Annotated in this window: 47 protein-coding genes, 7 tRNA genes, 3 rRNA genes, 1 other RNA gene, 2 pseudogenes and 1 other annotated feature (2 of these 61 running past the window's edge); of the genes and pseudogenes, 24 read left to right on the top strand and 36 right to left on the bottom strand. The window is 41.8% G+C overall.

What is annotated here, in order from left to right:
- From QFZ73_RS11465 to QFZ73_RS11370, 20 genes are all read right to left on the bottom strand, one after another.
- Nucleotides 1-548, bottom strand: the 5' portion of a protein-coding gene (locus QFZ73_RS11465) for a two-component system regulatory protein YycI (protein WP_307266041.1). The gene continues 247 nt to the left of window position 1, outside the view; only the first 548 of its 795 coding nucleotides appear in the window; its start codon is at nucleotides 546-548; its stop codon lies beyond the left edge, outside the window.
- Nucleotides 535-1,869, bottom strand: coding sequence for a YycH family regulatory protein (locus tag QFZ73_RS11460; RefSeq protein ID WP_307266039.1), 1,335 nt, complete (start codon nucleotides 1,867-1,869; stop codon nucleotides 535-537). Before QFZ73_RS11460 ends, QFZ73_RS11465 begins: the two co-directional genes overlap by 14 nt.
- A complete protein-coding gene (gene walK / locus QFZ73_RS11455) occupies nucleotides 1,866-3,671 on the bottom strand; it encodes a cell wall metabolism sensor histidine kinase WalK (protein WP_307272738.1) in 1,806 nt (601 codons plus the stop codon). The genes QFZ73_RS11460 and walK overlap by 4 nt, the downstream gene beginning before the upstream one ends.
- Before the next feature lie 33 nt (nucleotides 3,672-3,704).
- A complete protein-coding gene (gene yycF, locus QFZ73_RS11450) occupies nucleotides 3,705-4,412 on the bottom strand; it encodes a response regulator YycF (RefSeq protein ID WP_034316131.1) in 708 nt (235 codons plus the stop codon).
- A 279-nt stretch (nucleotides 4,413-4,691) separates the two neighbouring features.
- The gene (locus tag QFZ73_RS11445) at nucleotides 4,692-6,107 is read right to left on the bottom strand and encodes a peptidoglycan DD-metalloendopeptidase family protein (protein ID WP_307266035.1); all 1,416 of its coding nucleotides are present in this window, start codon (nucleotides 6,105-6,107) and stop codon (nucleotides 4,692-4,694) included.
- Between the two features lie 410 nt (nucleotides 6,108-6,517).
- A tRNA-Phe gene (locus tag QFZ73_RS11440) sits at nucleotides 6,518-6,590 on the bottom strand.
- A gap of 26 nt (nucleotides 6,591-6,616) precedes the next feature.
- Nucleotides 6,617-6,692 (bottom strand) — tRNA-Asp (locus tag QFZ73_RS11435).
- Nucleotides 6,693-6,715: 23 nt separating this feature from the next.
- A tRNA-Glu gene (locus QFZ73_RS11430) sits at nucleotides 6,716-6,787 on the bottom strand.
- A gap of 8 nt (nucleotides 6,788-6,795) precedes the next feature.
- A tRNA-Lys gene (locus tag QFZ73_RS11425) sits at nucleotides 6,796-6,871 on the bottom strand.
- A 277-nt stretch (nucleotides 6,872-7,148) separates the two neighbouring features.
- Nucleotides 7,149-8,441: an adenylosuccinate synthase gene (locus QFZ73_RS11420; protein ID WP_251427296.1), complete on the bottom strand. Its 1,293-nt coding sequence runs from the start codon at nucleotides 8,439-8,441 to the stop codon at nucleotides 7,149-7,151.
- Nucleotides 8,442-8,731: 290 nt separating this feature from the next.
- Nucleotides 8,732-10,096, bottom strand: a complete 1,365-nt coding sequence (dnaB, locus tag QFZ73_RS11415; RefSeq protein WP_251427299.1) for a replicative DNA helicase — start codon at nucleotides 10,094-10,096, stop codon at nucleotides 8,732-8,734.
- Between the two features lie 140 nt (nucleotides 10,097-10,236).
- Nucleotides 10,237-10,686, bottom strand: a complete 450-nt coding sequence (gene rplI, locus QFZ73_RS11410) for a 50S ribosomal protein L9 (protein ID WP_251427303.1) — start codon at nucleotides 10,684-10,686, stop codon at nucleotides 10,237-10,239.
- Nucleotides 10,683-12,653 (bottom strand): DHH family phosphoesterase, encoded by a 1,971-nt coding sequence (locus QFZ73_RS11405; protein WP_251427306.1) that lies wholly within the window; start codon nucleotides 12,651-12,653, stop codon nucleotides 10,683-10,685. The genes rplI and QFZ73_RS11405 overlap by 4 nt, the downstream gene beginning before the upstream one ends.
- Nucleotides 12,654-12,694: 41 nt before the next feature.
- A complete protein-coding gene (locus tag QFZ73_RS11400; RefSeq protein ID WP_307266031.1) occupies nucleotides 12,695-13,642 on the bottom strand; it encodes a YybS family protein in 948 nt (315 codons plus the stop codon).
- Between the two features lie 235 nt (nucleotides 13,643-13,877).
- Nucleotides 13,878-14,117 carry a 30S ribosomal protein S18 gene (gene rpsR / locus QFZ73_RS11395; RefSeq protein ID WP_034316147.1) on the bottom strand — a complete coding sequence of 80 codons (240 nt, stop codon included), beginning with the start codon at nucleotides 14,115-14,117 and terminating at the stop codon, nucleotides 13,878-13,880.
- Nucleotides 14,118-14,164: 47 nt separating this feature from the next.
- Complete coding sequence (gene ssb / locus QFZ73_RS11390; RefSeq protein ID WP_034316149.1) at nucleotides 14,165-14,692, bottom strand: single-stranded DNA-binding protein; 528 nt, start codon at nucleotides 14,690-14,692, stop codon at nucleotides 14,165-14,167.
- A 69-nt stretch (nucleotides 14,693-14,761) separates the two neighbouring features.
- On the bottom strand, nucleotides 14,762-15,046 hold the full coding sequence (rpsF, locus tag QFZ73_RS11385) for a 30S ribosomal protein S6 (protein ID WP_034316153.1): 285 nt from the start codon (nucleotides 15,044-15,046) through the stop codon (nucleotides 14,762-14,764).
- Between the two features lie 192 nt (nucleotides 15,047-15,238).
- On the bottom strand, nucleotides 15,239-16,339 hold the full coding sequence (ychF, locus tag QFZ73_RS11380) for a redox-regulated ATPase YchF (protein WP_251427312.1): 1,101 nt from the start codon (nucleotides 16,337-16,339) through the stop codon (nucleotides 15,239-15,241).
- Between the two features lie 165 nt (nucleotides 16,340-16,504).
- Nucleotides 16,505-16,702, bottom strand: coding sequence for a DUF951 domain-containing protein (locus QFZ73_RS11375; RefSeq protein WP_034316158.1), 198 nt, complete (start codon nucleotides 16,700-16,702; stop codon nucleotides 16,505-16,507).
- A 20-nt stretch (nucleotides 16,703-16,722) separates the two neighbouring features.
- Nucleotides 16,723-17,559 carry a mechanosensitive ion channel family protein gene (locus QFZ73_RS11370; RefSeq protein ID WP_251427318.1) on the bottom strand — a complete coding sequence of 279 codons (837 nt, stop codon included), beginning with the start codon at nucleotides 17,557-17,559 and terminating at the stop codon, nucleotides 16,723-16,725.
- Between the two features lie 393 nt (nucleotides 17,560-17,952).
- Between QFZ73_RS11370 and yyaC the strand changes: the two genes are divergently transcribed.
- Nucleotides 17,953-18,588, top strand: coding sequence for a spore protease YyaC (gene yyaC, locus QFZ73_RS11365; protein ID WP_251427321.1), 636 nt, complete (start codon nucleotides 17,953-17,955; stop codon nucleotides 18,586-18,588).
- A gap of 53 nt (nucleotides 18,589-18,641) precedes the next feature.
- Here yyaC and QFZ73_RS11360 read toward each other — a convergent pair whose 3' ends face one another.
- From QFZ73_RS11360 to rpmH, 11 genes and pseudogenes are all read right to left on the bottom strand, one after another.
- Nucleotides 18,642-19,343, bottom strand: a complete 702-nt coding sequence (locus tag QFZ73_RS11360; protein WP_251427323.1) for a DUF554 domain-containing protein — start codon at nucleotides 19,341-19,343, stop codon at nucleotides 18,642-18,644.
- A gap of 53 nt (nucleotides 19,344-19,396) precedes the next feature.
- Entirely contained in the window at nucleotides 19,397-20,257 is an 861-nt protein-coding gene (locus tag QFZ73_RS11355) for a ParB/RepB/Spo0J family partition protein (RefSeq protein ID WP_251427326.1), read from the bottom strand.
- Nucleotides 20,250-21,011, bottom strand: a complete 762-nt coding sequence (locus QFZ73_RS11350) for a ParA family protein (RefSeq protein ID WP_076368556.1) — start codon at nucleotides 21,009-21,011, stop codon at nucleotides 20,250-20,252. The genes QFZ73_RS11355 and QFZ73_RS11350 overlap by 8 nt, the downstream gene beginning before the upstream one ends.
- Before the next feature lie 258 nt (nucleotides 21,012-21,269).
- Complete coding sequence (noc, locus tag QFZ73_RS11345) at nucleotides 21,270-22,130, bottom strand: nucleoid occlusion protein (protein WP_034316169.1); 861 nt, start codon at nucleotides 22,128-22,130, stop codon at nucleotides 21,270-21,272.
- Between the two features lie 380 nt (nucleotides 22,131-22,510).
- Nucleotides 22,511-23,227: a 16S rRNA (guanine(527)-N(7))-methyltransferase RsmG gene (gene rsmG / locus QFZ73_RS11340; RefSeq protein WP_251427329.1), complete on the bottom strand. Its 717-nt coding sequence runs from the start codon at nucleotides 23,225-23,227 to the stop codon at nucleotides 22,511-22,513.
- Between the two features lie 30 nt (nucleotides 23,228-23,257).
- Nucleotides 23,258-25,144 carry a tRNA uridine-5-carboxymethylaminomethyl(34) synthesis enzyme MnmG gene (gene mnmG / locus QFZ73_RS11335; RefSeq protein WP_251427332.1) on the bottom strand — a complete coding sequence of 629 codons (1,887 nt, stop codon included), beginning with the start codon at nucleotides 25,142-25,144 and terminating at the stop codon, nucleotides 23,258-23,260.
- A gap of 21 nt (nucleotides 25,145-25,165) precedes the next feature.
- On the bottom strand, nucleotides 25,166-26,551 hold the full coding sequence (gene mnmE, locus QFZ73_RS11330; RefSeq protein WP_251427335.1) for a tRNA uridine-5-carboxymethylaminomethyl(34) synthesis GTPase MnmE: 1,386 nt from the start codon (nucleotides 26,549-26,551) through the stop codon (nucleotides 25,166-25,168).
- Nucleotides 26,552-26,898: 347 nt separating this feature from the next.
- Nucleotides 26,899-27,519 (bottom strand): RNA-binding cell elongation regulator Jag/EloR, encoded by a 621-nt coding sequence (gene jag / locus QFZ73_RS11325; protein ID WP_307266015.1) that lies wholly within the window; start codon nucleotides 27,517-27,519, stop codon nucleotides 26,899-26,901.
- Nucleotides 27,516-28,263: pseudogene (gene spoIIIJ, locus QFZ73_RS11320) on the bottom strand (YidC family membrane integrase SpoIIIJ). The gene jag and the pseudogene spoIIIJ overlap by 4 nt, the downstream one beginning before the upstream one ends.
- A 217-nt stretch (nucleotides 28,264-28,480) precedes the next feature.
- Nucleotides 28,481-28,837 carry a ribonuclease P protein component gene (gene rnpA / locus QFZ73_RS11315; RefSeq protein ID WP_307266014.1) on the bottom strand — a complete coding sequence of 119 codons (357 nt, stop codon included), beginning with the start codon at nucleotides 28,835-28,837 and terminating at the stop codon, nucleotides 28,481-28,483.
- A gap of 80 nt (nucleotides 28,838-28,917) precedes the next feature.
- Nucleotides 28,918-29,052, bottom strand: a complete 135-nt coding sequence (gene rpmH, locus QFZ73_RS11310) for a 50S ribosomal protein L34 (protein WP_034316183.1) — start codon at nucleotides 29,050-29,052, stop codon at nucleotides 28,918-28,920.
- 932 nt (nucleotides 29,053-29,984) lie between these two features.
- On the opposite strand from rpmH, the gene dnaA reads away from it, so the two are divergent.
- The 7 genes from dnaA (at nucleotide 29,985) to gyrA (ending at nucleotide 39,155) form a co-directional block, all read left to right on the top strand.
- Nucleotides 29,985-31,334, top strand: a complete 1,350-nt coding sequence (dnaA, locus tag QFZ73_RS11305; protein WP_057914144.1) for a chromosomal replication initiator protein DnaA — start codon at nucleotides 29,985-29,987, stop codon at nucleotides 31,332-31,334.
- A gap of 192 nt (nucleotides 31,335-31,526) precedes the next feature.
- Nucleotides 31,527-32,663 (top strand): DNA polymerase III subunit beta, encoded by a 1,137-nt coding sequence (gene dnaN / locus QFZ73_RS11300; protein WP_251427348.1) that lies wholly within the window; start codon nucleotides 31,527-31,529, stop codon nucleotides 32,661-32,663.
- A gap of 218 nt (nucleotides 32,664-32,881) precedes the next feature.
- Complete coding sequence (gene yaaA / locus QFZ73_RS11295; protein ID WP_063234316.1) at nucleotides 32,882-33,094, top strand: S4 domain-containing protein YaaA; 213 nt, start codon at nucleotides 32,882-32,884, stop codon at nucleotides 33,092-33,094.
- A 21-nt stretch (nucleotides 33,095-33,115) separates the two neighbouring features.
- The gene (gene recF / locus QFZ73_RS11290; RefSeq protein ID WP_048687943.1) at nucleotides 33,116-34,234 is read left to right on the top strand and encodes a DNA replication/repair protein RecF; all 1,119 of its coding nucleotides are present in this window, start codon (nucleotides 33,116-33,118) and stop codon (nucleotides 34,232-34,234) included.
- A gap of 12 nt (nucleotides 34,235-34,246) precedes the next feature.
- Nucleotides 34,247-34,510, top strand: coding sequence for an extracellular matrix regulator RemB (gene remB / locus QFZ73_RS11285; protein WP_034316197.1), 264 nt, complete (start codon nucleotides 34,247-34,249; stop codon nucleotides 34,508-34,510).
- A gap of 75 nt (nucleotides 34,511-34,585) precedes the next feature.
- A complete protein-coding gene (gene gyrB / locus QFZ73_RS11280) occupies nucleotides 34,586-36,511 on the top strand; it encodes a DNA topoisomerase (ATP-hydrolyzing) subunit B (protein ID WP_251427397.1) in 1,926 nt (641 codons plus the stop codon).
- A 97-nt stretch (nucleotides 36,512-36,608) separates the two neighbouring features.
- Nucleotides 36,609-39,155, top strand: a complete 2,547-nt coding sequence (gene gyrA, locus QFZ73_RS11275) for a DNA gyrase subunit A (RefSeq protein WP_251427352.1) — start codon at nucleotides 36,609-36,611, stop codon at nucleotides 39,153-39,155.
- A 151-nt stretch (nucleotides 39,156-39,306) separates the two neighbouring features.
- Here gyrA and QFZ73_RS11270 read toward each other — a convergent pair.
- A pseudogene (locus QFZ73_RS11270) lies at nucleotides 39,307-39,593 on the bottom strand (IS5/IS1182 family transposase); the annotation flags it as partial.
- Between the two features lie 593 nt (nucleotides 39,594-40,186).
- On the opposite strand from QFZ73_RS11270, the gene QFZ73_RS11265 reads away from it, so the two are divergent.
- The 5 genes from QFZ73_RS11265 to rrf all read left to right on the top strand — a co-directional run bounded on the left by QFZ73_RS11265 (nucleotide 40,187) and on the right by rrf (nucleotide 45,238).
- Nucleotides 40,187-41,737, top strand: a 16S ribosomal RNA gene (locus QFZ73_RS11265).
- A 116-nt stretch (nucleotides 41,738-41,853) separates the two neighbouring features.
- A tRNA-Ile gene (locus tag QFZ73_RS11260) sits at nucleotides 41,854-41,930 on the top strand.
- A gap of 16 nt (nucleotides 41,931-41,946) precedes the next feature.
- A tRNA-Ala gene (locus QFZ73_RS11255) sits at nucleotides 41,947-42,022 on the top strand.
- 103 nt (nucleotides 42,023-42,125) lie between these two features.
- Nucleotides 42,126-45,058: ribosomal RNA gene (locus QFZ73_RS11250) — 23S ribosomal RNA — on the top strand.
- 64 nt (nucleotides 45,059-45,122) lie between these two features.
- Nucleotides 45,123-45,238, top strand: a 5S ribosomal RNA gene (gene rrf, locus QFZ73_RS11245).
- Together the 16S, 23S and 5S rRNA genes with 2 tRNA genes alongside form the textbook arrangement of a ribosomal RNA operon.
- A gap of 80 nt (nucleotides 45,239-45,318) precedes the next feature.
- On the opposite strand, the gene QFZ73_RS11240 is transcribed toward rrf, so the two are convergent.
- Nucleotides 45,319-46,284: a YaaC family protein gene (locus tag QFZ73_RS11240; protein WP_251438166.1), complete on the bottom strand. Its 966-nt coding sequence runs from the start codon at nucleotides 46,282-46,284 to the stop codon at nucleotides 45,319-45,321.
- 111 nt (nucleotides 46,285-46,395) lie between these two features.
- On the opposite strand from QFZ73_RS11240, the gene guaB reads away from it, so the two are divergent.
- From guaB to QFZ73_RS11220, 4 genes are all read left to right on the top strand, one after another.
- Complete coding sequence (gene guaB / locus QFZ73_RS11235; protein ID WP_063236531.1) at nucleotides 46,396-47,859, top strand: IMP dehydrogenase; 1,464 nt, start codon at nucleotides 46,396-46,398, stop codon at nucleotides 47,857-47,859.
- A gap of 173 nt (nucleotides 47,860-48,032) precedes the next feature.
- Entirely contained in the window at nucleotides 48,033-49,352 is a 1,320-nt protein-coding gene (locus tag QFZ73_RS11230) for a D-alanyl-D-alanine carboxypeptidase family protein (RefSeq protein WP_251438165.1), read from the top strand.
- Between the two features lie 69 nt (nucleotides 49,353-49,421).
- Nucleotides 49,422-49,646, top strand: a binding site (T-box leader).
- 60 nt (nucleotides 49,647-49,706) lie between these two features.
- On the top strand, nucleotides 49,707-50,984 hold the full coding sequence (gene serS, locus QFZ73_RS11225) for a serine--tRNA ligase (RefSeq protein WP_251438164.1): 1,278 nt from the start codon (nucleotides 49,707-49,709) through the stop codon (nucleotides 50,982-50,984).
- A 131-nt stretch (nucleotides 50,985-51,115) separates the two neighbouring features.
- Nucleotides 51,116-51,208, top strand: a tRNA-Ser gene (locus tag QFZ73_RS11220).
- Between the two features lie 121 nt (nucleotides 51,209-51,329).
- On the opposite strand, the gene QFZ73_RS11215 is transcribed toward QFZ73_RS11220, so the two are convergent.
- The 3 genes from QFZ73_RS11215 to QFZ73_RS11205 form a co-directional block, all read right to left on the bottom strand.
- On the bottom strand, nucleotides 51,330-52,001 hold the full coding sequence (locus QFZ73_RS11215) for a deoxynucleoside kinase (protein ID WP_307266002.1): 672 nt from the start codon (nucleotides 51,999-52,001) through the stop codon (nucleotides 51,330-51,332).
- Nucleotides 51,979-52,638, bottom strand: a complete 660-nt coding sequence (locus QFZ73_RS11210; RefSeq protein ID WP_307266000.1) for a deoxynucleoside kinase — start codon at nucleotides 52,636-52,638, stop codon at nucleotides 51,979-51,981. Before QFZ73_RS11210 ends, QFZ73_RS11215 begins: the two co-directional genes overlap by 23 nt.
- A 199-nt stretch (nucleotides 52,639-52,837) precedes the next feature.
- The gene (locus QFZ73_RS11205) at nucleotides 52,838-53,374 is read right to left on the bottom strand and encodes a cysteine hydrolase family protein (RefSeq protein ID WP_307265998.1); all 537 of its coding nucleotides are present in this window, start codon (nucleotides 53,372-53,374) and stop codon (nucleotides 52,838-52,840) included.
- Between the two features lie 139 nt (nucleotides 53,375-53,513).
- On the opposite strand from QFZ73_RS11205, the gene tadA reads away from it, so the two are divergent.
- The 7 genes from tadA to QFZ73_RS11170 form a co-directional block, all read left to right on the top strand.
- Nucleotides 53,514-54,020, top strand: a complete 507-nt coding sequence (tadA, locus tag QFZ73_RS11200) for a tRNA adenosine(34) deaminase TadA (RefSeq protein ID WP_251438160.1) — start codon at nucleotides 53,514-53,516, stop codon at nucleotides 54,018-54,020.
- Between the two features lie 147 nt (nucleotides 54,021-54,167).
- Nucleotides 54,168-54,432: signal recognition particle sRNA large type (gene ffs, locus QFZ73_RS11195), an RNA gene on the top strand.
- A 172-nt stretch (nucleotides 54,433-54,604) separates the two neighbouring features.
- A complete protein-coding gene (dnaX, locus tag QFZ73_RS11190; RefSeq protein ID WP_251438159.1) occupies nucleotides 54,605-56,293 on the top strand; it encodes a DNA polymerase III subunit gamma/tau in 1,689 nt (562 codons plus the stop codon).
- Between the two features lie 21 nt (nucleotides 56,294-56,314).
- Nucleotides 56,315-56,632: a YbaB/EbfC family nucleoid-associated protein gene (locus QFZ73_RS11185; protein ID WP_053348895.1), complete on the top strand. Its 318-nt coding sequence runs from the start codon at nucleotides 56,315-56,317 to the stop codon at nucleotides 56,630-56,632.
- A gap of 60 nt (nucleotides 56,633-56,692) precedes the next feature.
- On the top strand, nucleotides 56,693-57,289 hold the full coding sequence (recR, locus tag QFZ73_RS11180) for a recombination mediator RecR (protein ID WP_034316264.1): 597 nt from the start codon (nucleotides 56,693-56,695) through the stop codon (nucleotides 57,287-57,289).
- A 20-nt stretch (nucleotides 57,290-57,309) separates the two neighbouring features.
- A complete protein-coding gene (locus QFZ73_RS11175) occupies nucleotides 57,310-57,528 on the top strand; it encodes a YaaL family protein (RefSeq protein WP_063236519.1) in 219 nt (72 codons plus the stop codon).
- 105 nt (nucleotides 57,529-57,633) lie between these two features.
- Nucleotides 57,634-57,671: the start of a pro-sigmaK processing inhibitor BofA family protein gene (locus QFZ73_RS11170; RefSeq protein ID WP_370694145.1), read on the top strand. Its footprint extends 232 nt past the window's final position; 38 of the gene's 270 nt are visible here — the first part of the coding sequence; it begins with the start codon at nucleotides 57,634-57,636; its stop codon lies beyond the right edge, outside the window.

The raw sequence follows: 57,671 nt of genomic DNA, 5'->3' as shown, positions 1-57,671 counted from the left end.
TTGAATTTTTCGATCCCCTCTAAATACATCTGTTCATAGGAAACGATTTCACCCTTCTTGTTCAGATATAAAGTGACCTTCCCCTTACTATTATTATAAAACATCTTTTTATCTGCCACTTGATAGCAGATGATGGTCTGGCTGATTTCATCATAGCTCCAAAAACCATACTCATTTCCATTTAATATATACTCCTTCAGGAATATATCAACATCTGCTGCATGAATTTCCGCTTTCATGCCAACCGGTGTTTTAAATGTACCCACAAGCTTCTTATCATCGATGATTTTCGCTTTTTGATTTTTCAGGTACTGTATATCTTCCTTCTCGAAAGTCTTGCTGTTGGCAATCAGGAATTGATCCTTCTTTTGTTTCGGAAGTGGGATTTCTATTGAAATCTCATCTTCCTTCAACAGTTCTTCCGTTGTCGACTCTGTGAAATTTTCAATTTGGTAGTCATTTACCTTTTCCAGGAATTGATAAAGAAGGAAAATATTCAAAACGAAGAAAACCATGATGAATATTGACTTTGTATTATTCCAATCCACTTTGATCGCCTCCCGTATCTTCTTCAAAAGGCACAATAAACCATTTATCGCCGATACGATAATACCAAGTGGGTTCAAGTGTAACAAGTGTGACAAGTTTGGAATCAAGGGATTTATGCAGTTTATAGCCAATCGAGATGTCCTCTACGCTCTTGAAGTCGATATTTACTTTCGATTTCAGCGTATTCAAGACTTCCCTGCCACTTTTTAAAGTGGTTTCCGACCCTTCAGACGGAAGGACTGAGGCAAGTGAAAAGTATGGGCGCTCGTAGCTATAAATTTCTTCTTTTCCCCAAATTTGCTCGATTTCCGTCATTCCGGATTCATTGAAGGCCGGATAACCATTTACGAATAAGCGGAATACCACTCGCTGCTCATTCTCCGACATATAGGCAAAGCGGTAATTGTTATCTTCCCAACCAGCATGATCATTGATGAACTCTATGCCCTTTTGGAGAAGATCACTGGAACTGCCAAATAACTTGCTCTTTTGTGCCGGATTGATATAAGAAATTAGGTAATTCTCTTTATTGACCGTCATCAGTCTTGTTCCATCCGTGTATTCCTCACCGACCGAAACGGGGTCCTGCCGTACATACTTCGGATTAATAAATAGAGCGTTTTTAAGGTCTCCAATATCCACATAGTCGATATAATATTGAAATTTGTTGATCGTCACTGATTTTTCAGGAACGAACAACGTCCTTTTGCCGTTTATGGTTTCTGCCGTGTATTCAGGGTGCTTATCGTAAGAACCTGTATAAAACAAATCCATAAAGCGCCTTAGTCTTTTAGAGTCGACCATACCTTGATAGATCTTCCCTTGATCGTAGGAAACAAAATAAACGGCAGATTCATTACCACTGATATCCTTTTGTTTAATGATGATTCGATCGAATGAAAATCCAGGCACTTCCGTATCCGTAAAACCCAATACCGTTTTATAAAGGGAGATGGGAACATCATCGGAAAATTCGATTTCAATCGACCCATCTTCGTGGACAAAATCATCAAATTTCCTTTGCAGCCTTTTTACGGATATCTCTTTTACGCCGGTAAAACGCCATTGCGAAAATTCTTTTTCCATTTCATTTATCTCTACCGGATCGGAAGTCTGGAAATGCTGCCCATTTCCATGAAAAAGGATACTGACAGGTTTAATGACATCACTGACAATCTGGACATCGCTTTTAATCCTTATATAATTCGATTGGTCAAATTGATCATATTCAGGCTCATACGTCCAAATGCTCCAAGTCAAAAAAATGCTTGTCCCAACCAAAATAATCAGTATGATGCTTTTTGCACGTTCAAAATTCATGACCAATCATCCTCTTCTTCCTGTTCGTAAGGAAGTGTAAAGAACACGGTAGTTCCTTTTCCATCCACACTTTCCGCCCATATTTTCCCTCCATGCGCCACGACCATTTCTTTTGCGATCGCTAAACCAAGACCGGTCCCGCCTAAGTTACGGGCCCTTGCTTTATCCACACGGTAGAAGCGGTCGAATATTTTATCAATGACGTTTTTCGGGATACCCACTCCTTGATCTGTAATGCTCACAATGATAAAGCCATCAGATGCCCTGACACGGAAAGTCACTTGACCCCCTTCAGGTGAGTACTTTAATGAATTGGAGATTACATTATAGAGAACCTGGGTGATTTTATCCTCATCAATATCCACAAAATAAGCTTCCTTCGGCAAATCACGCTTAAACGTGATATCATCATTTTTCGTCATTTCAAAACGATCGATGATATGGTCATAGAATTTATTGAAATTCACCCAGCCTGTTTTAAGCCTGTAATCTTTACTGTCCATTTTCGAAAGCTGTAACAGATCATTAACAAGCCTGATCATTCGCTCCGTTTCATTTTGGGTCACGCTTAAAAAGGATGGAGCGATTTCCTCGTCCTTCCATGCCCCTTCAGCCAATGCCTCCAGGTAACTTCTCATCGTAGTAAGCGGCGTTCGCAGTTCATGCGATACATTGGCAACAAACTCCCTGCGTTCGCTCTCGATCTTTTCCTGCTCTGTTATATCATGCAAAACAGTAATCAAACCATTGACGAATCCCGTTTCCTTTTGAATGACCGAAAAGTTCCCCCTCAAAATGAATGGCCGACTTTTTTTGCTGTAATCAAGGATCACGGACTCTCGCTCTTCCAGTAAATCCTCGAATTTATATTCTTCTTCAAGACCCAAAACCTCGATGATCGGTTGATTCATGACGGTTTCACGCGAGACATTCAATAATTGTGCCGCTGGTTCATTAATCAAGTTCACCCGACCGCGCCTGTCCGTTGAAATGACGCCATCCGTCATATTGGCAAGGACAGATGAAAGCTTACGCCGCTCTCCTTCTGTGCTTGATTGCGATTCTTGAAGCTTTTTGGTCAAATTATTGAAAGTGACGGCTAGCTGACCAATTTCATCATCGCCATATACCCTAACTTTTCTGGAGAAATTCCCTTTCGCCATCACCAGGGCCTGTTTTCTCATATCAGACATGGGTCTGGTGATCGTCCGTGCGAGCAGGATCCCCAAGATGGCCGTAATCACTAGGGCAATGGCCGTACCCGTCATGAAGATACTATTGATTTCATCCATCTGCTCAAAGACATTTTCCATCTCTGCTATTACATAGACGGCGCCAATGACCTCCCCATTTGCTTCAATGGGTGTCGAAAGGACCCAGAGCCGCCTGCCTGTTTTCTCATCCCGAAATACATCACTATCTTCTTTTCCAAAAGTGAGCGTATTCTTAATAAGGACCTCTGTTGCCTTCTTTCCTACGATACCTTGGTTGCTTTGGGCTGAAGTTCCGATCACGCGTCTGCTGCGGGTGTCGATGACACGCACTTCCGAAATATCATTCGATGAATTATCCCGGTCTTTCAATATCGAATCAATCGCTTCTTCGAGGGTTGGATCTTCCTCTCCCCTCTCTTTTTCCATTTCTTCACCAATACTGTAGGTAAGCAGGTTAACGTGACCTTTTATTGATTTCGTGAAGTTCCCGACAAGATTTTCTTCCAATTCCCCAACAAAATATACCCCGATTATTTGCATCGCTACGAAAATGAGCAAGACATAAATCAGAACAAATTTAAAATGAATTGAGCGAAAAAAACCAACCTTTTTTCATAGAAACTACTCCTGTTCAGGGTTACGCAGGTAATAACCGACCCCTCTTCTAGTTACAATCCAGCCAGGATGGCTTGGATTGTCTTCAATCTTCTCACGAAGACGTCTGACCGTTACATCGACCGTCCGCACATCACCGAAATAATCATAGCCCCACACGGTTTGTAATAAGTGCTCCCTTGTCATGACCTGACCGATGTGCTTCGCTAGGTAATGAAGCAACTCAAATTCACGATGCGTCAATTCAATCGTATCGCCGCGCTTGGATACCACATAGGCATCCGGATGGATAGTGAGCGTTCCTATCGTAATTTCCTTCGGTTCATTTTCTTGATCGGGAACCGGAACAGCTTGCTGACGTCTTAGGTTCGCCTTAACGCGGGCAATTATTTCCCGGGTACTAAATGGCTTTGTCACATAGTCGTCTGCACCAAGCTCCAATCCTAAGACCTTATCTATCTCTGAATCTTTTGCCGTTAACATGATGATTGGCGTTTCATACTTCTTCCTTACTTCCCTGCAAACTTCCATCCCATCGCGCTGCGGCAGCATGATATCAAGTAAAATCAAATCAGGTTGCCGTTCTTCTACCATTTTGAGAGCTTCATTGCCATCATAAGCACAAAAAACTTCGTAGCCTTCTTTTTTTAGATTGAATTGCAATATATCAGCAATTGGCTTTTCGTCATCCACTACCAGAATCTTTTTATCCATGTACTTATCTCCTTTTTAATAACTGAACTGAATCTATTAAAAACCGTGTCCTTATCCGGGACCTCATTCACTTTTCCTTCTGCTTGCACCAAGCTGGCAACCTAATTCAGCAAAGGTATATATATATACCCAATAAAAGGGGCTGAACACCGGGATGAAAGCAAATTGTCTCTATTCTACTTTATCATTTTATAGGCATTAAATCACCTTTTTCCTATTATTCTCATCTATGTATGAAGCAGAAGAAGTCTTCGAATATTTTTCGAAGACTTCCAGCGATTACTGACTTATATAGTTTAGCGGATTGACGAGAGACTCGTTTTTATATATTTCAAAATGGAGGTGGACACCGGTCGAGTGCCCTGTTGAACCCATCATGCCAATTTTCGTGCCTTTTTCAATCTTTTGTCCTGCTTTTACATCTATTGAATCCAAATGGGCATACACGGTCTTGTACCCATTATTATGATTGATCGTTATCTTATTTCCATATCCTCCGGAGTTTCCGGCAGTTTCGATTATCCCATGATCTGCTGCCGTTATTGTCCTGGTGGTTGGCCGGGCAATATCAATGCCTTTATGAAGTTTCCCCCAGCGCTGGCCCTGCTTGCTGGAAATATAGCCCCCATCTGCAGGCCATGAATATATACCGCTGCCCTGTGAAGGAATGACCTTGGTGCCTTTTCTGGTGATTTCTGTTTTTGCTTCCGTGACCTCTTTTTTTACAATCGTTTCACTGATTTTCTTCCCGTTTGTTTCAGTTACATTATAGGTGAACGCCTGAATCCCCTCATTCCCTATTTGTTCAGTAATGAGTTCGCCCTTAGGAAGTTCGTCATCCTCCTTCACTTTCTTTTCAAAAGGAATCCTCTCTTCCTTAAACACTTCTCTTTCTACCATTACGTTCACATAGGGGGTACGCTGGGTCACATAGAGACGCTCGCCCTCTTTAATACCTTTGTTCTCATCCTGTCCCGGATTTAGCTCCAGCAGTTGGTCCAGGTCCATATCATGCCTAGTGGCAATGGCTTCAAGATCCTCTTCTTCCTTGGCCTCATAAATCGTCTTTTCTTCCTTTCCTTCTTCTATCATGGAAAGGGTTTTATCGACGCTCTTGATTTCGCGTGGATATACCATTGTCTCTTTAAACGTAATGGGAAGTGAAAATACGATGTCCAGAATTCTACTTCCTGGCTCATTTAACGAATCCGCATCTTTATCACTTTCCTTTTTACCTGATTCGTATTCAGCGTATTCCTCTTCATCTACATATAATAAAGTGATTTTCTCCATAACGTCCTCGGCATTTTCCTTTGACGCAACATAAGCGACCGCCTGATTATCTATGTCGATTTCATACGCCTTTGCCTTCACATTCAACCGATCTTGAATATCCTTAACAGCCTGGTCCTCTTTTACCTCTTCAACGAATACCTCTTCAGGTACAAATGTCAGCTGTGTCTCCTTATCGAATGTAAAGTCAGGATAATCTTCCTGTGCTTCTTCTACCTTATCGGCTACGATCTTTTCGATTTCCGTTTCATCCGTCACACTTCCGATGAACTCATCGTTAAGATAAACATGCTGTATGGTTGTAGTTTCCGATAGCCCAGCAGCAGTTGCCCGATTTCCTGCAAGCACTAAAATGACGGAAACCATCAACAGGATGATCCCCTTACCTTTTGAGCTAAACATATATTGTCCTCCTTAACGGCTCAGTCACCAATTAAGAAACTAATCAAATTTATTTTGAGTTTTATTAGTCCGATTTAAATATCCACATGCTTATGACTGATTTCTATAATGATTTTTATCACTCATAACTCTACCATATTAAGAAAAAAAACAAGAAACAGACTTCATAATGTAATAGAACTGTATAAATGGTGACAACATGTACCAATAAATATGGTATTGGGAAAGGTTCAATAAACTGCGGAAAAAGGAGTGGAACTAAGCCCAGTAAGGTTAATAGCGAGTCATATGCCGAATTGGCCGAAATTGGTATGTTACAAATCGTTAACAATCTATTAACAAAATTTCATTTAAAATACATTGGATGCAAAACAAAAAAACGCCCTAAAGGAAAGGCGTTATTAAAAGGATGGCTCAGGACGGAATCGAACCGCCGACACAAGGATTTTCAGTCCTTTGCTCTACCGACTGAGCTACTGAGCCAAATATTCTATTTTTAAAAAATAAAATGGCGGTCCCGACGGGAATCGAACCCGCGATCTCCTGCGTGACAGGCAGGCATGTTAACCGCTACACCACGGGACCAGTAAAGCATTTATATAAAGAAGTGACCCATACGGGATTCGAACCCGTGTTACCGCCGTGAAAGGGCGGTGTCTTAACCGCTTGACCAATGGGCCGGAAAAAATGGTGAGCCATGAAGGATTCGAACCTTCGACCCTCTGATTAAAAGTCAGATGCTCTACCAACTGAGCTAATGGCTCGTTCTAATGAAATGTTTCTTTGCAGGATGTCTTCACATCTCCATGCAGCTTGTTAATGGCTCGTTCTATTGTGACGACGCTTTTGATAATATCATGGTTAATACAGTTTAGGCAATAGTTTTTTGAAATAAAATTATTTTTTTCTTATCTTTTTCATTTTCCCTACTGTTTCAATCCATTCATTCGGTATCCCGGACCTCCCTAACGTGACATATAGTGCATGGATCTTAATAATGAAAAAAGAGCCGGCAAAAAAAGCCAGCTCCCTTTTCATGAATTACGCTAGACGCCAAGGGCTTCTCACGACATTAGTTTGGTTACGGTCAGGACCGACAGAGAAAGTCGTCAAAGGAATGCCTACCAATTGAGATACGCGCTCTACATAGTGGCGAGCGTTCTCTGGAAGCTCATCCAATGATTTGCAACCTGTGATGTCTTCTGGCCAGCCTGGAAGCTCTTCATAGACTGGTTTACATTCGCCAATCGCTTTCAAAGTCGCTGGAACCTCATGAATGATCTCGCCTTTGTAATCATAAGCCACACAAATTTTGACCGTATCAAGACCTGATAATACGTCAATCGAGTTCAATGATAAATCGGTAATCCCGCTGACACGGCGAGCATGGCGAACGACAACAGCGTCAAACCAGCCTACACGGCGCGGTCTGCCTGTAGTTGTACCATATTCACGGCCAATTTCCCGGATTTGGTTGCCGACTTCATCATGTAATTCTGTTGGGAAAGGACCATCGCCCACACGGCTTGTATATGCTTTACATACTCCAACCACATGGTTGATTTTCGTAGGACCTACACCAGAACCGATTGTAACTCCACCTGCAACTGGGTTAGATGAAGTGACGAATGGGTATGTTCCTTGATCGATATCAAGCATAACACCTTGTGCCCCTTCGAATAATACCCGTTTTCCTTCATCAAGTGCGTCATTCAATACAACGGATGTATCACAAACATATTTCTGCACTTGTTGTCCGTACTCATAGTACTCTTCCAGGATATCTTCGATTTTGAAACCTTCCGTTTCATAGAAACGTTCAAACATACGGTTTTTTTCGACAAGATTTTGAGACAATTTTTCCTCGAAAATTTCACGGTCCAAAAGGTCTGCCATGCGGATTCCGTTACGAGCAGCTTTGTCCATATATGCAGGGCCGATTCCCTTTTTAGTCGTTCCAATTTTGTTGGCGCCTTTACGGTCTTCTTCGACTTCATCCAATTTGATATGGTAAGGAAGAATGACATGTGCACGGTTCGAGATACGAAGATTATCCGTACTCACTCCGTGGCTATGTAAATAAGCAAGCTCCTCTACAAGAGCTTTTGGATCAACCACCATACCATTTCCAATGACACAAATCTTATCACTATAAAAAATCCCTGACGGAATTAAATGCAGCTTATAGGTAACACCGTTAAATTTTATTGTATGCCCTGCATTATTCCCACCTTGATAACGAGCGATGGCTTCCGCATTTTGGGATAGAAAATCTGTTATTTTACCTTTACCTTCGTCTCCCCATTGTGTACCGACTACTACAACTGATGACATCTGAATAAAGCACCTCCAAAGGTTCACGTAATACCGATCATTAACCGGTTCTTATCAAACAAACCTATTTTATCAATAATCCAAACTGGAAGTCAATACAAAATCCGAACAATACACATTTCAATAAATACTTCGTTCGTAAATATAAGAAAATTCTTTCCGGTTTTACATTGGTTTTTTGGATTGTCAATCATTATTGTACCCTTTGATTTCTTTTTCTATTATCACAAGGTCCTTTCTTTTCCCCAAAACAAAGAAAGCCCGCCATTGCATGAATGACAGGCAGTTCCCTAGGCGCCGGGAGACATCGAATCATCATCGAAGCGACGTTCAAGGTTAACGAATTTATTATATTCTTTTACGAATGCAAGCGAAACCGTGCCTACTGGACCATTACGCTGTTTCGCTATAATGATTTCGATGATATTTTTATTCTCGGATTCTTTATCATAATAATCATCACGGTATAAGAATGCGACGATATCAGCATCTTGCTCGATACTCCCGGATTCCCGGATATCAGACATCATCGGGCGCTTATCCTGACGCTGTTCCACTCCCCGCGATAGCTGGGAAAGGGCGATGACGGGCACTTGAAGTTCACGAGCGAGCGCTTTGAGTGAACGTGAAATCTCGGATACCTCTTGCTGGCGATTGTCGCCTGAACGACCATCGCCTTGAATCAACTGCAGGTAATCGATCAATATCATGCCAAGGCCATGTTCCTGCTTCAAACGACGGCATTTTGAACGGATTTCACCAATCCTCACACCTGGTGTATCATCGATATAAATGCCTGCATTCGACAAGCTTCCCATCGCCATCGTCAGTTTACGCCAATCCTCATCAGTTAAGGAACCTGTCCGTAAATTCTGAGCGTTGATGTTTCCTTCAGCACAGAGCATACGCATAACGAGCTGCTCTGCACCCATTTCAAGACTGAAAATCGCTACATTCTCCTCCGTTTTGGTCGCAACGTTTTGAGCGATATTCAATGCAAAAGCGGTTTTACCAACAGAAGGACGGGCGCCGACTATGATGAGGTCATTACGTTGGAACCCTGCTGTCATTCGATCCAGTTCAGCAAATCCTGTCGGTATTCCCGTGACATCCCCTTTACGGGTAGTCAAAATTTCTATGTTATCGTACGTCCGCACCAATACATCCTTAATATTTTGAAAAGCCCCGGAATTCTTACGCTGGGCCACTTCCATGATCGTTTTTTCTGCTTCCCCGAGCAGCTCCTCGACCTCGTCCTCGCGACTGTAGCCTTCCTGAGCGATGTTGGTCGCTGTCCTGATCAAACGACGAAGCAATGACTTCTCCTCGACGATGCGGGCATAATATTCAATATTGGCCGCGGTAGGCACCGATCCGGCCAATTCACTTAAATAAGAAACGCCGCCAACTTCTTCAAGGTTTTTTGTCGCAGCCAGTTCCTCTGTCACCGTGATCAAGTCGACAGCTTTTCCTTCGTCATTCAACTTAAGCATCACATTAAAGATTTTTTGATGAGAACTTCTGTAAAAATCCTCTGGAATCAAAACTTCCGATGTAACGGTCAATGAAGATGGCTCAAGAAAAATGGCTCCTAGTACAGCCTGTTCGGCTTCTATATTTTGAGGGGGAATCCTATCCTGAAATTGTTCTATCATATCTTAAAACCTCCCATTCTAAGAGGATACCTTTTATATGTTTCTAGTAAAAAAGAAAAAAGTGAAAGGACAACATGCCCAATCACATTTTTCGTCTATCTCTATTTTATCAATTTTTCACAGATATGAAACAACTAAAATTAGTTAATTTCTTTCACATGCACAGTCAGTGTCGCCGTGACTTCAGGATGAAGCTTGACTGGAAGCTTTGTATGCCCTAAAGAACGGATGCCGTCAGCAAGCTCCATTTTACGTTTATCAACCTTGATACCGTGTTTTTTCTGAAGCTCTGATGCAATTTGTTTAGTCGTGATGGAACCGAATAAACGCCCGCCCTCACCGGCTTTGGCAGATATTTCAACCGTTAATTTCTCCAGCTGCACTTTCAATTCCTCAGCATGCTGCAGTTCTTCTGCTGCAAGTGATTCTTCTTTATTTTTCTGAGCTTCCAATGTTTTTACATTTGTATTATTTGCTTCAACGGCCAATCCTTGTTTAAGCAGGAAATTATGTGCATAACCATCTGCAACATTTTTAACTTCCCCTTTTTTCCCTTTACCTTTAACGTCTTTAAGAAATATTACTTTCATTCTTTTTGTCCCCCTTCTAAATATTCATCAATAGCTGTTTTTAATCGACTTTCGGCTTCATCAATGGAGCATACCTGCTGAGTGGCTGCATTTGTTAGATGGCCGCCTCCATTCAACATTTCCATGATCACCTGTACATTGATATCACCAAGAGAACGCGCACTTATGCCAACTGTATCATCAGATCGCTTAGCCATTACAAAGGAAGCGACAACGCCATCCATGGTCAATAGGGTGTCCGCAGCCTGAGCAATGAGCACCTGATTATGAACCTGATCGGTCTTTGCCGCGGCAATGGCAATTCCCTTTTTATAAAAGATGACTTCTTCAATGAGCTTCGAACGTTTGATATAGGTGTCCACGTCTTCTTTTAAGAATTTCTGGACAAGTACCGTATCAGCTCCATGCGCCCTTAGATAAGAGGCTGCATCGAAAGTACGTGAACCTGTTCTTAAGGTGAAGCTTTTCGTATCGACGATGATACCTGCAAGAAGCGCCGTCGACTCCAGCATATCAATCTTTGAGCGTTTCGGCTGATATTCAAGCAGTTCGGTTACAAGTTCTGCTGTTGAAGATGCATATGGCTCCATATAGACGAGCAATGAGTTCTTGATGAACTCCTCGCCCCGGCGATGATGGTCGATGACTACAACCTTATCGATCCTATTCAATAACCGCTCTTCAATTACCATCGAAGGTTTATGTGTATCGACCACAACCAGCAAGGTCTCATCCGTAATCATTTCAAATGCATCATCAGGTGTTATGAATCGGGCATACAGCTCTTCTTTATTTTTGATCTCATCCATTAAACGAAGGACACTGCTATCGAGCTGTTGGGTGTTAATGACAATATAGCCTTCACGTTCATTCATTTGGGCAACTTTCAAGATGCCGATCGCTGAACCGATTGCGTCCATATCCGGGTTTTTATGGCCCATGACAATGACTTTATCGCTATCAAGGACTATATCCTTCAATGCATGGGAAATCACACGGGCACGGACCCTCGTGCGTTTTTCCATCGGATTCGTTTTGCCGCCATAGAATTTCACTTTTCCATTCGCTTGCTTTATGGCTACTTGGTCACCGCCACGTCCTAAAGCGAGATCCAAGCTGGACTGCGCAAGCGTACCTAGTTCCGGCAAGGATGACACGGCCGAGCCGACACCGATGCTCAGGGTCAATGGTACATTTTGCTTGGCCGTCGTTTCCCTGATTTCATCCAAAATCGAGAATTTCCCCTTTTCAAGCTGCTGAAGGATATGCTCATTAAAGACAGCAATGAATCGTTCCGAGGAAACCCGTTTAAAGAAAACGCCATTATCCCTTGCCCATTTATCAAGAAGGGAGGTAACCAAGCTATTAATGCTGCTTTTACGCTGATCATCCATACCCTGTGTCAAATCATCATAGTTATCAAGAAGAATGATCGCAATTGCCGTTCGCTCATCTTCATATAATTTCTCAATTTCCACTTGCTCCGTCACATCAAAAAAGTAAAGAAGCCTTTCCTCACGCTTATGGACCACCTTGAATTTCCGATCATGGAGCGTAAGCGTCTCTGTCTCGATCTCTTGCTTGATCAACGGTACTATCGAGTCCGCAACATCGTATAGCGATCTTCCTGCCAAGGAGTCTTCACTAAAACAAGATGCCAGGAATGGGTTGGTCCATTCAATGTAATAATCCTCATTGAAGAGCATGATCCCAATCGGCATTTCCAACAAGGCTTCCTCGCCTACCTTCTTTAAACGGTAGGATAAAGTCGTTATATACTCTTCTGTCTTTCGTTGCTTTTTTTCTACCATTCTTAATGTTAAATAAAATAAACCAGCAAGAATCAATAGTCCAACAAGTGCAATAACCCAATTATAATAAGCCAATACGCCCAAAAGCAAAACGACCGCGGCCAGCACCCCATACAAGGGGGACTTAATCGAGTATTCTTTCAAATAAGATGGCATAGTTTCAGCTCCTAAAAGCATCTGTTTTACAAAAAAGTCTTCTATTCCTTTTTCTTGATCGTCTCCCTAAAAGGAAAGCCTAAATCTATTATACCTAAAAATCGGACGGCCGTCGTAATAATCGGAATCGGCAGCAGCAAAGAAAAAACCACGATTAAAACAGGCATGGCCTTAGCCCATGACTTAACATGAGCGATATAGAATATCAGCGAATATCCTTGTAATAAAATGAAGAACTGCAGGATGAAAAAAAGGTTCGTTATGGCCATATATACAAAACTGTTCTTGTCCGTATTCACAAAAAGAGCAAGAAGCATCGTAATTAAATAATACCATAAAAGGCTTTTCGGGAGTTGCAGATCTCGAAAATGGGGCCATTTTAACGCCTTATCACTGAATCTCTTCACAATGGGATGTGCCGCAAAGAAAATCAATAAAACCATGATGACGGACATCAAGACGAATAAACTTGGCATCAGCGTGTTCATCATATCGATTGATTCATACATCCGCTTTTTGACTTGTTCCGTCGGTGCCTGTCCAAACGAATCCATGATGCCGATTGTATTTTCGAGCGACCCCTCAGCCATGTTCATCGATTCTTCTATGTAATTAACATCCGTTATCAATACTGAAGCTGCATATATTAATAAAATGCCTCCCAGGAAGACAAGGACTGCGCTTATGAACATATGTGCCATCGGTTTGTCCTTTTTCAAAAAATAGCCGATCGCAATTCCCGTTGCCCCCATGAGCAAGGTCAGCGGAACAGATAATATCGTCCCGATGAGGATTGACAATAACGAAGCTACAAATAAGTAACCAAGGCTCCACGATAACTTTTGCTTGATTGTGACCAGTATGAATGGAATGGGTAAAAAGAAAGTAGTGAAGATACCCAATAGTGGGACTTGGATGGTGATGAACAATAAAATGCAATATAGTGCCAGAAGGGCTCCTCCCTCGGCAATTCGTCTCCCGCTATTCATCCTTTTTCACCCCCTGTTATTTATAATGTCTTTTCTCCATCTTTATATTGTATCCGTTACGGCCAGGATATTTCAAACTTCACAGTCTTTTTTAGGATATGATTATTTTTTCTAAGGCAAACGCCCGGAAAACTTCCTTTTGAAATTAAAAAAACCGCAATTCCGCGGTTTTCATGCATAAGGGACAAGTTATAAAAAAGGCACATTAAGGATAACTCCTCAATGTGCCAATTTATTATTCACCAGATACGTATGGTAGTAATGCCATAGTACGTGAGCGTTTGATAGCAATCGTTAATTTACGTTGATATTTAGCACTTGTGCCAGTTACACGACGTGGTAAAATTTTACCGCGTTCTGAGACGAATTTTTTAAGAAGATCTACATCTTTGTAATCAATTTTAGTGATTCCGTTAGATGTGAAATAACAAACCTTTTTACGCTTACCGCGTCCTTTACGTCCACCCATTGCCATAATAAATTTCCCTCCCTGCATTTTAAATTTTCATTTTAAACGGCTGTTTAAAATGGAAGATCGTCATCTGAAATGTCGATTGTTTTACCGTCATTTGCAAATGGATCATCATCTACACGAGTGTAGTTGTTATTGCTCCGTTGATTCTGATTAGGATTTTGTCCATACGAATTGTTGTCATTTCCGTTATTATTGCCATAACTTCTTTGACCCCCACCGTAAGAACCGCCTTCATTTCTTTCACCCGCTGAACTGCTTCGTGGTTCAAGGAATTGAACACTCTCAGCCAGAATCTCCGTCACATATACGCGTTTGCCGTCTTGTCCTTCATAATTACGTGTTTGGACACGTCCATCCACGCCAGCTAAACTGCCCTTTTTCAAGAAGTTAGCTACATTTTCTGCCGGTTTACGCCAAACTACACAGTTAATGAAATCCGCTTCACGTTCACCCTGCTGATTCGTAAAACTACGGTTCACAGCTAAAGTAAAGGTAGCTACGGGAACTCCATTAGGTGTATATCGTAATTCAGGATCTTTAGTTAAGCGTCCTACCAAAACTACGCGATTCATCATCAGAATCAACCCCTAGGTTTCAAGCTTGTTTCATATGAAACAAGATTAGAATTTATATTAAATATCGAATTATACTTCTTCTCTAGTAGCCATGTGGCGAATAATGTCTTCACTGATTTTAGCAAGACGATCGAATTCTTGAATCGCAGCACTTTCAGCGTTAACTTTAAGAAGCATGTAGTAACCATCACGGAAATCATTGATTTCGTATGCAAGACGGCGTTTACCCCATTCTTTTGCTTCTACTTCCGCACCATTATCAGAAAGGATTGTGTTGAAACGTTCAACTAAAGCTTTTTTAGCTTCTTCCTCAATGTTTGGACGGATGATATACATAATTTCGTATTTTCTCATCACTGTCACCTCCTTTTGGTCTAAGCGGCCCAATTGGGCAAGGAGCAATTATTTATAATTACTCACAAGATGAAATTATAGCATAGTTAAAGAGGCTTTGCAACGAACTGATTGACTTATTACAAATAATTGTAATCTAATGATTTAAGTCTCAAAAAAAGACCCTACATGGAATGGTAGGGTCTTTGAATCTTAAACGTTAAAACGGAAATGGATAACATCGCCATCGTTAACGATGTATTCTTTTCCTTCCAAACGGACTTTACCCGCTTCTTTTGCAGCACCATGACTGCCCGCTTCAAGTAAATCGGTATAAGAAACCGTTTCGGCACGGATGAAACCACGTTCGAAATCCGTGTGAATGACGCCGGCACATTGAGGGGCTTTCATTCCTTTGCGGAATGTCCAAGCACGCACTTCCTGTACACCAGCTGTAAAGTATGTTGCCAATCCAAGCAGATTATAAGAAGCACGGATCAACTGATCAAGACCTGACTCCTCGATGCCAAGTTCAGATAGGAACATTTCCTTTTCTTCACCTTCAAGCTCTGCAATTTCTTCTTCGATTTTGGCACAAATCACGATTACTTCGGCATTTTCCTTAGCAGCATATTCACGAACTTGCTGTACATATTCATTATCATCAGCATTCGCCACTTCATCTTCGCTCACGTTCGCCACGTAAAGCGTCGGCTTCGCTGTAAGTAAATGCATGCCCTTCACGATTTTTTGCTGCTCTTCAGTAAACTCGACGGAACGTGCAGGCTTTTCATCTTCCAATGCTTCTTTTAAAGCCACAAGGATTTCATGTTCTGCCAAAGCGGCTTTATCTTTTTGCTTGGCCATTTTTCCGACACGGTCGATGCGTTTTACAACAGATTCCAAATCGGCAAGGATCAATTCTAGGTTGATGACTTCGATATCATCGATTGGATTTACTTTTCCGGAAACATGGGTGATGTTATCGTCTGCAAAACAACGGACGACTTGACAAATTGCATCCACTTGACGGATATGGGAAAGGAATTTATTACCCAATCCTTCTCCTTTACTTGCTCCTTTTACAATCCCGGCGATATCCGTGAACTCAAATGCTGTCGGAACCGTCTTTTTCGGTTTTACCAATTCAGTCAATTTTTGCAGACGGTGATCCGGCACTTCCACAATCCCGACATTTGGGTCGATCGTACAGAAAGGATAGTTGGCAGATTCCGCACCTGCCTGAGTAATTGCATTAAATAAAGTGGATTTACCTACGTTAGGCAAACCGACTATACCAGCTGTTAAAGCCATTTATATTTCACTCCTTCAAGATGATTCGTACATATGGAAAAGAACTGATCTTCTATAAAGACCCTCCAATTACCTAAACCTTTCCCAATTATAGATTTCGCTTCCTAAAAAGACAAGTAAATCATTGAGATGACAGGACCACTTTCACTCCAAAAAAAAGCATGATCATTCCTCATGCTTTTGCAGAACTTTTTTCATTTTCTTCGCGAATTCACGTCGGGGCAGCATCACGCTATGACCGCACCCTTCACATTTTATCCGGATATCCATACCGAGCCGTATAATTCTCCACTTATTCACTCCACAGGGATGTGGTTTCTTCATTTCCACAATATCCTTAAGTGCAAATTCCTTTTCTTCCATAACCATGAGCCCCCTAATTCCTATGACTCGCTGCCATTGTACGTAGATTTAATCCCACTTGAATCAAGCGCAGCACTTATTTCATTTCTTAATATCCTGCTGATTTCGATGTGATGCATCGGCTTTGTTTCCGCTTTAATCCGAAAGACGATTTCTTCAGGACTGATTTTTTCAATTCCCAAAAATTCAGGTGCTTTGACCAAGGCTTCGTATTTACCTTCCATACTGTTTAAAAGATCAATCAGCACCTTCTCAGCAAGCTCGACCGATCCATCGTTAGGGATGGTCACGTCAACCACAGCCACACTGTTTAAAATGGAATAATTTGTAACCTGAATGATACTGCCGTTGGGTATGAAGTGCAATTCCCCTGCACCGCTTTTAATTTTCGTTGTACGAAGCCCGATTTCAATGACTTCCCCTTCAAAATTATTGATTTTAATATAATCCCCAACCGAGAAATGATCTTCAAAAATAACGAAAAACCCTGTAATTATATCCTTGACCAAACTTTGAGCACCAAACCCAATGGCCAAACCGAGAACACCAGCACCGGCGAGTAACGGCATTACTTCGAGTCCAAAAATCTCCAGAATCATCATCAAGGCAATGAAATTGATGACATAGGTAATGATATTTTCCAGCAATTTAATGAGAGTCGCTTCCCTGCGCTCCGATACCCGAATGGGACTTCTTAAACGTGCTTTGAAAAATTTATTCAGAATAGTCTTTCCTATTGTAATAATAATACGCGATAACAACAGAACAAGGAAGATTTTAATAATGCCCTCGCCCATCAGCAGCCATATCTTTTCGTCCAATATCTCTTTTGTAACGTTATCATAAATGCGATCCATATTTTCCTCCTGCCCAATGCAAATAACTGCAAAACTTCTATGATCTTCTATATGATTTTTTCCCATATAGACGTATTCCTCTACCCTTCATGCATTGAGATAACCATGAATTAGAGAGATTTTCTCTATTTTATCAATAAATAATGGTTTCTGTACAAAAAAATTATGGGTATATAGGTAAAAGAATTAGAAGTTTTTTCCCAAATATTCAAGTAATTATTTACTAGAAAGTATAAATGAAAGCAATTGGTAGAGGAAGAACGTCGATTCATATCCCCTTCACCTGTTTGCATGTTCTACAAAAAAATCCCTCATCCATAATGTTAAATACCGTATATTTTTCCCTTTTTATCCGTATACTGTAATACCAAATAAAGTAAAGGAGTTGAGCCGATGAATCTGAATTCTAGTCTATTTAATAATAATAAAAATAGATTGAGCCGCATCCTGCATGAAGATACGGATGCATCCAAACAAATTTCCCAGGAATTAATCAACCTCCTACCAACCGGAAAGCTTCAACCAATCGTCATCGTCTGTATAGGCACAGACCGTTCCACAGGCGATTCACTCGGACCACTTGTCGGCACTCTGCTTAGTGAAAAAGCTGAAAACAGTTCTTCTTCATTCCATGTTTATGGCACTCTGGATGACCCTATACATGCGATGAATTTACAGGAGAAATTAAATGAAATTAAAAAGATTCATGCCAATCCCTTTATAGTCGGAATCGATGCTTGCTTAGGGAAAATGAAAAGTGTCGGCATCGTTCAAATCGGCCAGGGACCAGTAAAGCCGGGTGCTGGGGTCAATAAAGATCTTCCTTCCGTTGGAAATGCCCATATTACAGGAATCGTGAATGTAAGTGGATTCATGGAGTTCATGGTCTTGCAGAACACACGTCTTAATCTTGTGCTAAAAATGGCCAAAACCATCGCCGAAGGAATTTATGAAGCACAAAATCATTATCCAATAAAACCTTCCATCACTCCTTTCACATGGTCATTCAAGCAAGAAAAAACCCCTTGATCGGTTTTGCTTATCATAAAAAAGAAGGAAGGAGCCATCCCCTTCCTTTTTTTTTATACATAATACATGAAAGTAACCAGAATGGCAGTGATCATTATGCCTGGAAGCAGATTCGCCACCCTAATTTTGGTGACACCGATAATATTCAAACCAATTGCCAAAATCATGACTCCCCCAGTTGCCGTCATTTCCAATATGAAGGAATCCATTAAAGCAGTTGGGATCATCGTATTGATCTGCCTTGAAAAAATCGCTATGAATCCCTCATAAAGAATGATCGGAAATGCTGAAAAAAGTACACCTATGCCAAGTGTGCTGGCGAGGACCAGTGCTGTAAATCCATCGATGATCGCTTTTGTTATCAAAACGTCATGATCATTCCGGATACCGCTATCCAGGGCACCGATGATGGCCATTGCCCCAATGCCAAATATGAGCGTAGCCGTTACAAACCCTTGAGATATCGAAGTTCCTTCCTTCGCTTTCATCCTGCGTTCAATCCAATTGCCTAAAGAAATAAGCCTGCCTTCAAGATTCATCCATTCACCCAGGACAGCCCCTCCGACAATACTTAAAATGACAACAAGGAAATTATCGCTTTTAAAGCCCATCTGCAAACCTAAGACCATGACGGCTAAACCGATACCGCTCATGACCGTTTCTTTTATCTTTTCAGGTATATGCTGTAAAAACCTTCCTAAAATCGAACCGATTAAAATACAGGCACCATTCACCAAAGCCCCTAATAATACCATCTCATCCACCTAATTTTCTGCATATGTCGTGACGTTCTTTTCATAAAGGGGATCTAAGAGGAAAGGTTCTCTTGATCGATCAAGTTCAAAATTCTCTCTAAATCTTCTTTTGAAAAGAATTCTATTTCTATTTTTCCTTTTTTCTTGCTTTGTTTTATCGTTACGCTCGTTCCTAGTCTTTCACGCAGACTTGTCTCCCGTTGCTTTATGAAGATATCTTTTTTCTCTTGTTTCTTAGTTTTGGTTTCACGTGAAACGGTATCATTCAATTGATGTATATATTGCTCTAGCTGTCTGACATTCATACCTTCTTTGAGGATTTTATCCACTACCGGCTTAAGCATCTCTTTTTTCTTTAAACCTAGCAATGCCCGGCCATGCCCCATGGAAATTTCCCCGTCGGAGATATATCTCCTAATCCCTTCAGGCAAAGATAGTAATCTAACATGGTTTGCTATATGGGGTCGGCTTTTACCCAGCCGATTGGCCAACTGCTCCTGGGTAAATTCCAATTTTTCAAGAAGCGTTTGATAAGCGGCAGCCTCCTCGATCGGATTCAAATCTTCCCGTTGCAGGTTTTCCAATATCGCCAGTTCCATCATCTGCTGTTCACTCAATTCCCTCACAACGACAGGAACTGTCTTCAAACCAGCTTCCTTGGCAGCACGATAACGCCTTTCCCCAGCCACGATTTCATATCCCTTAATACTTTTCCGGGCAATAATCGGCTGTAAAATCCCGTGTTCCATGATAGATTGCTTTAATTCCTCTATAGCTTCAAGCCGAAAGCTCTTTCGGGGCTGATAAGGATTTGGCCTTAATTCCCTTAATTTGATTTCGTGCACGATTTCATCTTTACTGATCTCCCCACTGTTGAAAAGTGCGTTAAGTCCTTTGCCAAGCCCTTTAGCCATTTGATACCACTTCCTTTGCCAGTTCTAGATAGACCTCCGCTCCTCGTGACTTTGGATCATATATAATTATCGGTTCTCCATGGCTCGGTGCTTCACTCAAACGGACATTGCGGGGAATGATGGTTTGATAGACTTTATCCTGAAAGTATTTTTTGACTTCTTCTATGACCTGGAGACCTAAATTTGTTCTTGCATCCAACATCGTCAATAACACACCCTCGATTTTCAAATCATGGTTCAAATGCTTTTGGACGAGGCGGACCGTATTCAATAGTTGACTCAAACCCTCCAATGCATAATATTCACATTGCACTGGAATCAAAACAGCATCAGCGGCCGTTAAGGCATTAAGCGTAAGCAAACCCAATGATGGAGGACAGTCAATCACAATGTAATCATATTGGCCTTGCACCTCTTCTAACGCCCTTTTTAATCGGACTTCCCTTGAGATGGTTGGAACAAGTTCAATTTCTGCACCTGCAAGTTGAATAGTCGCAGGTATAGCATATAGGTTTTCTACCTTTGTTTCCATGATAACGGTACTGGCCTCGACATCATCGACCAATACATCATAAATACATTGTTCCACATCTGCTTTGTCAATACCTGCACCGCTTGTGGCATTTCCCTGAGGGTCAATGTCGACCATTAAGACTTTCTGTCCAATGTATGCAAGACAGGCACTTAGACTGACAGAAGTTGTCGTTTTTCCAACACCGCCCTTTTGATTGGCAATGGCGAGAATCTTACCCACGAATTCACCTGCTTTCAACTATCTTCATCACACTATATCTATTGATTTTTACCGTAAATCCATTTATTTCTTTCTATTTTATCATGAATGTTACGGGAAGAAATCGTTTTCTGAAATTCCTCTTAAAATTTGAAATTTATCTAAAAACAGTAAAATTTCGGGAAAAGTTGAATGTTTTTAAGGTGAAATACCAGTTTTGGAGAGAAAATAAAAAAAGCTTGGTAATCAAAGACTACCAAGCGGGCTAAGGATAGGGAATCAAGTTTTTTTCTTGGGTATTTTAATCGTGAACTGATAATACTCCTCGAATTCTTCTTCCTCTGCATCCAAATTTATTCCATTGTCTGTAACCATACTGAGTGATTGGCGTATGGTATTCACGGCAATCCTCATGTCTTTACTAAACGCTTTTCGTTTAGGTTTCGGCTTTTGCACAGTACCCGTTAAGAGCTTGACGACCTGCTCTTCGGTCTGCTTGACGTTTAACCCTTTTTCGATGATTTCCAAAAGCAGTTTTAGCTGCTTTTCAGGACTCTTCAACGGTATCAACGAGCGGGCATGGCGTTCCGTAATTTGCTTTTGAAGAAGTGCATCCTGGACCTCCTGGGGCAGCTTAAGCAGCCGAAGCTTATTCGCCACGGTAGATTGACCTATTCCCAGTCTTTGTGCCAAAGCTTCTTGGGTTAAACTATGCAGCTCCAATAGTTTTCCGTAAGCCAAAGCTTCTTCAATCGGTGTCAGCTCTTCACGCTGAAGGTTCTCTATCAGCGCAACGGAAGCCGTTTCTGTATCGGTGAAATCTTTGATTATAGCAGGTGCCAATTCCCAGCCAAGCTTTTGCATGGCCCGGAAACGACGCTCACCTGCAATGATTTCATATTTCCCCTGACCATAAGCCCTTACTACAATTGGTTGAATGATCCCATGTGTATGGATCGTTTGAGCCAATTCGGCAATTTTATCGTCATTAAAAACGGTCCTTGGTTGAAATCGATTAGGCACAATATCAGAAATGGAAATTTTTCTTATCTCTTCATTATTATTGCTAGGTGTCTCCATCTCTAGTTGCTCTTCTTCTTTTTCGCCAAACCCAAAGAACCGCGAAAAAGGATGCTTCATCTTCCTACACCACCTTTTAAAACTCCCAAATAACATATTCTCTATTTAAAGGACAAGTCCTGCATACATTTCCCGACATGGTTATACATATGGCCCTTCACTGTAAAAAACATGTCGACTGGCGCCATCAAGGCAATAAATGAGGAATGGCCGGCCAGTTATTATAAATATCGGCCGGATTGCCGTAGATTATTTCCCTGAATCAGCCAGCACAGGGCACACGTTTTAACATGTACCGAAAATGCCTTCTTGTTGGCAAATGCAGTATTGAGTGAAAAGAATAAGGCCATACATTTATAGTAAAAGAAAATAAGGGCCAGTACCAGCCATATATCTGAATCATCTACGCTTACTATGAAAACATACTCATCGTGCAGAGGTCATTCTATAGGCTGCTTATTCGGTGTCCCTGGTTTTCTCGGGTACTTTTTAGGAGTTTTCCTCACTTTTTTTACAGTAATGATGTTTCTTTCACTATTTTCCTCTGGCAATGTGAAAGGATGAATTTCTTCGATTTCTCCGCCTAACGTAAAAACAGCCTTCTTCCCTGTGTCCATTTCATCTTGTGCACTAGCCGCTTTCATGGCAATGAACGTCCCATCCAGTTTAACGAGCGGCAAACATAGTTCACTTAAAACCGACATCCTGGCTACGGCCCTTGCCATGACAATATCATAGGATTCGCGATGCTCCTGTTTTTGGGCGAAGGTTTCTGCCCGGTCATGATAGAAGGAAACTCCCTTTAATTGCAAGGAATCCGCAAGGTGATTCAAAAAGGAAATTCGCTTATTCAAGGAATCCACAATCGAGACGTGGATATCAGGGAAACAAATCTTCAATGGAATACTCGGAAATCCAGCTCCAGCCCCAACATCGCAAATTCGATACGATTTGTTAAAGTCAAAATAGAAGGCTGCACTGATTGAATCATAAAAATGCTTAAGATAAACTTCTTCTTTATCAGTGATGGCTGTTAAGTTCATCTTTTCGTTCCATTCCACCAATAATCGATAATAAGTGTCAAACTGATCAAGCTGTTGAGGAGAAAGCTTGATCCCTTTCTCCAGCAGTGCTTGTTGGAACTGTTCAATATTCATGTTTTCTTCAATCCTTTTCGGGTATTTCCATTACTGAGATACTCTGGCAATCTTACCTTGTTCCAAATAAACAAGCAAAATGGAAACATCAGCGGGATTCACACCGGAAATTCTTGAAGCCTGAGCTACTGATAGCGGGTGGACCTGCTTTAATTTTTGACGTGCTTCCGTTGCAAGACCAGAAATTGCATCATAATCGATATTCTCTGGAATCTTTTTATTCTCCATTTTTTTCAGGCGATCGACTTGCTGCAAGGATTTTTCGATATATCCTTCATACTTGATCTGGATTTCGACCTGTTCCGTCACTTCATCGCTCAGCTCGACATCACTTGGCGCCAACTTCTGAATATGGGAATAATCCATTTCAGGCCGTTTCAATAAATCGGAGGCACGGATTCCATCCTTTAACTCACTGCCGCCACTTGCAGTAATGAGTTCTTGTACCTCTTTGGTCGGTTTGATGAAGTTTGATTTCAGTCGTTCCTTTTCCATTTCAACCGCTTCTTTTTTCATAAGGAAACGATTGTAGCGTTCTTCTTTGATCATTCCTATATTGAATCCAATTTCCGTTAAGCGTAAATCAGCATTATCATGACGCAATAATAAACGGTATTCTGCACGTGAAGTCAGCAAACGGTATGGTTCATTCGTGCCTTTCGTTACAAGGTCATCAATGAGAACACCAATATAGGCATCCGAACGGCTTAAAATCAGTTCTTCTTTACCCATTGCATTCAATCCTGCATTAATACCGGCCATCAATCCTTGTCCTGCTGCTTCCTCGTAACCGGATGTCCCGTTAATTTGGCCAGCAGTATAAAGATTTTTGATTTTTTTCGTTTCAAGTGTAGGCCATAGCTGTGTAGGAACGATAGCATCATATTCAATTGCATATCCAGCACGCATCATTTCCGCCTTTTCAAGTCCTGGAATTGTTTGCAGGATTTTCACTTGTACATCTTCAGGCAGACTGGTGGATAAACCTTGCACATAAACTTCCTTTGTATTGCGACCTTCAGGTTCCAGGAAGATTTGATGCCGTGGTTTATCATTAAAACGTACGACTTTATCTTCTATCGATGGACAATAACGCGGCCCAGTTCCTTTAATCATTCCGGAATACATTGGTGAACGGTGTAGATTCTCGTCAATGAGCTGATGTGTCCCCTCATTCGTGTACGTTAACCAGCATGGCAATTGATCCGTTATGAATTTCGTCGTTTCATAAGAAAATGCACGTGGCACTTCATCGCCAGGCTGAATTTCCGTTTTGCTGTAATCTATGGAAGAACTATTCACACGTGGCGGCGTTCCTGTTTTAAAACGGACCAAATCAAATCCTAACTGCTCTAAATGTTCAGAAAGCCTGATGGAAGGCTGCTGATTATTAGGGCCGCTTGAATATTTCAGTTCCCCTAAAATGATTTCACCGCGTAAATATGTTCCCGTCGTGATTACGACAGTTTTCGCACGGTACACCGCGCCTGTTTTAGTGATGACACCCGTACATACGTCGTTTTCAACTATTAATTCTTCTACCATTCCTTGAATCAATGTCAAATTTTCTTGGTCTTCTATCGTCTTTTTCATTTCTTGTTGATAGAGAAGTTTATCTGCCTGCGCCCGCAACGCACGAACAGCCGGACCTTTAGCCGTATTGAGCATTCTCATTTGTATATGGGTCTTGTCGATATTTTTTCCCATTTCACCGCCTAAAGCGTCAATTTCCCTAACGACTATGCCTTTTGCCGGCCCGCCAACGGAGGGATTGCATGGCATAAAGGCGACCATATCCAAGTTAATGGTGATCATCAACGTTTTAGCTCCGACTCTTGCAGCTGCAAGGCCTGCCTCACTGCCAGCATGACCGGCACCAATAACAATGACATCATAGCTACCTGCTTCGTATTGCATATCCTTTTCCTCCTTTTACGCTTATTTTCCTAAACAAAATTGAGAGAACAATTGATTGATTAAATTATCCTGAACACTTTCGCCAATGATTTCTCCAAGAAGCTCCCATGCTTTCGTGAAATCGATTTGAACCAAATCAACCGGCGTACCCATTTCAATAGCTTCGATTGCGTCTTCGATAGACTGTAATGCCTGCCCCAGCAAAGCTATATGCCTGGCATTGGAAACATAGGTCAGGTCTCCCGTTTCTAAAGAACCCTCGAAAAATAAAGAAGAGATGGCTTCTTCCAATTCATCGACCCCTCGATCCTCCAACAATGAAGTGGAAACAATTTTATGGGATGCTGCCCTTTCCTTAACCCTTACCATATCGATTTTTTGTGGAAGGTCGGTTTTATTGATGATAACGATAACATCCATTCCCTCAACAGCTTGAAATAGTTTCTCATCTTCAGTAGTGAAATCATCGGAATAGTTCAATACAAGCAATATTAAATCAGCCTCTTTTAATACTGCACGAGACCGTTCAACTCCAATTCGTTCAACTATATCTTCCGTTTCGCGAATTCCTGCTGTATCGACAAGTTTTAGCGGTACACCGCGAACATTGACATACTCTTCTATTACGTCACGTGTTGTACCTGGAATATCAGTGACGATTGCTTTATTTTCATGAACTAAGCTGTTAAGCAAAGAAGATTTTCCGACATTAGGGCGCCCTATGATAACGGTCGCAAGCCCATCCCGAAGGATTTTCCCCTGTTGGGCCGTGTGAAGCAGTTTCTCTATTTCATTCTTCACATAACTGCCCTTTTCCAAAAATAAACGATGCGTCATTTCTTCGACATCATCATATTCCGGATAATCTATATTTACCTCGACTTGAGCGAGGGTCTGTAAAATTTCCTGACGCAGATTTTGGATTAATTTCGAAAGCCGGCCTTCCATTTGACCTAATGCAACATTCATGGCTTTATCCGTTTTAGCACGGATTAAATCCATAACGGCCTCAGCTTGAGAAAGATCGATCCTGCCGTTCAAAAAAGCCCGTTTCGTAAATTCACCAGGTTCCGCTAAACGAGCACCTTGTGAGAGAATAAGCTGCAATACCCGATTGACCGAAACGATTCCACCGTGACAATTTATTTCAACTACATCTTCTCTTGTAAATGTCTTTGGACCCATCATGACCGAAACCATGACTTCCTCTATGATTTCTCCTGTTTTAGGCTGGATAAGGTGGCCATAATGAATCGTATGTGATTTCACTTCAAGCAACCCTTTTCCACCTGGTCCCTTAAAGATCCTATCGGCTATTTCTATGGCCTCATCACCGCTGATTCTAACGATGGCGATTGCCCCTTCCCCTAAGGGAGTAGAGATAGCGGTGATTGTATCGAATTCCATGCTTTCACCTCTTATATATTGATGGTTCTATTTTTTTTGGTAATAAAATCGTCGAATCCCTAAATTACTACAATACCACAGTATATTCATGAAAAAAAGTAGATACTCCTTCCTTCCAAGGGTTATCCACATGCAATTCATCCATATTCTGCAACATCCATTTTAACTTATCCACATGTGAATAACAAATATCACCCGCTTCCTTTTCTTCCATTCCCTTTACGAATCAAGAGAATATAAAAAAGAAATATGTCACTTTTTGTTGAATTGATACTTTGTAAACAAATATTCGACACACAACGATATCATGGCCTAAAAAAAAGAACCCCTGCTTAAAAGCAGAAGGTTCATTTAAGTGGAGTAATGACCAAGTGGCGATATGGCTCCGTCCCACTTGAAGTTGTTTTTATTTTTGGATAATCCAAGAGAGCATTATGGATGACCTTACGTTCATAGGATGGCATCGGCTCCAGTGAAACAGATTTACCTGTTTTCATGGCTTTATTCGCCATTCTTTCAGCCAATTGGATTAAAGTGTCATTGCGGCGATTTCGATAATCTTCTGCATCTACAGTAATATTCAAAAACTGCTTCGAATATCGATTTGCTACCAGCTGTGCTAAATACTGAAGTGAATTTAGTGTTTGACCCCTTTTTCCAATCAATAATGCAATTTTATCACCTGATAAATGGAATGTTACGTTCTTACCTTTACGGGTGACATTAATTTGTGCATTGACTCCCATTTCCACGCTGACAGCCTTCAAAAATACAAGAGTCTCTTCAATGGGATCGGCAGGCAATGTCACATGGACAATTGCCTTCCTTGCCCCAAATAAACCAAAAAATCCTTTTTTGCCTTCATCTTCTATTTCAATCTCCACGCGATCCTTAGTGCTGTTCAGTTGAGCTAAAGCTAAATTTACTGCTTCTTCGACAGATTGTCCTGTAGCAGTTACTTTTTTCACTTTTTCTTTGCCCCTCCCGCGTTTTCCGCAGCTGCTTTTCTAAGATCCGGACCTTTGATGAAATATGTTTGAACGATACCAAAAAGGTTACCAACTACCCAGTAAAGAGAAAGAGCAGCGGGGAAATTAATAGCAAAAACAACAATCATGATTGGCATGATGTAAAGCATCATCGTCATTTGTGCCGCCATTTGTGGATTGGAGTTCATTCCAGCCATGGACATCTTTTGCTGGATGAAAGTCGTGATACCTGCAACGACCGGTAAAATATAATAAGGATCCGGGGAACCTAAATCAAACCAAAGAAAACTATGTAAAGCAATTTCTTCCGTACGGCTGATTGCATGGTAAAATCCGATCAAAATCGGCATTTGTACCAATATCGGCAAACATCCCGCCAATGGATTCACATTATATTTTGAAAATAGAGCCATTGTTTCTTGCTGTAGTTTTTGTTGTGTGGCAGCATCTTTTGAGCTGTATTTTGCTTGAAGTTCTTTCATTTCAGGCTGAATGGCCTGCATTGCTTTCGAGCTTTTCACTTGTTTGATCATTAATGGAAGTAATGCTAAGCGAATGATTAGTGTAACACCGATGATTCCCAAACCATAGTTCTCGCCAAATGCTTCAGAAAACCAAATGATCAGGGCTGATAATGGATAGACAATGTATGAATTTCCAAAAACCTTCACTTTCCGCAGTAATAGGTTCTTTAATTTCCGTACACCCTGCTAACAACATCATTATCGAGGCTAGTCCAATAATGAGTAATATTCGTTTTTTCAACCGTAATTTCCTCCTAACTGCAATCAATCTTTTTTGAAACAATTGTGAACTGTTTATTAGAAGATTTCAAGGAAAGGTAATCCAATTTTTCCACAGTTACAATCGGGATTTTCTATGTCATCTGTCTCAAGTAACCACATGATCCGAGGAGTGCTTATTCGATATTAAGGGGACTTTATTGTTTTTTCATTTTAAAGTTTAGTGATTTAGAACGTTTCAGGACATGGATCAAGCTGCTTTTCACCTGGAAAAAGTCCATCTCCGACGCTGGTTTTCGAGCAATCACAATATAATCTTTACCCTCTTCTATATCTTCTTTCAATTCCAAAAACGCTTGCCGTATGTATCTTTTAATTTGGTTCCTTACAACGGCGTTCCCGATTTTTTTACTGACTGAAAGGCCGATCCGAAAATAATCCTGACCCGGCTTTTCAAGGACATAGACAACGAATTGCCGATTAGCAGAAGATTCACCTTTTTTAAATACAAGCTGAAATTCGTCCTCTTTCTTAATCCTTAACTTTTTTTTCATTTTTACACCTTCATTACATGAATTGAGTCTCAGTAAATCCCTTATTTTGCGAAAAAAGACCACTGAGACTTTTCAGTGGTCTATGCAGATAATACTTTTCTGCCCTTACGGCGACGTGCAGCGATTACTCTACGTCCGTTTTTCGTGCTCATACGTGCACGGAAACCGTGAACTTTACTATGTTTGCGGTTATTCGGTTGATAAGTTCTTTTCATTATATGACACCTCCCTGAGGAATAACAGTTAAAGACAGTCTTTACAATTATATAGATGGAGGTTTCTACTTGTCAACCTCATCCATAAAAATATTTCTTTTTAATGCTCAATGTCCAGTAGGCCTTTTTTTACTACCTAGCCTATTGTAAATGATTTTGCTCCGAACTGATATAGAAATTTTTGGGGAAAGGGAAATTTCCATCATTTTATCCATGAGCCCGAATATGAGATTCGCAATGAATCCTCCCTTGATCGACACAACATTCGACAAATAATAAGAATGAACCTGAATCATCTTTCGATCTGTATCATGCAGCCTTCAGGCTTGAACAACTTGGTTCAAATTAAATTAATTCGAGCCTATAATCATGGGTTGTGGATAAAATTCGACATGTTTTTTTCTATCCACAACCCATTTTATAGACTTTTGCACATAACAATAGCTTGTGGAAAAGTTTTTCCCACAAGCTCGGTAAGTTGTGGATAAAGTTTTCTAACCCATTGCAAGACGCCTGAATTTCTGATATTATATTTGTGTTTTCACTCTGAATAACTTTATCAACAGGGAACGTTTATCCACAGACTGTGAATAACTTGTGGATAGTTTATTCGACCTGTGTATATTAATCTGTCCACAGATGGTGGATATTGTCGAAAACCCTTTTTTCTTCTTTATTATATATTTCTTAAAATACCTGTTGATGAATAAACATTCAAATCTACGCTGGCTCACCAGATGTAGTCTGTACAAAGGTTGTACAGCGCAAGATATAGTTTTTAGGCACTTCACATTACACAACACAAAAATCCCTTATACAGCTCACCGAACCTTTGCTGTCAAAATTAATATAAAGACGGCAATCGATGAGTTTATTTGTGCCTATACATTTAGATACAATTATTAAAAATATTTTGCAAAGGAGGGATAAGTTTGGATAACATCGATAGCCTCTGGAACCAGGCGCTCGGAAAAATCGAAAAAAAAATCAGTAAACCAAGCTTTGAAACTTGGCTTAAATCAACCAAGGCTTATTTACTGCAAGGTGATACATTAACAGTCACCGCTCCCAATGAATTTGCCAGGGATTGGCTTGAAGAACGCTATTCCCATCTTATTTCGGATGTATTGTTTGAACTTACCGGTGAGGAATTGGAAGCAAAATTCATCATTCCCCCCAATCAAGAAGATGATGATTTTACCGTTCCTGTTCAGCCTAAAAAGATTAAAAAACAGGATAAAGAACATGCTGCATTTCCACAGCATATGCTGAATGCGAAAAATACCTTCGATACATTTGTCATCGGCTCCGGCAATCGTTTTGCCCATGCCGCGTCTCTCGCTGTCGCAGAAGCTCCGGCCAAAGCCTATAATCCCTTATTCATATACGGGGGCGTAGGTCTTGGAAAAACTCATTTAATGCATGCAATCGGACATTATGTTCTTGAGCATAATCCAAATGCAAAGGTCGTTTATTTATCGTCTGAAAAGTTCACGAATGAATTCATCAACTCGATCCGGGACAATAAAGCAGGGGAATTCCGTGATAGATATCGAAGCGTTGATGTTTTATTAATTGATGATATTCAATTTCTTGCGGGAAAAGAACAAACTCAAGAAGAGTTTTTCCATACATTCAATGCGTTGCATGAAGAAAGCAAACAGATCGTCATCTCTAGTGACCGCCCGCCAAAAGAGATACCTACACTCGAGGATCGCCTCCGTTCAAGGTTTGAGTGGGGCTTGATCACGGATATCACACCTCCTGATCTAGAAACGCGGATTGCCATATTGCGTAAAAAGGCAAAAGCTGAGGGTCTTGATATCCCGAATGAAGTCATGCTCTATATTGCCAACCAAATCGATTCCAATATTCGTGAGCTTGAGGGTGCACTTATTCGTGTCGTCGCTTATTCTTCATTGATTAATAAAGATATAAATGCCGATTTGGCAGCTGAAGCATTAAAAGACATCATACCTAGCTCAAAACCTAAAATAATCACCATCTTAGAAATCCAGAAGACGGTCGGTGAACATTATAGTGTCAAACTTGAGGATTTCAAGGCGAAAAAACGGACTAAATCCGTAGCCTTTCCAAGACAGATTGCCATGTATCTTTCCAGGGAGTTAACGGACTCATCCCTGCCCAAGATAGGTGATGAATTTGGAGGTCGCGATCATACGACCGTTATCCATGCGCATGAAAAAATCTCTAAACTCATGCAAACGGACACTCAGCTTCAACGTCAGGTTAAAGAAATCCAGGACCAGCTGAGGGTATAATAGATTCTGGATAATGTGCATAACTGACGACTACTTACACACAGTCTGTCCACATGTGGATAGACTGTTTTTCCTTAGGTTGAGTGGACTTATCCACATATCAACAGGCCCTACTACTATTACTACTATCTTTTTTAATAAAAATTATTAATAAATATGCCTATTCGGCAATAAAAAATTGGAGGATGAAACATGAGATTTATAATCCAAAGAGATCGATTAGTTCATAGTGTCCAAGAAGTAATGAAAGCAGTCACATCGAGGACGACGATTCCGATTCTAACGGGGATAAAAATAAGCGTTACTAGTGAGGGTGTCACTCTAACAGGAAGTGATTCAGATATCTCCATCCAATCATTCATTCCGGCTGAGGTTGACGGAGATGAGATTGTTGAAGTTAAAAGTAGCGGCGGTATTGTCCTGAATGCTCGTTTTTTCAGTGAGATTGTCAAAAAGCTGCCGATGGATACTGTAGAAATTGAAGTGGAGAACAACTTTCAAACGATTATTCGGTCAGGTAAAGCTGAATTTAATCTAAATGGCCTGGATCCTGAGGAATATCCACATCTTCCGATCATAGAAGAAGAAAATATTTTCAAACTGCCAACAGACCTTTTAAAGACCCTTATCCGCCAAACTGGCTTTGCAGTGTCCACGTCAGAAACACGCCCCATCTTAACAGGTGTAAACTTAAAGGTTCAAGATGACGAATTGACCTGTATTGCAACAGATAGTCATAGGCTTGCAATGAGAACAGCCAAAATAGAAAATAAAATTACCGGGACTTATAGCGTTGTCATCCCAGGTAAAAGTCTGAATGAGTTGAGTAAAATCCTTGATGATACAAACGAACTCATTGAAATCGTCATTACCGAAAACCAAGTGCTTTTCAAAGCTGAAAATTTATTATTCTTCTCAAGACTGCTTGAAGGGAATTATCCTGATACATCACGCTTGATTCCATCAGACAGCAAAACGGATGTGATTGTTCACACTAAAGATTTTCTTCAAGCGATCGACAGGGCTTCTTTATTGGCGAGAGAAGGAAGAAATAATGTCGTCAAATTGACAACCCTTGAAGGCCGTATAATCGAAGTCTCTTCCAATACTCCTGAAATTGGTAAAGTAATTGAAGAGGTTCAGGCAGAAGCCATTGAAGGTGAAGACCTGAAAATCTCATTCAGTGCCAAATTTGTAATGGATGCTCTAAAAGCATTGGAAGGTTCCGATATAAAAATTAATTTCACAGGTGCAATGCGTCCGTTTGTCATTCGTCCGCTACATGATGATTCCATGCTGCAATTAATTCTCCCGGTAAGGACTTATTAAGCTAAAATAATATTTCAAAAAAATTAAAGGCTGTATAGCAGGCCTTTAATTTTTTTATATTTAAACATAGGTTTCCAAAGGGTTTTTAGTGTTTTTTAATGCTGTACGGATCGCTGAATCGCTAAAAACAAGAACTGAAAAAGCTATACTTTGTCTTAATGGGATTAATTTAGTAAAATGAAATATTAAAGACTACTTAGAAATGAGTGAGGCATGAAATGGACTCCATAAAAATCAGTACCGAATATATTACGCTTGGACAATTCTTGAAATTGGCCGATTTGATCCAAAGCGGCGGAATGGCAAAATGGTTCTTAAGTGAATACGAGGTTTACATTAATGGCGAATTAGACGTGAGAAGAGGCAGAAAATTAAGATCAGGTGATAAAATAGAGATTCCTGGATTTGGCACCTACACAATTACAAGCTAAAACATAAGGGAAGAGCGGAATATGTATATTGAAAATATAAGTTTGAAAAATTACCGCAACTATACCGAATTGAATCTGACTTTTGAGAATAAAGTCAATGTAATCCTCGGCGAAAATGCTCAAGGAAAAACAAATGTCATGGAATCTATTTTTGTTTTAGCAATGGCAAAATCTCATCGGACCTCAAATGATAAAGAACTTATTCGCTGGGATGAAGAGTATGCTAAAATAGAAGGAAGAGTTAGAAAGAGAAATACCTCAATACCACTTGAGCTGACCATTTCAAAAAAAGGGAAAAAGGCGAAATGCAACCATATTGAACAAAGAAAGTTGAGTCAATATGTCGGAAATATGAATGTGGTCATGTTTGCGCCTGAGGATCTTAACCTCGTAAAGGGAAGTCCTCTAGTCAGACGCCGTTTTATAGATATGGAAATTGGCCAGGTTTCTCCCGTATACCTTCATGATATGAGCCAATATCATAAAATACTTCAACAAAGAAATCATTACTTAAAGCTTCTGCAGACCCGGAAACAAACGGATACGACGATGCTTGATGTGCTGACTGATCAATTTATTCAGTATGCAGCGAAAATTGTCGAAAGAAGATACGAGTTTCTTTTAAAGCTCCAGCAATGGGCAGAGCCGATTCATTCGGGGATCTCCAGAAATCTAGAAGTATTGAAAATCCAATATAAACCGTCGCTTGATGTATCAGAATCTATGGATTTGACGAAAATGATAGAAGTATACACAGAAAAATTTGATAAAATAAAAACAAGGGAAATTGAACGGGGTGTAACACTGGTAGGTCCCCATCGTGACGACCTGGTTTTTTTTGTGAATGACCGTGATGTCCAGACATATGGTTCACAAGGACAACAGCGTACGACTGCACTGTCTTTGAAACTTGCCGAAATTGAGCTGATCCATGAAGAAATCGGCGAGTATCCCATTTTATTATTGGATGATGTGTTATCGGAACTTGATGATTTCCGTCAATCCCATTTACTGAATACGATACAAGGGAAAGTTCAAACATTCGTGACGACACCCTCCGTTGATGGAATCGATCATCAAACCCTAAGAGAAGCGTCCACCTTTTATGTTAGTCAAGGAAGTATAAAAAAGGTTAAATGATGAGGTGAAAGTATGTATCTCCATATTGGTGAAGACATTCTTGTGAAAACGGACGATGTCATAGCCATTTTAGATAAGAAGCTGCTTCAGGCCTCTCCAATCATGAGTGAATTTTTGGAGAAAAAGTCTGATGTAACTTCCCATTTAGCAAAAAACTCGGTTAAATCGATTGTAGTGACGGACAAACAGGTATATTATTCACCGCTTGCGTCGTCCACTTTGAAAAAGCGTTCACTGCAGCCATCGCTCTTAATCGATGATATAGATATTCTTTGAATTGTAGCTAAACGTTATAATTACTCCTGAAAATTGATAAATGCCAAAAGAAAAGTGTAGGTGATACGTATGACAATGGAACAAAAAGAAGTACAAGCTCAGGCATACGATGAGAATCAGATACAGGTTTTAGAAGGCTTAGAAGCAGTTCGTAAACGTCCGGGAATGTATATCGGCACTACCTCTGCAAAAGGACTTCACCATCTTGTTTGGGAAATTGTCGATAATAGTATTGATGAGGCACTGGCTGGTTTCTGTACGGAAATCAAAGTGACGATCGAAGAAGACAATAGCATAACCGTAGTCGATAATGGTCGGGGAATCCCAGTAGGCATCCATGAAAAAATGGGACGCCCAGCTGTAGAAGTAATCATGACGGTCCTTCATGCGGGCGGAAAATTTGGCGGCGGAGGTTATAAGGTCTCCGGTGGTCTGCATGGTGTGGGGGCTTCGGTAGTTAATGCCTTATCCACTGTATTGGAAGTTTACGTTCATCGTGAAGGTAAAATCCATTATCAGCAATTTAACCGCGGTGTCCCTAAAGAAGATTTGAAAATTATCGGGGAAACCGATCATACCGGAACGACTGTACACTTCATTCCTGATGGTGAAATCTTCACGGATACCCTGGAATATGATTTCGATACATTAGCCACACGAATCCGTGAGCTTGCATTCCTGAATAAAGGCTTGAAGCTGATCATTGAAGATAAACGTGAAGAAGAAGAGAAAATCAGGGATTACCACTATGAGGGCGGTATCAAATCTTACGTTGAGCATTTGAACCGTTCTAAAGAGGTATTGCATGAAGAACCGATTTTCATGGAAGGCGAGAAAGATGGAATTTCCGTTGAATTGGCATTGCAATATAATGACAGCTATATCAGTAATGTCTTTTCTTTTGCCAATAATATTCATACTTATGAAGGCGGTACACATGAATCAGGATTTAAGACTGCTTTGACCCGTGTCATCAATGATTATGCACGGAAAAATGGTCTTTTAAAAGAAGCTGATGCCAATTTCTCAGGTGAAGATGTCCGGGAAGGTTTAACGGCAATCATTTCGATTAAGCATCCTGATCCACAATTTGAAGGTCAGACGAAAACCAAACTCGGGAACTCTGAGGTAAGAACGGTTACTGATTCCATTCTTTCGGAACGACTTGATGCCTTCTTATACGAAAATCCTGCCGTGGCCCGAAAAATTGTAGATAAAGGGCAAATGGCAGCGAGGGCCCGTATGGCAGCGAAGAAAGCACGTGAATTGACCCGGAGGAAAAGTGCTTTGGAAGTATCCAATCTACCGGGTAAATTGGCAGATTGTTCTTCTAAGGACCCGGGTATCAGCGAATTGTACATCGTTGAAGGAAACTCGGCGGGAGGCTCGGCAAAACAAGGGCGGGACCGCCATTTCCAAGCTATTTTGCCGCTAAGGGGTAAAATCCTGAATGTTGAAAAAGCGCGATTGGACAGAATCCTGCATAATGAAGAAATAGGTACGATCATCACGGCACTTGGAACAGGCATTGGTGATGAATTCAATACTGAAAAAGCTAGATACCATAAAATTGTTATCATGACCGATGCGGATGTCGATGGTGCCCATATCAGAACGCTGATGTTGACCTTCTTCTACCGTTATATGAGAAAAATTATCGAGTATGGATATATATATATTGCTCAGCCGCCACTTTTCAAGATTCAGCAAGGGAAAAAAGTGGATTATGCTTATAATGACCGCGAGCTTGAAGAAATCATGGCGAGTTTGCCAAGTACTCCTAAGCCTAACCTGCAGCGTTATAAAGGGCTGGGGGAAATGAATCCAGAGCAATTGTGGGAAACGACCATGAACCCTGAAACGAGAACACTGCTTCAAGTCAGTTTGAAAGATGCTGCCGAGGCAGATGAGACTTTCGAGATGTTGATGGGCGACAAGGTCGAACCGCGACGTAACTTCATTGAAGAAAATGCAATTTATGTAAAAAATCTTGATATCTGATTTTTTGACAGGATGCTTTTTACATCCTGTTCTTTACATAGTGCACGAACAGTTAAATTTAAATGAGAGTATAAGCTTTTAATAGGAGGTTGGCTCCATGTCAGAAAATGAAAGATCAGGTGTAAAAGAAATAAATATAAGTACCGAGATGCGGACATCGTTTTTGGATTATGCGATGAGCGTTATCGTGTCGCGGGCTTTGCCTGATGTAAGGGACGGTTTAAAACCGGTACACCGAAGAATTCTTTATGCAATGAACGATCTTGGAATGACTTCGGATAAACCATTTAAGAAATCAGCCCGTATTGTCGGGGAAGTCATCGGTAAATATCACCCGCATGGTGATTCGGCTGTATATGAAACGATGGTACGGATGGCGCAACCTTTTAACTATCGCTATATGCTTGTAGATGGTCATGGGAATTTCGGTTCAGTCGATGGTGACCAAGCTGCCGCAATGAGGTACACAGAAGCGAGAATGTCGAAAATCTCGATGGAGTTACTTCGCGATTTAAATAAAGATACGGTCAATTTCCAGGATAACTACGATGGTTCAGAAAGAGAGCCAGCCGTTATGCCTGCCCGTTTCCCGAACTTGTTAGTGAATGGTTCATCAGGAATAGCAGTAGGGATGGCAACCAATATTCCACCCCATCAATTAGGTGAGGTAATTGACGGCGTATTGGCTTTAAGTAAGAATCCTGAAATTACAATTCCAGAGTTGATGGAATATATCCCTGGTCCGGACTTTCCGACAGCCGGTTTGATTTTAGGACGAAGTGGAATCAGAAAGGCCTATGAAACCGGAAAAGGATCAATCATTCAACGGGCGAAAGTCGAGATTGAAGAGAAGCCCAATGGTAAACAGGTGATCCTTGTTAAGGAAATCCCTTATCAAGTGAATAAAGCAAGATTGATTGAAAAAATTGCAGAACTTGCTCGAGATAAGAAAATAGAAGGCATTACCGACTTACGGGATGAATCGGATCGCAATGGCATGCGTATTGTCATGGAGCTTCGAAAGGATATTAACGCGAATGTCCTTTTAAACAACCTGTATAAGCATACCGCGATGCAGACCACCTTCGGAATCAATCTGCTTGCTTTGGTGGACGGTCAGCCTAAAGTGCTGAATTTAAAACAATGCCTGCACTACTACTTGGAGCATCAGCAGGTAGTCATACGGCGCAGGACTGAATTTGAATTACGGAAAGCGGAAGCCCGCGCCCATATTTTAGAAGGTTTGCGCATTGCACTTGATAATTTGGACGCAGTCATTTCGTTAATCCGCGGTTCCCAAACGACAGAAATTGCCCGTGAAGGCTTAATGACACAATTCTCACTTTCCGAAAAACAAGCGCAAGCTATCCTGGATATGCGTTTACAGCGCTTGACAGGTCTGGAACGTGAAAAAATTGAAGATGAATATCAGGCATTAATGGCTATAATTGCAGAATATAAAGCGATTCTTGCTGATGAGGAAAAGGTTCTTGAAATTATTCGTGAAGAGCTTCTTGAAATTAAAGAACGTTTTGATGATAAACGGAGAACTGAAATCACTTTAGCCGGCTTTGAAAGCCTGGAAGATGAGGATTTAATCCCAGAGGAAAATATAATCGTGACACTTACGCATAACGGTTATATAAAACGCTTGCCTGCAACCACGTACCGCAGTCAAAAACGCGGAGGTCGAGGAATACAGGGTATGGGCACGAATACAGATGACTTTGTCGGTCACTTGTTAACCACTTCGACTCATGACACTCTATTATTCTTCACTAACAAAGGTAAAGTCTATCGTTCCAAAGGATATGAAATACCTGAATATGGTAGAACGGCAAAGGGATTGCCGCTTATCAATTTGTTGGAAGTCGATAAAGGCGAGTGGGTCAATGCAATCATACCGGTGAAGGAATTTGCTGACGATTGGTATTTATTCTTCACGACCAGACATGGGATATCGAAGCGTACACCTTTGTCATCTTTTGCAAACATCCGTAATAATGGTTTAATTGCCCTAGGTTTACGTGAAGATGATGAATTGATTTCCGTCCGTCTTACGAATGGAGAGAAACAGATCATAATTGGAACGAAAGCCGGGATGATGATTCGTTTCCCTGAGACGGATGTACGGACAATGGGACGTACTGCAGCGGGAGTCAAAGGGATTTCCTTAGGGACGAATGATGAAGTGGTCGGAATGGAAATTCTTGAAGATGATGAAGAAGTCTTGATCGTTACGAAAAACGGCTATGGAAAACGAACCTCTGCGGAAGAATACCGTATTCAAAGCCGTGGAGGCAAAGGAATAAAAACATGTAACGTCACTGAGAAAAATGGTGAACTTATAGCCGTGAAAACAGTTACGGGTGAAGATGAGGATTTGATGCTGATTACAGCAGCTGGTGTATTGATCCGAATGGAAGTCGAAGGCATTTCTAAAACGGGCCGTAATACACAGGGTGTTAAGCTCATCCGACTCGAATCCGCAGATAATGAATATGTTTCGACGGTAGCCATCGTAGGAAGAGAAGAAGAAGAAGAAAAAGACATGGATATAGAAACGGTCACGACTCTAGATTCTGATTCTGATCCTACTGTAATTGAAGAAAATGAAGAAACTGAAAAAGATACGGAAGAATAATCTTCCACAAAAAAAAGACCCAGGCAATTAAGCGAGGCTGCTGAAAAACTCACGTTTTTCTAACTAGTACGGTAAACCAAACTAAAAAAAGACGATTCTCATTCGATACTTGAATGGAAATCGTCTTTTTTTGCTTCTGTGTGTCACTTTTTTAGGCCATTAATTTCAATATTCTTTTCAAGTTAACGGTGAAAATAACCATTGCTCCTTGTAATTCCATGCCAAGTAGACCCGAGGATTTTGCAACATCATACCCGTGCCTGTGTTTCAATTCACTGTTTTTCGCTCCTTCTTTATAACAGCCCTCTTTAAAGGGACAAATCTTACACTTTTCTACATCGAAGTAATAGGTATCTGTTTGATTCGTCGCTACATCTTTTTTGCCCTGGCGAGCTTTCCTGATACCAAATGCCCAGCCTTACAAACGTACATTCCTGCTCTTCCTTCTTCCGGAATCCCAGTGTAACATTATGAAGCTTCACCACTATTGCAATAAAGAAGACTATGTATATCATCATGCTATTTCAATTGGGTTAATAGGAGGATATATTGCATATATGATGAAATGCAATAGGGGCGATGTCTACAATTGGCGGGTGTCTGGCAGATTGTGGGATGGCAAAGCTGCTGAAATAGGACGAGCATGTATCTCTTCATAATCATCTGCTATTCGGCTTTCCGTTTTATTTAATAACCTTGTATAGAAGAAATACTATAAGGTTTAAAGAAAAAGTTTACTTAAAAAGGTAAGCTTTTTCTTCTTAATTAGGGGTGCAGTCAAAGAACTTGAAATCTATGTTATTTATTTTAAAATAACTATTGCTTTTATTCCTGATACTAGATATAATAACTAAGTCGACAGCGAAAGAATAAAGTTGTTGACAAAAAATAATATAATTGATATATTATTAAAGTCGTTTCCAAACGAACGACAACAAATTGCTCTTTGAAAACTGAACAAAACAAAGCGCCAACGTTAAATTTTAAGTGAGCACACACTATAAAAAAAGCAAATGAGCAAGTCAAACATTTCTTCGGAGAGTTTGATCCTGGCTCAGGACGAACGCTGGCGGCGTGCCTAATACATGCAAGTCGAGCGAATCGATGGGAGCTTGCTCCCTGAGATTAGCGGCGGACGGGTGAGTAACACGTGGGCAACCTGCCTATAAGACTGGGATAACTTCGGGAAACCGGAGCTAATACCGGATACGTTCTTTTCTCGCATGAGAGAAGATGGAAAGACGGTTTACGCTGTCACTTATAGATGGGCCCGCGGCGCATTAGCTAGTTGGTGAGGTAATGGCTCACCAAGGCGACGATGCGTAGCCGACCTGAGAGGGTGATCGGCCACACTGGGACTGAGACACGGCCCAGACTCCTACGGGAGGCAGCAGTAGGGAATCTTCCGCAATGGACGAAAGTCTGACGGAGCAACGCCGCGTGAACGAAGAAGGCCTTCGGGTCGTAAAGTTCTGTTGTTAGGGAAGAACAAGTACCAGAGTAACTGCTGGTACCTTGACGGTACCTAACCAGAAAGCCACGGCTAACTACGTGCCAGCAGCCGCGGTAATACGTAGGTGGCAAGCGTTGTCCGGAATTATTGGGCGTAAAGCGCGCGCAGGTGGTTCCTTAAGTCTGATGTGAAAGCCCACGGCTCAACCGTGGAGGGTCATTGGAAACTGGGGAACTTGAGTGCAGAAGAGGAAAGTGGAATTCCAAGTGTAGCGGTGAAATGCGTAGAGATTTGGAGGAACACCAGTGGCGAAGGCGACTTTCTGGTCTGTAACTGACACTGAGGCGCGAAAGCGTGGGGAGCAAACAGGATTAGATACCCTGGTAGTCCACGCCGTAAACGATGAGTGCTAAGTGTTAGAGGGTTTCCGCCCTTTAGTGCTGCAGCTAACGCATTAAGCACTCCGCCTGGGGAGTACGGCCGCAAGGCTGAAACTCAAAGGAATTGACGGGGGCCCGCACAAGCGGTGGAGCATGTGGTTTAATTCGAAGCAACGCGAAGAACCTTACCAGGTCTTGACATCCTCTGACAACCCTAGAGATAGGGCTTTCCCCTTCGGGGGACAGAGTGACAGGTGGTGCATGGTTGTCGTCAGCTCGTGTCGTGAGATGTTGGGTTAAGTCCCGCAACGAGCGCAACCCTTGATCTTAGTTGCCAGCATTCAGTTGGGCACTCTAAGGTGACTGCCGGTGACAAACCGGAGGAAGGTGGGGATGACGTCAAATCATCATGCCCCTTATGACCTGGGCTACACACGTGCTACAATGGATGGTACAAAGGGCTGCAAACCTGCGAAGGTAAGCGAATCCCATAAAGCCATTCTCAGTTCGGATTGTAGGCTGCAACTCGCCTACATGAAGCCGGAATCGCTAGTAATCGCGGATCAGCATGCCGCGGTGAATACGTTCCCGGGCCTTGTACACACCGCCCGTCACACCACGAGAGTTTGTAACACCCGAAGTCGGTGAGGTAACCTTCATGGAGCCAGCCGCCTAAGGTGGGACAGATGATTGGGGTGAAGTCGTAACAAGGTAGCCGTATCGGAAGGTGCGGCTGGATCACCTCCTTTCTAAGGATAATTACGAGAGCGCTTTTGTTTTGTTCAGTTTTGAATGAGTGATTCATTCAATTAAATAGCAATCCCGCGATAAGCTTGGGAAGCAGAAGCTTATTATTTATGTGAATGGGCCTATAGCTCAGCTGGTTAGAGCGCACGCCTGATAAGCGTGAGGTCGATGGTTCGAGTCCATTTAGGCCCACCATTCCATTTCCCGAAACGGGGCCTTAGCTCAGCTGGGAGAGCGCCTGCCTTGCACGCAGGAGGTCAGCGGTTCGATCCCGCTAGGCTCCACCAATGAAACAATCACGTTGTGATTGGGACAGCTTGTTCCTTGAAAACTAGATAATAGATAGAAGGCAATTAATTTTTTTCAAAGCATCTGTAAGATCTTTTTAACGGTTAAGTTAGAAAGGGCGCACGGTGGATGCCTTGGCACTAGGAGCCGATGAAGGACGGGACTAACACCGATATGCTTCGGGGAGCTGTAAGTAAGCTTTGATCCGGAGATTTCCGAATGGGGAAACCCACTGTTCGTAATGGAACAGTATCTTTACCTGAATACATAGGGTACTGAAGGCAGACCCGGGGAACTGAAACATCTAAGTACCCGGAGGAAGAGAAAGCAAATGCGATTTCCTGAGTAGCGGCGAGCGAAACGGAATTAGCCCAAACCAAGAGGCTTGCCTCTTGGGGTTGTAGGACACTCAACATGGAGTTACAAAGGAACGGGGTAAATGAAGCGATCTGGAAAGGTCCGTCAAAGAAGGTAAAAACCCTGTAGTTGAAACTTCGTTCCCTCCTGAGTGGATCCTGAGTACGGCGGGACACGAGAAATCCCGTCGGAAGCAGGGAGGACCATCTCCCAAGGCTAAATACTCCCTAGTGACCGATAGTGAACCAGTACCGTGAGGGAAAGGTGAAAAGCACCCCGGAAGGGGAGTGAAATAGATCCTGAAACCGTGTGCCTACAAGTAGTCAAAGCCCGTTAATGGGTAATGGCGTGCCTTTTGTAGAATGAACCGGCGAGTTACGATTTCATGCGAGGTTAAGTTGATGAGACGGAGCCGCAGCGAAAGCGAGTCTGAATAGGGCGAATGAGTATGAGGTCGTAGACCCGAAACCAGGTGATCTACCCATGTCCAGGGTGAAGTTCAGGTAACACTGAATGGAGGCCCGAACCCACGCACGTTGAAAAGTGCGGGGATGAGGTGTGGGTAGCGGAGAAATTCCAATCGAACCTGGAGATAGCTGGTTCTCTCCGAAATAGCTTTAGGGCTAGCCTCAAGATGAGAGTATTGGAGGTAGAGCACTGATTGGACTAGGGGCCCCCAACGGGTTACCGAATTCAGTCAAACTCCGAATGCCAAATACTTATTCTTGGGAGTCAGACTGCGAGTGATAAGATCCGTAGTCGAAAGGGAAACAGCCCAGACCACCAGCTAAGGTCCCAAAGTATACGTTAAGTGGAAAAGGATGTGGAGTTGCTTAGACAACCAGGATGTTGGCTTAGAAGCAGCCACCATTTAAAGAGTGCGTAATAGCTCACTGGTCGAGTGACTCCGCGCCGAAAATGTACCGGGGCTAAACGTATCACCGAAGCTGTGGATTGACACCATTAGGTGTCGATGGTAGGAGAGCGTTCTAAGGGCGTTGAAGTCAGACCGGAAGGACTGGTGGAGCGCTTAGAAGTGAGAATGCCGGTATGAGTAGCGAAAGAAGGGTGAGAATCCCTTCCACCGAATGCCTAAGGTTTCCTGAGGAAGGCTCGTCCGCTCAGGGTTAGTCGGGACCTAAGCCGAGGCCGAAAGGCGTAGGCGATGGACAACAGGTTGATATTCCTGTACCACCTATACATCGTTTGAACGATGGGGGGACGCAGAAGGATAGGGTAAGCGCGCTGTTGGATATGCGCGTCCAAGCAGTTAGGCCGGAAACGAGGCAAATCCCGTTTCCATTAAGGCGGAGCTGTGATGGCGAGGGAAATATAGTACCGAAGTTCCTGATTCCACGCTGCCAAGAAAAGCCTCTAGTGAGATGTAAGGTGCCCGTACCGCAAACCGACACAGGTAGGCGAGGAGAGAATCCTAAGGTGTGCGAGAGAACTCTCGTTAAGGAACTCGGCAAAATGACCCCGTAACTTCGGGAGAAGGGGTGCTTTTTAGGGTGAATAGCCCAGAAAAGCCGCAGTGAATAGGCCCAGGCGACTGTTTAGCAAAAACACAGGTCTCTGCGAAGCCGCAAGGCGAAGTATAGGGGCTGACACCTGCCCGGTGCTGGAAGGTTAAGGGGAGAGGTTAGCGCAAGCGAAGCTTTGAACCGAAGCCCCAGTAAACGGCGGCCGTAACTATAACGGTCCTAAGGTAGCGAAATTCCTTGTCGGGTAAGTTCCGACCCGCACGAAAGGTGTAACGATCTGGGCACTGTCTCAACGAGAGACTCGGTGAAATTATAGTACCTGTGAAGATGCAGGTTACCCGCGACAGGACGGAAAGACCCCGTGGAGCTTTACTGCAGCCTGATATTGAATTTTGGTACAGCTTGTACAGGATAGGTAGGAGCCTGAGAAGCCGGAGCGCTAGCTTCGGTGGAGGCGTTGGTGGGATACTACCCTGGCTGTATTGAAATTCTAACCCGCGCCCCTTATCGGGGTGGGAGACAGTGTCAGGTGGGCAGTTTGACTGGGGCGGTCGCCTCCTAAAGAGTAACGGAGGCGCCCAAAGGTTCCCTCAGAATGGTTGGAAATCATTCGTAGAGTGTAAAGGCACAAGGGAGCTTGACTGCGAGACCTACAAGTCGAGCAGGGACGAAAGTCGGGCTTAGTGATCCGGTGGTTCCGCATGGAAGGGCCATCGCTCAACGGATAAAAGCTACCCCGGGGATAACAGGCTTATCTCCCCCAAGAGTCCACATCGACGGGGAGGTTTGGCACCTCGATGTCGGCTCATCGCATCCTGGGGCTGTAGTCGGTCCCAAGGGTTGGGCTGTTCGCCCATTAAAGCGGTACGCGAGCTGGGTTCAGAACGTCGTGAGACAGTTCGGTCCCTATCCGTCGCGGGCGCAGGAAATTTGAGAGGAGCTGTCCTTAGTACGAGAGGACCGGGATGGACGCACCGCTGGTGTACCAGTTGTCTTGCCAAAGGCATAGCTGGGTAGCTACGTGCGGACGGGATAAGTGCTGAAAGCATCTAAGCATGAAGCCCCCCTCAAGATGAGATTTCCCATGGCGCAAGCTAGTAAGATCCCTGAAAGATGATCAGGTTGATAGGTCAGAGGTGGAAGCGTGGCGACATGTGGAGCTGACTGATACTAATAGATCGAGGACTTAACCAACGCTTTTAAAAAAATGAAATACCTTCTTATTATCTAGTTTTGAAGGAACAATGTTCCTGATATGTTTGGTGGCGATAGCGAAGAGGTCACACCCGTTCCCATTCCGAACACGGCAGTTAAGCTCTTCAGCGCCGATGGTAGTTGGGGGTTTCCCCCTGTGAGAGTAGGACGCCGCCAAGCCATTTAAAAGATCAGCCATCCGGCTGGTCTTTTTTCGTCGTTTTGGAACAGACCAATTCACCAATTGGATGTTGGAAGGATCAAAAGTGGAACCTCTTGGACTTAATCCATTCAAATATTAAGAATGGCACCTTAGCTTGGCTTATTTTAAGGAATTGTACAATGCAAGGGTAATCGTCATTAGGCATGGTTTTCATCAGCTCTGCCCACCATTCTGTCTCATAACGGGCTATTATGCTAAGGTTATAAGAAATTAAATAATGGATCAAAAGTTCAGGTAATGAAAAAGCTGACGAATCTTTATTTAGTGATAGCATGAACTGTCCTTCTGCCAAATTATACCTTATTGGGGAAGTGGCATTATGAATGGGAATTCCATCTGTTTTTAAAAGCAGTGTCCCAGAAGCTTCTGAAATACTGTTAACTTGATTCGTTTTAGCTTTCAAAAATTCTGCCAATCGACTGCTGGACATTTGATAGCTATCCAATACAGCTGAGGGTAATTGAAAACCATTCGAAGAGGGTAACATGACGACGAAATTTTTCTTGGAAATCGGCCATGTAAAGTTTTGCATATCTGGGATTTCCCTCAATAGCGTCCCCATGGAAAATTTTTCGCCTTCCAGATGCCTGATATGAAATAACTTTTCGGCAATGCAGGTGAAAAGTCCATTCTTTTGCGTTTTCACTTCGTCCTTTAAAAATTCATATTGTTGTTTTTTCTTTTTTCTCGTAGTTACCCCATGGGCAAGCATCGAAGTTGATTCCGGATAGTTAGGATCAATCGTGAGCAGACAAGCCTTTAACAATTGGGCGAATCCATAAAATGTTAGGATTGGTTGTATGGAAAGTGGTGCAATGGCAGCCTGATTATAATAAGTTTTAGCATGTTCAAGATGGTAAATAAATGGATAACAATTATCGTAACTTTTTATTTCCGCTTCTGCTATTTTTTCATGCGTGTAACATTTTTGTAAAAAAAGTTGTGAGGAAGATGCGGAAAAAAAAGGTGTATATTTATCGAAATTATCATTGTTTTCAGGCATTGCAGCTATCCTCCGAATTAATAGAATAATCAAACATTTATTTCTCTTCTTGACAGTAGTATGTCCTATTGATAACCTACAAATAATATTTTTAAGCAGGAGGGGAAAATAATGTGGGAAAATAAATTTGCAAAAGAAGGTTTAACCTTTGATGATGTCCTATTAATTCCAGCGAAATCAGAGGTTTTGCCGAAAGATGTTAACCTTCAAGTCAACTTAGCTGAAAACTTAAAGCTCAACCTTCCTATCATCAGCGCAGGAATGGATACCGTGACAGAAGCTGAGATGGCAATTGCCATGGCTCGTCAAGGTGGATTGGGTATCATTCATAAAAATATGTCTATTGAAGCACAAGCTGAACTGGTGGATAAAGTAAAACGTTCAGAAAGCGGTGTAATTACCGATCCGTTTTTCTTAACGCCGGATCACCAGGTATTTGATGCAGAGCATTTAATGGGTAAATATCGCATTTCGGGTGTTCCTGTAGTCAATAATATAGAGGATCAAAAACTTGTGGGTATCATTACAAACCGTGATTTGCGATTTATTTCCGATTTTTCCTTGAAGATTTCCAGTGTCATGACTGTAGAGAATCTGGTCACAGCACCAGTGGGAACTAACTTGGAACAAGCAGAGAAGATTCTTCAAAAATACAAAATTGAAAAGCTTCCCCTTGTAGACGATAATGGAGTTCTTAAAGGACTTATTACGATCAAGGATATCGAGAAAGTCATTGAGTTCCCGAATTCGGCGAAAGATAAGCAAGGAAGATTACTTGCAGGTGCTGCAGTCGGCGTGACTAAGGATACGATGAAGCGTGTAGAAATGCTAGTTAAGTCCCATGTCGATGCAATTGTACTTGATACTGCTCACGGTCATTCAGAAGGCGTCCTTGAAATGGTAAAGGAAATCCGCGGGACATATCCTGAATTGACAATAATTGCTGGTAATGTGGCAACAGCTGAAGGCACGAAAGCATTGATTGAAGCGGGTGCTGATGTAGTGAAAGTTGGAATCGGACCAGGGTCAATCTGTACGACAAGGGTTGTAGCTGGTGTAGGTGTTCCACAAATCACGGCAGTCTTCGATTGTGCGACAGAAGCAAGAAAACATGGTAAAACGATTATCGCCGATGGCGGAATTAAATACTCTGGTGATATCGTCAAAGCCCTAGCTGCAGGCGGACATGCAGTAATGCTTGGCAGTATGTTGGCTGGTGTAACTGAAAGCCCAGGCGAAACGGAAATTTTCCAAGGTCGCCGTTTTAAAGTATATCGGGGTATGGGCTCTGTTGCTGCAATGGAAAAGGGATCTAAAGATCGTTACTTCCAAGAAGATAACAAGAAATTCGTACCGGAAGGCATCGAAGGGCGCCTTCCATACAAAGGACCTCTTTCAGATACCATTTTCCAACTGATTGGCGGCATTCGTTCAGGTATGGGATATTGCGGTACAGCCACACTGGAAGAGTTGAGAGAAAACTCTCAATTTGTCAAAATGACCGGTGCCGGATTAAGGGAGAGCCATCCTCATGATGTCCAAATTACCAAAGAAGCACCGAACTACTCAATGTAATGAATTTAACATATAATCGTCATTAAAATTTATTGTTAAAATAGACAGAGTCTACGATTACTCTGTCTATTTTTTTTATTTTTTCTGTGATAAACTAGACAAGGTGTCAAGGGAATTACATAAAGTTTCTTCTTTGTTATAGAGATTAGCTTAAAAGTTGGAGGTATTGGAAATTGAAAAAAATCAGCAAGATGACCCTCATTTTCACTTTTGTTTTAGTTCTTGTTATGTCGCAATTTGCCTATCAACCGGGGGAAGCTGTTGCTGAATCTGATAATTTAGGTTTAAAAGCAGAGGCAGCCATCATCATTGATGGTGAAACAGGACAAATCGTGTATGAAAAAAATGCCGATAAAGTATTAGGGATTGCATCCATGTCTAAAATGATGACCGAGTACATCATAATGGAGTCAATTGAAAATGGGAAAATCAGTTGGGATCAGAAAGTTAAAATAAATAAATACGTACATGACCTTTCAAAAGCACCTAATTTGTCGAATGTTGGGTTAACAGAAGGTGAAGATTATACAGTTAAGGAACTATATCAAGCTATGGCCGTCTATTCTGGAAATGCGGCAACAGTAGCTTTAGCACAGCTAGTTTCCGGAAGTGAAAAGAGCTTCGTTAAGTTAATGAACGAAAAAGCAAAGGAATTAGGCTTGAAACACCATAAATTCGTTAACGCCAGCGGTTTGAATAACGGCGATTTATTAGGGCAGTATCCTTCAGGTGATGAAGATGATGAAAATATCATGACAGCAAAAGATACTGCACTTCTTGCTTATCGTTTAATAAATGATTATCCGGAAGTGTTGAAAATTGCCAGCATCCCTAAATTGAAATTCCGTGATGGAAAAGAATATCCGAACTTCAACTGGATGTTGCCTGGCCTGATATTTGAATATAAAGGCGTAGATGGACTAAAAACGGGATCTACTGACTTTGCCGGATATGGCCACACAGGGACGGTTATCCGGGACGGTCAGCGCTATATCACGGTGGTGATGAAGTCCACTAATAAAAATGAACGTTTTGCGGATAGCACTAAGCTTATGAACTATGCTTATGCAACCTTTAAAAAGGAAAAAATCCTTCCAGCTAATTACCAGGTGAAAGGGGAAGAAACACTTTCAGTAGTGAAAGGCAAGGAAAAAAACGTTAAGATTCAATCTGAAAAAGCAATCGAGCTACTTGTTGAAAATGGTGAGAAAGACAACTATAAAACCGATTTAGTGATCGATAAAAACAAATTGAATGATGATGGTAAGCTGACTGCACCAATTAAAAAAGGTGAAAAGCTTGGTTACATCACAGTCACTCCTAAAAAAGGAGAAGATTACGGGTACATTAACGGCGATCCAGTGAAGGTTAACGTCGTAGCTGCTGAATCTGTTGAAAAGGCAAACTGGTTCGTATTATCAATGCGAGCTGTTGGCGGATTCTTTGGTGACGTATGGAGCAGTGTAGCTTCTACTGTTAAAGGCTGGTTTTAAGTTTCGCGTATAAAACGGTTGCGTAATGTATAAAATTATAGTACATTATGGAAAACAATCTGATTATATAAGAAAGCAATGACAGGAAATAGTAACAAGTATTTCTTTCTATAGAGAGCCGATGGCTGGTGGAAATCGGTGTGAGAGTTTTGTGAATCCCTCCTGGAGCAAAGTATGGAAAGCCTTTTGGGTCAGTAAATACTTTCGGTTAAAAGCCGTTATCGTGATAAGTGGTAGGCGCTTTTCGTAGGCCTTCAACTAGGGTGGCAACGCGGGTTAACTCTCGTCCCTTCAGGGGACGGGAGTTTTTTGCGTTCTTTGATAAATCATCAAAATATTAAGGAGGAATTGGAAATGTTGGATTTGAAATATGTAAGAAATAATTTTGAAGAAGTGAAGCGTGTATTGCAATTTAGAGGAGAAGATTTAACCGATTTAGGTAAATTCGAGGAACTGGATGTAAAGCGTCGGACTTTGATTGCTGATACGGAAAAGTTGAAAAGCAAAAGAAATGAAGTTTCACAGCAAGTGGCCGTATTGAAACGGGAGAAAAAAGATGCAGATCAGTTGATTGCTGAAATGCGTGAAGTTGGTGACCGTATCAAAGGATTCGATGATGAACTTCGTGAAGTGGAAGCTCAGTTAGAAACATTACTTCTTTCCATTCCGAATATTCCGCATGAAAGTGTGCCTGTTGGTGAGACGGAAGACGATAATGTCGAAATCCGTAAATGGGGAGAGTTACCGGAATTCAAGTTCGAACCGAAACCGCACTGGGATGTAGCTGGGGATTTAGGCATCCTGGATTTTGAACGGGCAGCAAAAGTGACCGGAAGCCGATTTGTATTTTATAGGGGGCTTGGTGCTCGGTTAGAGCGTGCTTTAATTAGCTTTATGTTAGACCTTCATGTTGAGGAACACGGATATGAAGAAATGCTGCCACCATATATGGTGAACCGTGCAAGCATGACCGGCACAGGTCAATTGCCAAAATTCGAGGAGGATGCTTTCCGTATTGAAAGTGACGATTACTTCTTGATTCCTACAGCTGAAGTCCCGGTGACAAACTTCCACCGTGATGAAATCATGAGCACGGACGATCTGCCGATAAGCTATGCGGCATACAGCGCTTCATTCCGTTCAGAGGCAGGATCTGCTGGTCGTGATACACGCGGGTTAATTCGTCAGCACCAGTTCAATAAAGTTGAATTAGTGAAGTTCGTGAAGCCGGAAGATTCTTATGCAGAATTGGAAAATCTTACGGGTCATGCGGAAAGGGTCCTTCAATTGCTAGGTCTTCCATACCGAGTGCTGAGCATGTGTACGGGAGATCTTGGTTTCACAGCTGCTAAAAAGTATGATATCGAAGTTTGGATCCCGAGTTATGGAACGTACCGCGAAATTTCTTCTTGCAGTAACTTTGAAGCATTCCAGGCTAGACGGGCCAATATCCGCTTCAGACGTGATGCAAAAGGTAAACCGGAACACGTCCATACTCTAAATGGATCAGGGTTGGCAATCGGCCGTACAGTCGCAGCCCTTTTGGAAAATTATCAGCAGGAAGATGGCAGTGTTATCATTCCTGAAGTATTACGTCCATATATGCGCGGTGCGGAAGTCATTAAGCCGTAAGTCAAAAGGGATCAGCTTCTGATTAAAGAGGCTGATTCTCCTTTTTATCTACGTTTGAAAATTATTTTAAAAAACTTTATAGAGGGCTTGACTTTAATTTTAAATCCATGTAATATAATAAATGTTGATACGGAGGTATACCCAAGTCCGGCTGAAGGGATCGGTCTTGAAAACCGACAGGGGAGTCAAATCCCGCGGGGGTTCGAATCCCTCTACCTCCTCCATAACTTATTAATAACCACAGCGCATAAATTGGATATCGATGAATTCCGTTACAGATATGTAACGGAATTTTTGTTTTCTAATATATTAAAAAACCACCGGATAACCGGTGGTTTTTCTGTTTTACACATTTCGCAACAACTTGGTTTGCTCCATATATTCGGCAATCCGTTTGATAAGCGGTTCGATGCTTGCCTCATTCTGCATAAGGTCATATTCGTTTATATTTAATCGAAGGACAGGGCAGGCGTTGAATTGATCAATCCATTCTTCGTAACGGCCGTGCATTTCCTGCCAATATTCAATTGGGGTATGCTGTTCCATTGGACGGCCACGCTCTTGGATCCGGTCCAGGATATCATCCAGTGAACCTTCGAGATAGATAAGTAAATCAGGGTGCGGGAAGTATGGCGTCATTACCATGGCGTTGAAAAGGCTTGTATAAGTTTCGTAGTCCACATCATTCATCGTGCCTTTTTCATAATGCATTTTTGCAAATATCCCGGTGTCTTCATAAATGGAACGGTCTTGGATAAAACCGCCGCCATATTCGAAGATTTTTTTTTGCTCTTTAAACCGTTCAGCGAGGAAGTAGATTTGCAGGTGGAAACTCCAACGATTAAAATCATAGTAAAACTTATCCAGGTAGGGGTTCGTATCGACCTTTTCAAAGGATGTCCTGAATTGAAGGGCATCGGCTAACGCATTGGTCATGGTCGATTTTCCTACGCCAACCGTCCCTGCTATCGTAATGACGGCGTTGTTTGGAATATTATATTTCTTTCGTAAGTTCATTTGACTTTACTCCTTTGTGCAGGGCATTCTCTATTTGGCTGATTATCGTTTTCAAATCATCCTTGTTCCCGACGAAATCCAGCTCATCTCCATTGAAAGTTAGAACAGGTATGTCAGGGTGCTGTTTCTCAAATGCTTCCATGAATGTTCGATAATCCGCGGATAATTGCTCTAAATAAATGGAAGATATATTTTTTTCGAATTCACGACCTCTTTTACCGATCCGGGAGAGAAGCGTATCAAGACTTGCGTTTAAATAAATCACCATATTAGGTTTAGGCATATCCCTTGTTAAAATATTGAATATTTCAAGGTATTTATTGTATTGGGCGTTCTTTAACGTTCGTTCAGTAAATATCAAGTTCTTGAATATATGGTAATCAGCCACCACGGCTTGGTCATTAGCAAGATACTTTTTTTCGATATCTTCCAATTGTTTATAACGGTTACACAGAAAAAACATTTCTGTTTGAAAGCTCCACTCATCAATATCTTTATAGAATTTCCCGAGAAATGGATTTTCATCTACAATTTCCTTCAATAATGAAATTTGAAAATGATCTGCAATAACTTTTGCAAGTGATGTTTTTCCCACGCCGATTGGACCCTCGACAGTGATAAATGGGGTGGATTTCATCCATTTGTCCTCCTTCATGAGGTATCAAGCTGAAATTCCCGGTTTATTAGGTTTTTCGCCAAGAGATATTGTATCACAGACTTGGGACTTAAGTGACATTTTTGTCAGGTTGCTAAAGAAAGAGAATGAAAGAGTGTTTAATGGGGAGGGATGTAGGTTGTGCCTTGGTTGATTGAGAGATTAAATGTCTTCGCCTTTATTAATGGATATTAATGGACGCCTTGAGAACATGGTTCATCATCTTTAATGCATAATGATTATCTTCCTTGGATGCAGAAGCGATGCAATCCTTCGGAATCCATAATTTATATTCCCGCATATAGGCATCATTGGCCGTGAATAGCACGCAGATGTTTCCGGCTATGCCAGTAATGATCAGGGTTTCCACCTTTAATCGTTTAAGTAGTGTATTGAGTGCCGTCCCATAAAATGCGGAATGCTTCGGCTTGATGAGAAAGAAATCATCCTGTTGCGGTTTTATCCTTTCGGTTAATGAGGCATTTCCTTCATTTTTACATCTATCAATAATTTTATCGAAGTCAGCCTGCCATAAATCATAATGATCATTGATATAAATGATGGGAAAACCTTTTTCTTTCATTTGCTTTTTTAATTTCAAAATCGGATCGACGATAAGCTTCGTATGTTCAAGGAGCATATTCCCGTGGATGAAATCAAAATCATTGATCATATCAATGATAAGCAATGCAAAAGAGGTCGATTCAGGTCGATTCATGGTATAACCTCCTGTAATGTGAGAATTTACTTGCAGCACGTATGCCGCATGCGTTACTATTCATTAGAATAAGTAGTATGACCTTTATTTTGTCTTATATTTGTCTGTTTACTCCTACTTAATATGAGGGGGTTTATTTATGAAGGATGATGTTTATTACATGAATTTAGCCTTAAAGGAAGCAAAAAAGGCGCAGATGTTGAATGAAGTGCCGATTGGCGCTTTAATCGTAATAGATGATCAAGTTATTTCGACGGGTCATAACCTGAGGGAAACGGAACAGAATGCAACGGCACATGCGGAGCTGCTTGCAATCAATGAGGCTTGCAATGTTCTGGGCAGTTGGCGTCTTGAAGATGCGACATTATATGTAACGCTGGAACCCTGTCCCATGTGTGCCGGTGCCATTTTGCAATCGAGGGTGAGAAGGGTTGTTTTTGGAGCGCATGATCCAAAGGCTGGCTGTGCCGGGACATTCATGGATTTACTTCGAGATGAACGCTTCAACCATCAATGTGATGTAACAAGCGGTGTATTAGGGGAAGAGTGCGGCTGGATATTGACTTCTTTTTTTAAAGAGCTAAGGAATAGAAAGAAAACCTTGAAAAGAGAGCAAGCACTCAAGATTGCCGAAGAAAATAAATAGGTGAAAAACGAATGTTGAAGATGAGGCTTTACTTCATTTGATAAATTTGGAATCAAACTGTCCATGAACAACACTTGCGTTTTTTTTGTTACCTTAGTATAATGAATTATGCGTCGTCATGACGCTGTGAAATTGGTATTACTTTTGCCGTGCTAGACGGGGAGGTAGCGGTGCCCTGTACTCGCAATCCGCTCTAGCGAGGTTGAATCCCTTCTCGAGGTTAGCATTCTGTAGGGCCTGCCTTAAGTAAGTGGTGTTGACGCCCGGGTCCTGCGCAATGGGACTCCATGAACCATGTCAGGTCCGGAAGGAAGCAGCATTAAGTGGAAGTTCTCATGTGCCGCAGGGTTGCCTGGGCCGAGCTAACTGCTTAAGTAACGCTTATGGTTGCTAATCGACAGAAGGTGCACGGCAGTTATTTTACATAAACAAAAAACTCATTCGTATCGGGTGGGTTTTTTTTTATGCCAATAAGGCAAAGTGTTGAAAAAAATGAGGCAATGATGAAATTTCTTTTTAGCTTTGATATTAAGGAAATCAGTAATGTATAATAAATAGGATGGAGAAAAAAAGGAGGGATTTCCGTGGGGTATCAAGCATTATACCGGGTATGGCGGCCACAACAATTCATTGATGTAGTCGGGCAGGAACATGTAACGAAGACGTTGCAGAATGCCTTGGTCGGGCAGAAGGTTTCGCATGCCTATTTATTTTCCGGTCCACGTGGAACAGGGAAAACAAGTGCTGCAAAAATTCTAGCAAAAGCAGTGAATTGTGAGCATGCTCCGACAAGTGAGCCCTGTAACGAATGTGCTACCTGCCGCGGAATCACCGATGGCTCCATATCAGATGTTATAGAAATTGATGCAGCATCCAATAATGGTGTCGAGGAAATCCGTGACATTCGTGATAAGGTCAAATATGCACCGAACGCGGTTACATATAAAGTTTATATCATTGATGAGGTACATATGCTTTCACAAGGGGCTTTCAATGCGCTTTTAAAGACTTTGGAAGAACCTCCGAAGCACGTAATTTTCATATTGGCGACGACTGAACCTCATAAGATTCCACTAACGATCATCTCCCGTTGCCAAAGGTTTGATTTTAAAAGGATCCAGCCTCAAGATATAGTTGGCAGGATGTCACAGATCATTGCAGAAACAGGTGTTTCATGTGATGAACAAGCCCTGCATATCATTGCCAGGGCAGCCGAAGGCGGGATGCGGGATGCACTAAGCCTTCTTGATCAAGCGATATCCTTCAGTTCGGAGACGGTTTCTGTGGAAGATGCATTGACTGTCACCGGTTCTGTTTCGCAGGCGTTTTTAAGCCGACTGGCAAAAGCTATATATGATAAAGAAGTAGCGGTGGCACTTGAAGTCCTTGAAGAATTGCTGGCAATGGGAAAAGACCCGGCTAGGTTCATAGAAGACATGATTTATTATTTCCGTGACATGCTTTTGTATCAAACGGCACCGGCACTGGCAGAATCCTTCGAGCGTGTTTTGATAGATCCCCAATTTAAGGAATTGGCAGAAGTAATCTCTTCTGAATCGATTTACTCCATTATTGAAAGCTTCAATCAAACACAGCAGGATATGAAATGGACAAATCATCCAAGGATTTTCCTTGAAGTGGCACTTGTGAAGTTATGTAATGAGCAAAGGCCAAATCAAAGTGATAACGGGCAGCTTCAACAGCTGCAGCAGAAAATAGAAGATTTAGAGAACAAATTACTCGAAATGCAGAAAAACGGCATTCCGGCAGCCATGACAGAAAAACCTGCAGAGCAGGCTAAGGCGCAAAGGGCCGTTAAAAAGGCGTATAAAGCACCTGCAGGAAAGATCAATCAAGTTTTGAAACAAGCTACAAAGCCAAATCTTAATGCCGTGAAAAGTAAGTGGGGGGAAGTGCTTGAACAGTTAGGTCAGCAAAACCAAAAGTCATTGGCAGCTTTATTAACGGAGGCAGAACCTGTTGCTGCGTCAAATGAAGCTTTTGTGGTAAAATTCAAATATGATATTCATTGTCAAATGGCAATGGAAAATAACCGTTTCGTGGAAGTGATAGCCTCGATCATGCAGCAATTGACCGGACACCGAATGGAGATAGCCGGTGTTCCGGAGAGCCAGTGGCAAAGGTTGCGGGAGGACTTCATCTCAACACAGCAGTTCGACGGTCCAGAAGAAACGGAATCAAAAGAAGAAGACCCCTTTATAGCAGAGGCTAGAAAATTAGTCGGTGATGATTTACTTGAAATTAAAGAATAATTGGAGGTAAGGAAAATGGGTATGCGCGGCGGTAATATGCAAAACATGATGAAGCAAATGCAAAAGATGCAAAAGAAGATGGCAGAGGCACAAGAAGAATTAGGTGAAAAAAAGATTGAAGGAACTGCTGGCGGCGGAATGGTAACGGTCATCGTGACTGGACATAAAGAAATAGTCGATGTAATCATCAAACCGGAAGTTGTCGATCCGGATGATATCGATATGCTTCAGGATTTAGTGCTGGCTGCGACTAACGATGCTTTGAAAAAGGCGGAAGAACTGACAAACCAAACGATGGGACAATTCACTAAGGGAATGAACCTTCCGGGTATGTTTTAAGCAAGTTCAAAAGAAACTTCCTTCCAGGGGGTTTCTTTTGAAATTTTTAGGAGGAATTCGATGCATTATCCAGAACCCATTTCCAAGCTCATTGACAGTTTTATGAAATTGCCGGGGATTGGTCCTAAAACGGCTGCTCGATTAGCCTTTCATGTACTAAGCATGAAGGAAGATACTGTTTTGGATTTTGCAAAAGCACTTGTTAATGCTAAGCGGAATCTTATGTATTGTTCAGTCTGTGGTCATATTACAGATCAAGATCCCTGTTATATCTGCGAAGATCAAAAGAGGGACAGAAGTTTGATTTGTGTGGTTCAGGACCCGAAAGATGTAATAGCCATGGAAAAGATGAGAGAGTTCAATGGTTTATACCATGTACTGCATGGCAGTATTTCCCCGATGGACGGAATCGGTCCGGAAGATATAAATATTCCTGATTTATTAAAGCGCCTGCAAGATGAAACAGTACTGGAGGTCATTTTGGCTACTAATCCTAACATTGAAGGTGAAGCGACAGCCATGTATATTTCGAGGTTGCTTAGACCATCAGGAATCAAAGTGACCCGAATTGCCCACGGACTTCCTGTTGGCGGAGATTTGGAATATGCGGATGAAGTGACGCTATCAAAAGCAATTGAAGGAAGAAGAGAAATATAAGATAGCTGGGAGGACTTCACTTGTTCTTTCGTAAAAAAAAGAAACTTCGGAATGAATTCAATGATTCATTAATCGAAGAGCTTGAACATTTGAAATGGAATTGGCATAATCAAAAATCATTACTTGAAAAAAGCGTTGATCCATCTGAGGAAGTAATCGCCCAAACGAGGCTGGCGGAAGTGAAATATTTCTACTTATTCAGGGAAGTTAAAAGAAGGAATGTCCGCTTAAAAAGATGATAAGGAAATGGCTGTGAAGGATTGCGTGTTCCTCATGGCCATTTTTTTTCAGTTCTTAATCCAACGATTTCTTCATATAAGTGTAGTACAAGCTTGCGGGGAGGAATGAGTTTGGAACCAGTTGTCTTTGTTGCCGTAGTTGG

Origin of the sequence: Peribacillus sp. V2I11, from assembly GCF_030817135.1 — a bacterium.
Taxonomy (GTDB): domain Bacteria; phylum Bacillota; class Bacilli; order Bacillales; family DSM-1321; genus Peribacillus; species Peribacillus simplex.
Note: the sequence above shows the minus strand (reverse complement) of the source record. Positions and strands in the feature narration are given on the sequence as shown.

Excerpts from the sequence above, each read along its gene's own strand:
- QFZ73_RS11460 (WP_307266039.1), bottom strand. The coding sequence starts at position 1,869 with ATGAATTTTGAACGTGCAAAAAGCATCATACTGATTATTTTGGTTGGG.
- yycF (WP_034316131.1), bottom strand. The coding sequence starts at position 4,412 with ATGGATAAAAAGATTCTGGTAGTGGATGACGAAAAGCCAATTGCTGAT.
- QFZ73_RS11445 (WP_307266035.1), bottom strand. The coding sequence starts at position 6,107 with ATGTTTAGCTCAAAAGGTAAGGGGATCATCCTGTTGATGGTTTCCGTC.
- QFZ73_RS11420 (WP_251427296.1), bottom strand. The coding sequence starts at position 8,441 with ATGTCATCAGTTGTAGTAGTCGGTACACAATGGGGAGACGAAGGTAAA.
- dnaB (WP_251427299.1), bottom strand. The coding sequence starts at position 10,096 with ATGATAGAACAATTTCAGGATAGGATTCCCCCTCAAAATATAGAAGCC.
- rplI (WP_251427303.1), bottom strand. The coding sequence starts at position 10,686 with ATGAAAGTAATATTTCTTAAAGACGTTAAAGGTAAAGGGAAAAAAGGG.
- QFZ73_RS11405 (WP_251427306.1), bottom strand. The coding sequence starts at position 12,653 with ATGCCATCTTATTTGAAAGAATACTCGATTAAGTCCCCCTTGTATGGG.
- QFZ73_RS11400 (WP_307266031.1), bottom strand. The coding sequence starts at position 13,642 with ATGAATAGCGGGAGACGAATTGCCGAGGGAGGAGCCCTTCTGGCACTA.
- rpsR (WP_034316147.1), bottom strand. The coding sequence starts at position 14,117 with ATGGCAATGGGTGGACGTAAAGGACGCGGTAAGCGTAAAAAGGTTTGT.
- ssb (WP_034316149.1), bottom strand. The coding sequence starts at position 14,692 with ATGATGAATCGCGTAGTTTTGGTAGGACGCTTAACTAAAGATCCTGAA.
- rpsF (WP_034316153.1), bottom strand. The coding sequence starts at position 15,046 with ATGAGAAAATACGAAATTATGTATATCATCCGTCCAAACATTGAGGAA.
- ychF (WP_251427312.1), bottom strand. The coding sequence starts at position 16,339 with ATGGCTTTAACAGCTGGTATAGTCGGTTTGCCTAACGTAGGTAAATCC.
- QFZ73_RS11375 (WP_034316158.1), bottom strand. The coding sequence starts at position 16,702 with ATGGAAGAAAAGGAATTTGCACTTAAGGATATTGTGGAAATGAAGAAA.
- QFZ73_RS11370 (WP_251427318.1), bottom strand. The coding sequence starts at position 17,559 with ATGGATCGCATTTATGATAACGTTACAAAAGAGATATTGGACGAAAAG.
- yyaC (WP_251427321.1), top strand. The coding sequence starts at position 17,953 with ATGAATCTGAATTCTAGTCTATTTAATAATAATAAAAATAGATTGAGC.
- QFZ73_RS11360 (WP_251427323.1), bottom strand. The coding sequence starts at position 19,343 with ATGGTATTATTAGGGGCTTTGGTGAATGGTGCCTGTATTTTAATCGGT.
- QFZ73_RS11355 (WP_251427326.1), bottom strand. The coding sequence starts at position 20,257 with ATGGCTAAAGGGCTTGGCAAAGGACTTAACGCACTTTTCAACAGTGGG.
- noc (WP_034316169.1), bottom strand. The coding sequence starts at position 22,130 with ATGAAGCATCCTTTTTCGCGGTTCTTTGGGTTTGGCGAAAAAGAAGAA.
- rsmG (WP_251427329.1), bottom strand. The coding sequence starts at position 23,227 with ATGAATATTGAACAGTTCCAACAAGCACTGCTGGAGAAAGGGATCAAG.
- mnmG (WP_251427332.1), bottom strand. The coding sequence starts at position 25,144 with ATGCAATACGAAGCAGGTAGCTATGATGTCATTGTTATTGGTGCCGGT.
- mnmE (WP_251427335.1), bottom strand. The coding sequence starts at position 26,551 with ATGGAATTCGATACAATCACCGCTATCTCTACTCCCTTAGGGGAAGGG.
- rnpA (WP_307266014.1), bottom strand. The coding sequence starts at position 28,837 with ATGAAAAAAAAGTTAAGGATTAAGAAAGAGGACGAATTTCAGCTTGTA.
- rpmH (WP_034316183.1), bottom strand. The coding sequence starts at position 29,052 with ATGAAAAGAACTTATCAACCGAATAACCGCAAACATAGTAAAGTTCAC.
- dnaN (WP_251427348.1), top strand. The coding sequence starts at position 31,527 with ATGAGATTTATAATCCAAAGAGATCGATTAGTTCATAGTGTCCAAGAA.
- yaaA (WP_063234316.1), top strand. The coding sequence starts at position 32,882 with ATGGACTCCATAAAAATCAGTACCGAATATATTACGCTTGGACAATTC.
- recF (WP_048687943.1), top strand. The coding sequence starts at position 33,116 with ATGTATATTGAAAATATAAGTTTGAAAAATTACCGCAACTATACCGAA.
- remB (WP_034316197.1), top strand. The coding sequence starts at position 34,247 with ATGTATCTCCATATTGGTGAAGACATTCTTGTGAAAACGGACGATGTC.
- gyrB (WP_251427397.1), top strand. The coding sequence starts at position 34,586 with ATGGAACAAAAAGAAGTACAAGCTCAGGCATACGATGAGAATCAGATA.
- gyrA (WP_251427352.1), top strand. The coding sequence starts at position 36,609 with ATGTCAGAAAATGAAAGATCAGGTGTAAAAGAAATAAATATAAGTACC.
- QFZ73_RS11240 (WP_251438166.1), bottom strand. The coding sequence starts at position 46,284 with ATGCCTGAAAACAATGATAATTTCGATAAATATACACCTTTTTTTTCC.
- guaB (WP_063236531.1), top strand. The coding sequence starts at position 46,396 with ATGTGGGAAAATAAATTTGCAAAAGAAGGTTTAACCTTTGATGATGTC.
- serS (WP_251438164.1), top strand. The coding sequence starts at position 49,707 with ATGTTGGATTTGAAATATGTAAGAAATAATTTTGAAGAAGTGAAGCGT.
- QFZ73_RS11215 (WP_307266002.1), bottom strand. The coding sequence starts at position 52,001 with ATGAACTTACGAAAGAAATATAATATTCCAAACAACGCCGTCATTACG.
- QFZ73_RS11210 (WP_307266000.1), bottom strand. The coding sequence starts at position 52,638 with ATGAAATCCACCCCATTTATCACTGTCGAGGGTCCAATCGGCGTGGGA.
- QFZ73_RS11205 (WP_307265998.1), bottom strand. The coding sequence starts at position 53,374 with ATGAATCGACCTGAATCGACCTCTTTTGCATTGCTTATCATTGATATG.
- tadA (WP_251438160.1), top strand. The coding sequence starts at position 53,514 with ATGAAGGATGATGTTTATTACATGAATTTAGCCTTAAAGGAAGCAAAA.
- QFZ73_RS11185 (WP_053348895.1), top strand. The coding sequence starts at position 56,315 with ATGCGCGGCGGTAATATGCAAAACATGATGAAGCAAATGCAAAAGATG.
- recR (WP_034316264.1), top strand. The coding sequence starts at position 56,693 with ATGCATTATCCAGAACCCATTTCCAAGCTCATTGACAGTTTTATGAAA.